Here is a 51,243-nt window from a genome sequence, read left to right as displayed (position 1 = left end):
ATGTAACGGGGCTCAAGCCACGTGCCGAAGCTGTGGGTGCACATCATTTAGGTGTGTGCGGTAGCGGAGCGTTCCGTAGGTCTGTGAAGGAGACGGGGTGACCCTCTCTGGAGATATCGGAAGTGAGAATGCTGACATGAGTAGCGACAAACAGTGTGAGAAACACTGTCGCCGGAAGTCCAAGGGTTCCTGCGCAAGGTTAATCCGCGCAGGGTTAGTCGGCCCCTAAGGCGAGGGCGAAAGCCGTAGTTGATGGGAATCAGGTGAATAGTCCTGAACCTGCCAGAAGTGACGAATGTGAGATGTTGTTAGGCCTTATTGGATTGGTCTAGCTTTTTGAGCATTCCGGGAAATAGCTCTGGCGTATAGACCGTACCCGAAACCGACACAGGTGGACTGGTAGAGTATACCAAGGCGCTTGAGAGAACGATGCTGAAGGAACTAGGCAAATTGCTCGTGTAACTTCGGGATAAGCGAGACCTGTGAGTGGGCAACCATTTGCGGGTGGCACAGACCAGGGGGTAGCGACTGTTTATTAAAAACACAGGGCTCTGCGAAGTCGAAAGACGACGTATAGGGCCTGACGCCTGCCCGGTGCCGGAAGGTTAAGAGGAGGTGTGAGAGCACTGAATTGAAGCCCCGGTAAACGGCGGCCGTAACTATAACGGTCCTAAGGTAGCGAAATTCCTTGTCGGGTAAGTTCCGACCTGCACGAATGGCGTAACGACTTCCCCGCTGTCTCCAGCATCGGCTCAGCGAAATTGAATTCCCCGTGAAGATGCGGGGTACCCGCGGTCAGACGGAAAGACCCTATGAACCTTTACTGTAGCTTTGCAGTGGCATCAGGAGAAAGCTGTGTAGGATAGGTGGGAGGCTTTGAAGCGGAGGCGCCAGTTTCTGTGGAGCCAGCCTTGAAATACCACCCTGAATTTTTCTGATGTCTAACCGCATCCAGTTATCCTGGATCGGGACCCTGCATGGTGGGCAGTTTGACTGGGGCGGTCGCCTCCCAAAAAGTAACGGAGGCGCGCGATGGTGGGCTCAAGCCGGTCGGACATCGGCTGTTGAGTGCAATGGCATAAGCCCGCCTGACTGCGAGAGTGACAGCTCGAGCAGAGACGAAAGTCGGCCATAGTGATCCGGTGGTTCCACGTGGAAGGGCCATCGCTCAACGGATAAAAGGTACTCTAGGGATAACAGGCTGATCTCCCCCAAGAGTCCACATCGACGGGGAGGTTTGGCACCTCGATGTCGGCTCATCACATCCTGGGGCTGGAGCAGGTCCCAAGGGTTCGGCTGTTCGCCGATTAAAGTGGTACGTGAGCTGGGTTTAGAACGTCGTGAGACAGTTCGGTCCCTATCTGCCGTGGGTGTTGGAGATTTGAGAGGATTTGTCCTTAGTACGAGAGGACCGGGATGAACGCACCTCTGGTGCACCGGTTGTCGCGCCAGCGGCATGGCCGGGTAGCTAAGTGCGGACGGGATAATCGCTGAAAGCATCTAAGCGAGAAACCCACCTCAAAACAAGATCTCCCCATTAGGGCCGTGGTAGACCACCACGTTGATAGGCCGGGTGTGAAAGCGCAGTAATGTGTGAAGCTAACCGGTACTAATTGCCCAATTGGCTTACCCTTTATGGCCTGCTTGCAGGCCCATAATGTGCACAGAGACCATCTACACACAACCTTCTCATAATTTTATGGCCTTTCTGGCTCTCGCTTTGCTCTATCCTTAAACACCTCCATCCACCCGCACACAGTTTATCGGGTGGGCTTGATGACTTGGTGGCTATGGCGGGGAATGATCCACCCGATCCCATCCCGAACTCGGCCGTGAAATGCCCCAGCGCCTATGATACTGCGTCTTAAGACGTGGGAAAGTCGGTCGCCGCCAGGTCTTTAAGCCCACTCGACCCCCTAAGAGCTCATCAATACACCTAACGCGGGGTGGAGCAGCCCGGTAGCTCGTCAGGCTCATAACCTGAAGGTCACAGGTTCAAATCCTGTCCCCGCAACCAAATTCCATACACCACCCCCGACATCTCCCCATATCCATCATACATGACACCCCCAAGGCACCCTTACAGGGGAGTGTCTGCAGAACTGTGTTCTCACTAACCCTGAAGGTTGGCGCAGATAATAGAACACGTTGCTCATAGGATCAAGGGAAGCATGGATAAGAAAAAAAGCCTTCATACTCCTGAAAAGCCCCATAAAATTCTCTGAAAAGAAAAAGCCAGTCAAAAGATAATACCAACACGTCAGTCCACACGGTAAAGAAAAGAACCAACCAGAACAAAAATAACCACATAAAACTTGAAAATGAGCCAGGAAAGAAATACTGACCAACAACCGGTGGAAAAAAAGCAAAAAAGCTACTCCAATAAAATGGTCATAATCCCCAAAACATATACATAAAACCCATAAAATTGTACTAATTGGATTTGTATTATTCTGTATTTATTTTGATTTTATCAGCTACCTTAGTTATAGGATCCTTGTTTTGTAGATTTGATTCTTTTACAAAGCAGAAGAACCCTTCAATTCTTAACATTTTTAATCTCTCCATAATGTTAAAGAGACTAATGCGAGAAAATAGTGGGAGATTTAAAGATTTTTTTGATGGATCTTTAGAGGTAATTATTTGATATATTACTTTCAGGTTTTGATCGGTAAAGTTATCGTCTAATTTTATTTTATTTTTAGGCTTATTCAATAGCTCTCGAAATTGCTTCCTTGCTTGTTTATTGCGAATTAATAATTCTATAGAGTTAATCCCTTGGTTAAATAAATGACTTAAAGGGGCAGACTTTGTGTGTCTTTTGACATGATGGAAGATTAGAGTGCCACCTTCTTTTTTAAAAAGATCGCAGAACTCTATAGCTGACTCTCCTTTAAGAGAAATAAGTTTTTTATCTAAACATATTATGGTGTTGTCTGCTTTTGCGCAGTCTTCATTATAATCGTTTTCGTTATTATGAGCATAGTTTATTAATGTTGTCTCTTGGCAAAGAGGGTCAAGCACTTTTGATAATTTAGCAATATAGTCTCGATCAATTTTGTACCAGTTGCCATCGTAAAGGTGGTAAGTGTGTGGGTCATCATTCTGAATTTGAGTATCGTAAATGAGTGCTTTGAAAACACTGTACTGTTCACCACGTTGATTCCCATCTTTATTTACAGTGATTACTTTGTGTTTTTTTGTAATTTTTTCATCATTTAATTTGCACTTATTAGCCTCTAAGTAGGTTTTATAAGATTCAATGTCTAAATTATCGTACAGATTCTCCTTTCCTCCAGCCCCTGAAAATTTGAAATGACTGTCGTCAAGCGGGTCAGTAATATTGGGAAAGGATAGAAAGAGGTTTTCTTCGTCTTGTTGAATAGCATCGATAAGTTTTTTGTTTAATTTTTTTAAGAGAGTAGGATCCTTAATGGGGGTTATACTACGAAGATTAGGAAAGTTTTTTTTATAAAGATCACACTTATAAAGTTTTAAAAGTTCATTACAAAGCTTTGGTAGCTCTTTAGAGGAATGTTTTGAACTTACACGCACACTCGTAGTGCCAGTGATATTAGAAAATATGGGTTCTAAGTGCTTCCAGACCTTTCCTTTTATATTTCTCAGAAGGTTGCTATTATGATCGAAATCGAAAAAAGTTAGTTCTCTATGAAGAGAGCTTTGGGTTCTTTGTTTGCGGGCATTTTCAGGCATTGCGGTATCAATGCTTGATAGTTTTTTTGGGTCAAGGCTATTTAGAGTGGTTATTAAGCCAAAGTCATATTCATAACTTTCATTGTTTAAAAAATGAGCAGTATGGCCAAAAGTAAATGCAAAGAGGCGTTCTCCTGTATCTAAAAAAAGCAGCGCCTCTTCTCGGAGTTGATACTGCTCTTGCTTGATGGAAAAATAGTCTTTCCACCAAAGACCTTTGGGTTGGGCTTTTACTATAAAGAAACGTGAACTTTGTGGAAGTTTAATGCCTGAGTAGCTCGGTGAATTGCCTTTTTGACTTGGAATAATTTCCTTTAATTGTTCTCTTAATCTGAGGACTGTATTTAGAATATAATCTTTTTTATCTTTAGTCTTATCTACTTTAATTAGATAAATGGAGAAGGAGTGAGTTTTTGGCTTTTCTTCTTCGATCATAGCAAAACCTATTTTAGATACTCTATGAAAAATGTATTTTTAATAGGGTATTTTACAATTAATGGTAATTGCTATTTTTTCTGTATAAAACACATACAATTTTTTGTTACTCTTTAGCAGAGTGCATAATAATTTTTTAATGAAAGAAAACAGTTATGTACAAGACACAGCAATATTTATAGAGATCATATTAAGGTAAGATTTTATTTTTTTCTCAGTTTAGTAATCTTAAAAAACGTTACGAAATTTGAGGCAAAAAGGTCTGCTACCGAAAAATTAAAACTCACATAAGATGGAAGAGAAGAACCCCAGCTTACTCAGTAGCCATTCGAGTCGCGTCAACAAATTTTTCTGTTTTATCGTCGAGTGTTCGAGATTTACGACCACTTGGAGCATGAATATAAAGCTTGTTTTTATTGAAGGTTTTATCGCTTAATTCATCAGGTGGAGATATGAGATAACGAGATGGGCGCATATGGTCGGCAATTTGTTGCTGGGGATTAAAGACGCTATTGAATTTCCATATGGATTTCGCAAAATTCCATTGATTATGGCGTACAACCTTATCCCATAAAATACCAAACATGTCGGCCACGGCCTGCCAACCCATATGTTTCATATTCATAACCTGTTGGGTTTTGACGAGTTCCTTATAAAATTCATCTAACGGTAGGGTTGTCGGGAGAACGGCGTGTTGGATATCAAACAAGCGGTAATCTCTTGTTGTGAGATGGCGTTTATCTTTGTGCCAAATTTCTGTTCCTGGATAGGGAGTAGTCACTGAAATATTAACGATTTCTGGAATTTCCAGACACCATTGGCGGATTGTTTCAAAACGTTCTTTCGTCCATGAGGGATCAGCAATAATGTTAATAGCGACCATGATCCCCAAAGAGCGAGCATATTCGAGAGCTTCAAAATTTTGATCAAGAGAGATGCGCTTACGAAACTGTTTCAATCCTTCTGCATCGACAGCTTCCATTCCGATAAACATGTAACGAAGGCCAATTTCTGACCAGACTTTAAAAACTTCCTTATTGCGCAGAAGAACATCACCTCGGGTTTCAAGATAATATTCTTTTTTTATGCCTCGTTTTTTTATTTCATTAGCGATTGCCATGCCGTGTTCAGCATGAACAAAGGCAACATCATCGACAATAAAAATGCCAGGCTCTTCAATATGCTCTAGCTCCTCAGCAATAGCCTTTGGGCTGGCTGTGCGATAAGAACGCCCATAAAAGGTCCAGGCACTGCAGAACATGCAATCCCAGGGGCATCCTCGAGCAAATTCTATAGAAGCGGCTGGATCAAGGGTGCCGATAAAGTATTTATGTCTATTTTGTAAAAGATCCCGAGCAGGTCTTATATCATCTAGAGATTTGACGAAGTGGGGGGCAGGGCCTTCACCATCCTTAGTGACAATACCCGGGAGGGTATGAAGAGGAATTTTCTTTTCGAAAGCTTCTAAAAGTTCACAAACAATAGCTTCTCCTTCACCTTTAACAATACAGTCAATGGCATTGTTGCTCTGGCGAAGAACTTCATCGGCAACAAAAGAAACGGAATGCCCACCAACAAATATAAGGCTGTGGGGAAGGATTCGACGTGTTGTGCGTGCCAAATCAATGATCTCGGGGATATTGGCTAGGTAATTTCCTCCGAAGCAGATGGCATCGGGCTGAAAGCTACGGATAAGGGTAAAATAGTCTTTATGCTTTTCAATTTGAAGGTCAAAAATCTTAACGTCGTGAGCATCATTGCGCGCTGCCCCAGCTACTATTTCCAGCCCAAGGGGCTCCAACCGTAAGAAAACACGGGTATACATAAGGGCGCTTGGGTGAACGGCCAAAAGCTTCATAGACTTTTACCTTATTTTATGATCGTAAAATGAAATTAACTGCATAATCGAGATAAGGTTTGAAAATACAGGCATAGATTTAAAGATTTATGGATTTGATATAAGGAAAATGAAAGGTTGATTCCAGTATCACAACATTTTTTTATTATAAAAAGCTTATGAGGGGAGATTCGGTTGAGAAAATAGGGGAAAATGGTCGGCTGTTAATCCTTGGAAATAAGCGAAAAAATAAATTTCATTTCTGATTGAAGGGGTAAGTTGCAGAATTTTGTAAAATAGTGCTTGATTAACAGAAATAATGTTTTTATAAAAAAAACATCTTTCACAGAGACAATTCAGAAAAATAAACTAAAACTAATAAAAATGTAAGAAACTATAGATAAATACTATAATAACTATGAGTATTTAAGGGAACATAAAGAATGGCGGATTCAAAAATAGTCTTTTCTGCAGATGAGCCTTATAAGCTGTTTGATAATACATCCGGTGATACAAATGGTATTACTGCGTTAGGGACAGTTGGCTATTACCAAGCTGGTAATGTTGGTGGCTCTGGGGCATTTGTCCCACTGAGTGCTAACGGAAATGGTGTTACCTCTAGCCAGGGTAGCTTTAATGGCATTCGTAGGCCCATTAGCTACATTACTATCCATCCTGGTGAAATTACTGAGGTTGGTGGTAAAATCGCCGCTACTATTACTTTTAGCCGCCCTGCTAATGGTATATCTTCAGTAGAAGTTTACTTGAAATATACAGGGTATACGACGGTAGCGGGAACAACCGCTTTGGGCTTTACTTATGATTCACCCGTTACATCAGATGCTAATGCAGCAAAAATTGCTAATGATTTAGCAACAAAGTTTAACGGTACATCATGGTATTTCTCTCCAACTGTTACAAACAGCCAGGTGCTGAATGTACAATCGCCTGTAGCGGAAGTTGTTAGTGCAGATGTTTGTTTTCTCGCAGGAACAGAAATAAAGGTGCCTGGTGGTATCAAGCTTGTTGAAGACGTTGCTGTTGGTGATATGGTTGTTACCGTGAAAAATGGTATTGAGGTTGCTCAGCAGGTTGTTGCTGTTTCTCATTCAACCGTTGCGGCAGTAAATACCGAAAGCCAGCCTGTTTGCATTAAAAAAGATGCTTTTGCGGATGGTGTTCCTTATCAGGACCTTTTTGTTACAGGTGAACATTGCGTGTTCGTTGGTGGAAAGCTTGTTCTAGCCAGAATGTTAGTGAACGGTGTTTCTATTGTTCGTGGTGATTCTTTCTCTCGTTATGAAATCTATCACGTAGAATTGAGTGAGCATGCTGTTCTGGTTTCAAATGGTCTGACAACAGAAAGCTATCTTGATACCAACCACAATATTACCCAAAATGGAAATATTGTGCATCTGGGCCGTAAGACATGGGAAAAAGACGCAGTAGCTCCCCTTGGAACAGAGAAAGCTTTTGCAGAATCGATCTATAATGTTTTGTTAGAGCGTGCAAACCAGTTAGGCCTTAAATCTGAGCAGGTAGCGGTAAGCTATGTGACAGATCCTGATCTTCACCTTTTAACTGATAGTGGAAACAAAGTTTCTCCTTGTAAGGTTAAGGATAACGAGTACTTCTTTATCGTTCCTAAGGTTGTTAAATCTGCACGTCTTGTTTCAAGAACTTTTGTGCCAGCTGAGGTTGAAGGGTCATTTATTGATGATCGTCGTACTTTAGGTGTTCTGGTTTCTGATGTTTCCGTATGTTGGAGTGCAACAAGAAAGGATAAAGTCTCTTCTTGCTTCTCAGAAGATATGGCTGATGGCTGGTATCCAATGGATCATGAGCATTCACGTTGGACGAATGGTGATGCACACTTGTCATTGGTGGAAATATCTGATGAAAACACAAAAGAAAATGCTGTTTTAATCAGTATTAAAATTTCTTCTTCGGGAAAATATAAAACGATTACTGAAGTTGTTGATAATAAGAATGAATTGTTAGTTTCATAGTAAAATATTTGCTGAAAAGCAAAGAAAAATATTTTAGAAGAAACATGATAAGTTACAAATTGTCATGTCTAAATTATAAACAAAAAAAACTGTAATAACTAAGGTTTAAGGAAATAAAATGAGAGAACTTTCTGTAGTAGAATTAGATATTGTTTCTGGTGCCGCCGCGCAAAACTTTTTTGATTCTGTTATTGGCGGATTTGTTGGTGGCGTTGTTGGCAGTTTAGTAGGTTCACTTAAAGGTGCAAACGACACCAGTAAAAATGCTGGTCCTTTTGGCTTAGGTGCCATAACGACTGGTCTTGGCTTCGTGTTCGGTGGTGTCGGTGGCTTTCTGAATGGTGCTGTTCAGGGTTTTACCGACGGTTATAGCGGTATCAATCAAAACGGTGGTTATATTGATAATGCTATTGGTGATTTAACCCAGGGTTCATTGTTAAGCTAAGAATTAACTTTTAAATGAAAATAGTTCTTACCAAGATTTTTTTAAAAAATAATTTTGGTAGAATTAAAACAAAAACAGTACAAATATAAATAATACAATAACAAGGTTTAAAAAATGAGAGAACTTTCTGTAGTAGAGTTAAATGTTGTTTCTGGTGGTGCAGGCCTCCTTGATTCTATTGAAGGGTCTGTAGTGGGCGTCATTCTTGGCTTCACTTCTGGGGCAATTTCTGGTGCTGCTCTTGGTGCTCGTAGTGGTGGTATTGGTATAATCAGTGGTTGGATTGCCGGAATTGCTGGTTTCGTTGCTGGTGGTATTAGTGGAGCCGTTACCGGTAGCCTTATCGGTGGTCTCAGAGGCCTGAACAATCTGGATAGCTACGTTAACGGAACAATTAATGGTATTCTTAACGGAAGCCTTCTTCCTCCTACAAAATAACTTTAGATATTTTGTAAGAAAACTTAATAAATTATAAATACAATATAATAACAAGGTTTAAAAAAATGAGAGAACTTTCTGTAGTAGAGCTAGATATTGTGTCTGGTGGTCTATCTTCAGCAACCAGTTTGCAAGATAGCCTTGAAGGTGCTAGTAACTTTTCATCTCTTGGTGTTTTCGCCGGCGTTGCCGAAGGTTGGGCCACAGGCGGTTATGTTAAAAGTATTTTTGGTCTTGGTACATTGATTGCTAGAATTGGTGGTGCTGTTATTGGTGGTACAACTGGCTTTATTGTTGGGAGTGCATTAGGGTTTATTTTCGGTCAAAGTAACTCAGCCGGTTTCCAGCAACAGGTTCGTAACGCACTCGGTACTGGCGTTTTCGGCTAAATTGCTTACTAGCAATATCGTTTACTAACAATTATTATAAGAGGCGCGAATATTTTTATTCGCGCTTTTTTATTTTTAATTTAAAGTATTTTTAACGGCCTCGTTGTAGTGAACTTATTTTAGATTATAACATTGGTATGAAATTTTTATATATGGTTTTCTTACTTCTGACCTCTTGTGCAGCGAATACCCCTGAACAAGGGCGGATGCCTTGGGACGATGATGTATCATGTTTACGAAAGGAGCTTAGTGGGCAAGCCTCCTTTGCGATTGCTGTTGCTTTTTGCCGTCGAGAAGAAGATGGCCGATTATTGCCTTTGGATCTTAGAAACGCTCCAGATCTTCAGCAAAAAGCGAAAGAAGAGGGGTTTAACAATATTATTTATAAATAGGTTCCAAACAGTATGTTTTTCAAAGTGAAATAATAAAATTTGCTGTTATAGGAAAGATGCTTATTTGTTTTTCATTGTGGAAATAGTATGGGATGATAGAACAAAAGAGTCGTGAAAGTTATTTCCTCAATTCAAAACCAGTTTAGTGTGCCGTGCCATGAGCTTTATTTCCGAAAAATTAAATCGTATTAGTCCCAGCCAGACCATAGAAATCACTGATAGAGCTCGCGTGATGCAAGCACAAGGAAAGGATGTTATTAGCCTCTCAGCTGGTGAGCCCGATTTTGATACGCCAGAACATATCTGCCGTGCCGCCGTGAAAGCTATTGAGGAAGGAAAAACGCGCTATACAAATGTTGCTGGCACCCTTGAGCTAAGAAAAGCGATCGCTGAGCGTTTTCTTAAGGATTCTGCTTTGGATTACAGTCCTGAGGAAATTATTGTTTCTACGGGTGGTAAGCAGGTTATATATAATGCCATCATGGCAACCATTAACCCAGGGGATGAGGTTATTATTCCAGCGCCGGCTTGGGTTAGCTATCCGGATATTGTAAACCTTGCTGGTGGTAAGCCTGTTATTGTTCCCTGCTCAGAAGAGCAGAATTTTTGCCTAACAGGAGAAGGTCTACGCTATGCGATTACCCCAAAAACAAAGTGGTTGATTTTAAATTCTCCAAACAATCCAACAGGGGCCGCTTATACGCAAGAAAGACTAAAAGATCTTGCCGCTGTTTTGTTGGAGCATCCGCATATATGGGTGCTGATGGATGATATTTATGACAAATTAGTTTATGATGGGTTCATCTCTTACACCATGGCGCAAATTGAACCACGCTTAAAAAGCCGTACAGTCACTATGAATGGTGTCTCCAAAGCCTATGCCATGACCGGCTGGAGAATAGGCTATGCGGGTGCACCGGTAGAGCTTGTCAAGGCCATGGTGAAACTCCAAGGTCAGTCTACTTCAAATGCCTCCTCCATCAGTCAAGCTGCTGCTTATGCAGCTGTTACTGGCCCGCAATCTTGTATAGAAACAATGGTAGACGCTTATCAACAACGTCGGGATTTCGTTGTTCAGTCCATCAATACTATCAGGGGTTTGTCGTGTTATAAGCCTATGGGGGCTTTTTATGTTTTTGCCTCACTGGCTGGTTGTTTAGGAAAAACCACCAAGACGGGAATTTTACTGAAAACTGATGCGGATTTTGTTAAAGCTCTTCTCGAAGAAGAAGGCGTGGCCACTGTGCATGGAAGCGCTTTTTTATATCCTGGTTATTTTCGAATCTCCTATGCGACTTCTATGGAGAACTTACAGGAAGCCTGTCATCGTATTCAACGCTTTTGTGGTGAATTAAAATAAGTCCCTATAATATTGATCAGCAGCAGAATGTGCTTGTGAAATACCATTAAAGCACTAGCTGTCTTGCCATGAGAGGTTTTTATGCCCGCTTTTTCAAACCGTGTTATGGCTTTGCAACCTTCTGCAACAATTGCTACGGCCATGCGCGCCAGAGCATTAAAAGCCGAAGGCAAGCCTGTGATTTCGCTAGCCTTGGGGCAGCCTGATTTTTCAACACCTGAAGTAGCCATTGCGGCCGCTCATCAGTTCGCCTCAAAAGGGGATATGGGGTATCCGCCTGTTGATGGCCACCCTCTTTTAAAAAGGGCTGTGCAGAAGAAATTTCTAAAAGAAAATCACCTTGCTTATGAGCTGGATGAAATTACCATAGGGAATGGGGCAAAGCAGCTGATTTTTAATGCTTTTATGGCGACCGTAGAAAAAGGGGATGAGGTTGTTATTCCAGCACCCTATTGGGTAGGCTACCCCTTGGCAGCGGGTTTGTTTGGTGGAGTACCGCGTTATGCACTTTGTCAGGAGCAGGATGGGTTTCGATTAACGGCGGAAGCTTTACAAAAGGAATTATCGCCGGCGACAAAATGGGTTGTGCTGAATTTTCCCAATAACCCAACAGGTGCTGTAACAAGCCTTGAGGATATGCATAATATTGCAGATGTTTTACGCCGTTTTCCCCAGAGCTGGATTATGTGTGACGAGATTTATGAGCATCTCATTTATGAGGGGGTCGAACATTTTTCTCTCGCTGCTATTGCGCCGGATTTAAAGGAGAGGATTCTAACTTTGAATGGCGTGTCCAAAGCCTACGCCATGACGGGCTGGAGGGTAGGTTTTGCAGGGGCACCGGCTAAGCTTATTAAGGCCATGGTTAAAATTCAGGGAAATTCCACATCTGGTGTTTGTGGAGTAAGTCAGGTGGCTGCTGCAGCGGCTTTGGAGGAAGCCTCTGAACAGGTTGGTGTCATGCGGGAAAGCTATGCCCGCAGGCGTGCTCTTGTTCTTCGTGCCTTGAAGGAGATTAAAGGGGTAAGCTGCACAGAACCGAAGGGCGCTTTTTATATATATTTGGGTATAAAGGACTGTCTCGGCAAAAAAACCAGGGTAGGTCAGCAGGTCATAAAGACCGATAAAGACTTTGCCACAGCCTTGTTGGAAGAGGAGTTTGTGGCGATGGTGCATGGTGCTGCATTTGGATATAGCCCCTATTTAAGACTTTCTTATGCTACAGATGATGCCTCTCTTACTGAAGCCTGTCTTCGTATAAAACGATTTGTAGAAAACTTGCAGTGAAACAGGGCAGTAGAAAGAAAAACACAAAAGAAAGCAAAAAACAAAAAACTCTATTCATCCAAGGGAGAAGGTTTGAGAATGGCAGCATCCTGAGTGCATTGGTTAAGGGCTTGCGGGGTAAGGGGGGTATAGTTTTGCGTGATTTCCTTACGGGCAGCTGCAAGTTTTTCTTGAAATTGCGGATTATTTTGCAGCATGCTGACAATGCCGGCACCTTCAAGAAAGCCTGCCTCAACATCGCTTCTCCAATGGGCTCCACAAATTATACGGCTTTCACCATATTGCCTTCCACGGGCCAATATTTCAGCACTATGCTGGGGAATAAGCTCTGAGAGGGCTAAAGCAAAAGACCATCCAAGGGACGTATGTCCTGAGGGATAGGAATAGGTTTTTCCAAGAGAATCGCGCTTTTCTTCCGTGCAAAAAGGCTGATCCTGGTAGAGGACAAAAGGGCGTTTCCTCTGCCATAGATTTTTATCCTGATCAACATATGTTTTGACTGTGTGACTAATAAAGTCAAAAAGTGAAAAGACAGCTGGAAAGGAATTTTTTTTGAATTGGAGATGACTGGCGCAAGAAAAAGTCTCTAACAGTTCTTCTGTCTGAAGTTTAGAATCTTTATAAGCCAGGTTCCATCGTGGGGTATCTTTCAGCTTACGCGTTGCAAAATAGGTCTCGGTATCAAGCCGTTGAGCATAGGAATTTTCACCCGGAGGTGGGGCGATATAGGAGAGGACAGGGGGCTCAGTTTTATTTTCAGCTTTATTTTCAGAAGTCGTTGAAGTGGGTAAGGTCGCAGCAAGTAAGAAAGGGGCTAACCCACCAGATTGGAAACCAAAAGCGAGAATGGTCAATAGACAATATCGGGAAAGAGTTGCCATATTATTTGCTTTCCAGCTATGTGATGAACGGGTTTAAGAAAAACCGAACAAGGTTAGAGTGTATAAGATATTATTGCCCTTTGTTAATCCCTAAAGATAAAGGGGCCGGTGGGGTTTAATGAGGATAGCAGAGAAAACTTTAAATTAGTGAGTAAATTTTTCTTCAAAAAGGGCGGTAAGTTCCCCAAGGAGGGTGCTCCCCAGCTCTTCAGCATCTGTTATTCTGACGGCACGACTATAGTAACGGGTGACATCATGGCCAATGCCAATGGCGAGCAGCTCTATGAAACTACTATTTTCGATTAGGTCAATCACATAACGTAAATGCTGTTCAAGGTAGTCTGGTGGATTTACGGCAAGAGTACTGTCATCGACCGGCGCGCCATCTGAGATAACCATAAGGATCTTACGTTTTTCCGGGCGTTTCTTGAGTCTATTCATGGCCCAGAGCAGGGATTCACCATCAATATTTTCCTTCAAGAGCCCTTCCTTAAGCATAAGGCCCAGGTTACGTCGTGCACGTCGCCAAGGTTGGTCGGCGTCTTTATAGATAATATGGCGTAGGTCATTTAGGCGCCCTGGGTGGGATGGTTTGCCGTTCTCTGTCCATAGCTGACGGCTCTGGCCGCCTTTCCATGCTCGTGTGGTGAACCCTAATACCTCCACTTTTACCGCACAACGCTCCAGCGTTCGAGAAAGGAGGTCGCCACACATGGCGGCCACAGCAATCGGGCGACCACGCATGGAGCCAGAGTTATCGATTAGTAAGCTTACCACTGTATCCCGAAAAGCTGTTTCAGCTTCTTGTTTATAAGAAAGGCCGAGCATAGGGTTTGCAATAATGCGGGAAAGGCGGCTTGTATCCAAAAGTCCTTCTTCCTGGTTAAACTTCCACGATCGTGTTTGCTTGGCAAGCAACTTGCGTTGAAGCCGATTGGCAAGCCGCCCTACGATACCTTGCATGCTCAGAAGTTGTTGGTCAAGCTGCTGACGGAGGAGGATGAGTTCGTTAAGGTCACATAATTCTTCGGCAGGGGCAATTTCATCGAATTGTTGGGTATAAATACGATAAGGTGCTTGCTCGGTGGTAGGTGTATTGCCTCTTGTCTCGTCTGGGTCTGTTGAGCTGCCAGCGGGCTGATCGTTCCCTTCGGCCTCTCCCACTTGTAGTTCAGATGTTTCAGACTGATCTTGGCTGCTAATCTGCTGAAGTTGTGCTTGCAAGTCTGTGGTTTCTTCGGAGGAAGACTGTTCTTGATCTTCTGGTTGGTTTTCAGGAGAAGGAAGAGAGGAGCTTTCTGAGCTCGCGGTTTGCTCACTCTTATTATCACTTTCATCATTATTATGATCAGGTGATATTTCGTCCTCAATCAAATGATAGGCTTTAAGGATCTTTTGGGTCAGCTGGTTGTAATGGCTCTGATCGGTGAGGGTGTTTGCCAGCTCGTTGATCATTTTTTCAACGTCTGGCGTAAGCTGGGTCTTTTCCCATGCGGTAAGCAGTTCTTGAATTTGGGGCGGGGCAGGGCGCTTTGTAAATTTTTGTCGTGCCAGAAGTGCCAAGGCTACCGCAGAGGGCAGCAAGTCGGTTGGGTTAAGGCGAGTATAACCTTTTTGGTTCATTTCGGTATTAAGTTTTGCATCCAGATTGGCAGCAACCCCTTCCATATACTGGCTACCAAGGGCTTCTATGCGCATTTGTTCCAATGCATCATAAACCTCTCGGGCTTCCTTATGGGCTGGTTGATGGTGAGAATGAAGGGTTGAATCATGATAGCGCAATTGCAACGCTACGGTATCTGCAGCCGCCCGAGTGGCTGTAATTTCCTCTTGCTGCGGGGGCCGAATGGGGAAAGGTAGACGAATGTGGGTGCGGTCTTTTTTTTGCTGGGCAGAGATACGGTTTTGAAAATGCACCTGCAGATTTTCAGCAGGAACACCCGGTTTTTTCCCCATTGCCCGTAAGGTATTGACAGTAGCACGCTTAAAGTCTTCTGTCTTTTTTTCATTGAGCTTTAAAGAGGAGAGCTCAGGCGGGGTTTGATCGGGTGCATCGGGCACGGGGTGATACTCCACAGACGAGAGAAAGGGCCTGCTAAAAGGAACGTTTTGGAACCATAGACTGGGTCCATAGGTTCGGTTGGGAGAGGCCAGAAATTTTAAAAAACATGTTTGGCAAGATACAGAGTTTTGAGAAAACAGATTGTTTTTGTTGAGGAATTGTTATGACCAAGTGCGCGTTTTAGCTAAGTCTAGTAGACCCCTTATTGGGAGTGGATATTGGGATCGAGAATATTCTTGTTAAAGCAGCGCTGATAATATTCGGCGATGGTTGCATGTTCGGCTTCGTCACATCTATTGAGGAAGCTGACCTTAAAGGCATATTCCAAATTATGGAAAATTTGGGCATTTTCTGCCCAGCTGATGACGGTGCGCGGGGACATAACCGTTGAAACATCACCTGCCATAAAGCCTGCACGGGTAAGGTCTGCCATGGCCACCATACTTTCAATTTGTTTTTTCATGGCGTTATCGTCAGGATCAATGTCAAGTTTGGAAAGTACAATGGCGGTTTCCTGGGCATGGGGGAGATAGTTCAGGCTTGCAACGATATTCCACCGATCCATTTGCCCTTGATTAATTTGTTGGGTTCCATGGTAGAGGCCTGTTGTATCTCCAAGGCCTACAGTGTTGGCAGTGGCAAACAGCCTGAAGTAAGGATGCGGATGAATTACACGGTTTTGGTCCAGAAGGGTCAGCTTACCGGCTCCTTCTAGGATACGTTGGATAACAAACATAACATCTGGCCGGCCGGCATCATATTCATCAAAAATCAGGGCGCAAGGGCGTTGTAAGGCCCAAGGTAGCAATCCTTCCTGAAATTCAGTAATTTGCTGGCCATCTTTTATAACGATTGCATCTTTTCCTATAAGATCAATCCGGGAGATGTGGCTATCGAGGTTGATCCGTACTGTTGGCCAGTTCAACCGTGCAGCAATTTGTTCTATATGTGAAGATTTTCCTGTCCCATGGTACCCTTGGAGCATGACACGGCGATTGTAGGTAAAGCCTGCCAGGACGGCAAGTGTGGTGTCATGGTCGAACTGATAGGTTGGGTCTTTGTCTGGGACATGATTGGTTCGTTCTTGGAAGGCAGGTACTTCAAGATCAGACTCTATACCAAAAACCTCGCGGACAGAAAGGGTCGTATCAGGTTTATCAATACTGGTTATGGGGGGGAGTGGGGCAATGCCCTCCTGTTCAGCCATAGTGTTAAGGCTCGAAGAGAGGGGGGATGTCATCTTCATAACAATTTATATTTCCTGCAAAAAATGAGTATAAAATAAAAAACGGAGAAACCTTGCCTATTACCCCGTTCTGGCATGGTTAGAGGGGTGTTGGGTAAGGTGGGTTTTTAAAGTTGTATAGGCAGAATTAATATTTTTAAGTTTCTCTTCTGCTTCGCGGCTGCCACCATTAATATCGGGGTGGTGGAGGCGGGCCAGTGTCTTGTAACGGGTTTTAAGCTCTTCCATAGAAATGGGCCAGTCAAGCCCAAGCATGTTTAATGGCTCCTTAAGAGCTTTGGGAATGGAAAGGTGAGGATAACGTTTGGTATTAAAGGGGCTGTTTTCAGTTTTCTTCAGCAACTCCATAGGGTCGTGGAGAGTGTCGAACAGATGCTTCCTGCCTAGATGCCCAAGCTTCCAGGAAGGGCGCCCCCAGGATGTAGCGGAGCGAAGGTCAGATTCGATCTGTGTAGGGGTCATCCCCTTATAGAAGTCCCATTTGGCGTTGTATTCCCGGACATGTTCCAAACAGAACCAAAAATAATCACGCAGGTTTTTAGGAGAGCGTGGGGCTCTGTAGCCAGCTTCTTTATCGCATCCCGGCATATCGCAGATATGGTTATGAGGAGCATCAGGATCAGGAGCGAAAGTTTTACTGCGGGATGTTTTGGGTTTGCGCATCATATTATATTAAATAGTGGTCAAAACGGTCTTTTGTTCAAATAAAGGAATCACTGAATAAATCAAAGCGTTAGGTCTTTCTTGCAGGAGACTCTTCCTATATTAAAGTTCAGGTAACCTTAGCATCTTTTTCTTAATATATGAATTCTGGAGGCTTTTGAGAATGGGTAAATCCCAGATGAGGCTAAATCGAATGAAAAAAATTGTAGAAACCGCGCTTGCTCCCCAAGAAATGGCCATTGAAGATGAAAGCCATCGTCATGCGCACCATTCTGCAGTCAAGCATGCTGAAATAGGGGGGGGTGAGACCCATTATCGTATGGTGATCGTCAGCCAAAAATTTATGGGTATGAACCGCGTGCAACGTTCGCGTTTGGTGCATGAATTATTAAGGGAAGAATTTACAACCGGGTTGCATGCTTTAGCCCTTACTTTAAAAACGCCCGAAGAGTATGAAAGCCTGCCAAAGATTAGGCCTTAGCTTATTAAGCCCCAGATTAAGAAATGTTATGTTAAGAAAACTTATGGATAGGAAATTTTTTTAAATAATATGATTGGCTTTTCTGCGTTATGAGCTTTTCTATGTTAGTGATGAGAAAAGTTAGTAATGAGAAAGCAAAGGTTTGTGCGTTTTCTTTTATTTTCTTGTTTTTGGTGATCCCTTAACAAGGAGGAAAACAGGACGCTTTTGAAGAAAGCGGAGTAAAACAAAATGATGGCATTGTCCCTGTTAAAAAAAGCGGTGCAGATAGGTGGAGTATCCTTGCTTCTTGTCGCTTGTGCCCATACCGAATCCGACGATCAGTTTTCAGCGGCCCAACAGGCCGATATTACTCGGGTGGAGCAGTATTTTAATGCTCGCCAGGGGTTTAAGGGACAGTTCGTTCATTTTTGGCCCAATAACAGCCAGTCAAGCGGAATGATAAGCTACGTTCCTGGTCATTTGCGGCTGGATTATCTCTCTCCTGATGCAAAAATTGCTGTGGCAGGGCAGGAAAAGCTGGTGGTGGTTGATAAAAAAAATGACGCGCGAACTGAAATGGGACTTTCCCACGATCCAGTAGGGTTACTTTTAGCCGTTCCTGTAAAATTTTCAGGGCCAATTGAGGTCACTTCCCTTCAGCACCAGGGAAACCAGCTGCAACTGTCTTTAACCCGAAGAGATAATCCCTCCCAAGGGCTGCTGACACTTCAGATGACACAGGATAAGGGCCAGCTGGTCATCAATAGAATAGAATCTGTGGATATCAGAGGGGGGCATAATCGGTTTTTAATTTATAATGTAAAAATAGGGGTAACTTTTCCGGAGCAATGGTTTGCATTTCCAGGTGAATAAGCTCTAAGCTCTAAGCTCTAAGCTCTAAGCTCTAAGCTCTAAGCTCTAAGCTCTAAGCTCTAAGCTCTAAGCTCTAAGCTCTAAGCTCTAAGCTCTAAGCTCTAAGGCCACAATAGTATTCATCATTATTGAAGGCGCTAATATTTCCCTAGGTCTTTCCGCGGGTGGGGTTTTTAAGCCATCCTATCTGGTTCGTATGGCTATGCAGCCCATCATTTTGGCTATGGCCAATCCGGGGTTCCAGAAATTCTCCCGGAACTGGTTCATCTGGTTTGTCCTCTTCCCTCTATCATTTTTAAAAATAGGTCAATAAAGCTGGAGGATAAGCTTTTTTCTCTTCATACTTTAAATCTCTTTATATCTTGGCTTTCTTTATAACATAGAGTGTGTTTCCTGATTTATGGGTGCGTTCTGTTGTAGATCTATAGGATTGGGGAAGGGGGGAGTTTCAGCTGGTATAAGGTGGTTTTCTCCAAATATGTCATTCCAACTTTCTATCAGGGCACGGTCAAACTCTTTTAAACTTACATTTACACCCAGTTTTTCAAGGCTGGTGACATCATAATCCGCAAGTCCGCAGGGGACAATTTCTTGAAAATGCTTAAGGTCTGGGTGAATATTAATAGCGACCCCATGCCAGGTGATCCATTTGGTAATTCGCACGCCAATGGCTGCAATTTTGGCTTCTTTTCCTGTTTTAGGGTCTCTCACCCAAACACCAATGCGTTCGGGGTGTTGCTCCCCTTTAATATCAAAGCGGGCTAACGCTTGAATAAGCCAGCGTTCTAGGCCGTGAACATAGGCATGAATATTGCGTGGGGGGATACTTCCGTGTCGAGTCGTAAGATCAAGCATAAGATAGGCAATTCGTTGTCCAGGGCCATGGTAAGTCCATTGTCCCCCCCTGCCAGTGCGAAAAGCCGGAAAATTTTTTTTATTAAAAATATCCTCGTCTTTAGCTGAGGTTCCCCCCGTATATAAAGAGGGGTGCTGCAAAAACCACAATATTTCTGGGGATTTTCCTTTGCTGATCTCTTCTATTTTTTGTTGCATGATTGTTATAGAGTCCGGATAGGCAATGAGCTCAGAACTTTGCCAATGCAAAATTGTTTGCAAAAAATGGTTTTTAGGAATTGCCCTATAAGTCATGATCAGTTATATGCCCTTTCAGAAGTATGAATAACGCTTCTTGTATTCAGTGTTATACATGCGGTCGTGGCGGAATGGTAGACGCGCAAGCTTGAGGTGCTTGTGGGGGTTTCCCCGTGGAAGTTCGAGTCTTCTCGACCGCACCATACCCAGAATGTGGAGAATGGTTGGGATCATAAAACAGGCTTTTCGAAAGCTCCTGGTTTTTTGTTCCCCTTAAAAAACCAGGTGTGTTTTTTCCTTTACTTCACAAGAAAGAGTGGGCTCACAGTTTCTAAGGACAGAGCTGGTCTGTAAATTCTCTTTTTTGAAATTGGAAAAGAAGCCTTTTCTTCCTAAGAAGGCTTTTATAGGCCTATCCTGCATAGTACCCAATCCTATATAGTAAGAGAAAATTGAGGGCGGAAGATGGACAACGACTTTAGAAAAAAAGCTTTGGATTATCATCGTTATCCGGTTCCGGGGAAAATCTCTGTTATTCCCTCCAAGCCCTTGGCAGATAGAACAGACCTTTCCTTGGCGTACACACCAGGTGTGGCTGAAGCCTGTAATGAAATAAAAGTCAGCCCACTTGCTGCCTATGATTACACGGGAAAGGGCAATCTGGTTGCCGTTATTACCAATGGAACCGCCGTGTTAGGGTTAGGAGATATCGGCCCCTTGGCCGGAAAACCGGTGATGGAAGGTAAGGCGGTATTATTTCAGAAGTTTGCTGGCGTTAACGCCTTTGATATAGAGGTCGATGCGAAAGACCCCCAAAAATTTTGTGATGTGGTTGCCGCTTTAGAGCCGACTTTTGGCGGGATTAATCTTGAAGATATCAAGGCTCCAGAGTGTTTTGCTATAGAAGCCCAGCTAAAAGAAAGAATGAACATCCCCGTCTTTCATGATGACCAGCATGGGACTGCCATTGTTGTGGCCGCTGCAGTTTTGAATGCTTTGAAGCTGCAAGGGAAAAAATTACCAGGAATAAGGCTTGTTACATCCGGTGCAGGGGCTGCTGCATTGGCGTGTGTAGATATGCTTGTAAGTTTAGGTTTACCGGTAGAAAATGTTATCCTTACCGATATTCATGGGGTGATTTACCAAGGCCGAGAAGCAGAGATTTTCCCTTCTCTGGCACGGTATGCCCATCAAACGGCATTTCGCACCTTGGAAGATGCTATTGAAGGCGCAGATATTTTTCTAGGTCTTTCCGCGGGTGGGGTTTTCAAGCCATCCTATCTGGCTCGTATGGCTATGCAGCCCATCATTCTGGCTATGGCCAATCCGGTTCCGGAAATTCTCCCGGAACTGGTTCATCAGAATCGTCCCGATGCTATTGTTGGTACTGGTCGGTCTGATTATCCCAATCAGGTAAACAATGTCTTGTGTTTTCCATTTATTTTCCGTGGGGCCTTAGATGTTGGGGCCACCGAAATCAATATTGAGATGAAACATGCTGCTGTATACTCCATAGCTGACCTTACAGAGCAGGCTTATGGGGATGATGAAGAGGAAAACCAGGCATTAGAGAAACTTTACGGTAAACAGGTTTCCGTTTTAGCATCAGATTATATTCTTCCCAGTCCGTTTGATCCACGGCTGTTACCTCGAATTGCTGCAGCAGTGGCCAAAGCAGCGATGGAAACCGGCGTTGCCCAGCGGCCAGTTCACGATCTGTTGCAGTATCAAAAAAACATTAAACTTTCCTTTGGTAAAACGCTATAAATATAGAAAATGTTTTAGAGTTTTAATGGGTCTGTTTGTTTTTGTTTTGATATTATAATAAAATTATGGAAAAACTTATTATTATTGCCGTTTTTTTGCCCAATTCAAATTTATAATGACCTTCATTAAATATTGAGCATCATGTGCAGAAAACCGCAAAATGACAAAAAAAGCGGTAATAATTTTGTTTTACTCAGTAATTTTAAGAATAAAATAGCGAATATGGTGTTACAGTCATACCCCTGTATTTTTGATCTTGTTCGGATGTCATAATTAAATAGCAAAGGTTGATTTAGTGATTAAGCCCCTACGTAAAGCTGTTTTACCCGTTGCTGGGTTGGGAACGCGTTTTTTGCCTGCAACAAAAGCAATGCCAAAAGAAATGCTTACAGTAGTCGATCGACCGTTGATTCAATACGCTATTGATGAGGCACGCTCCGCCGGAATTGAGGAGTTCTGCCTTATTACAGGGCGTGGGAAAGATTCGCTTATTGATTATTTTGATGTTGCCTTTGAACTGGAAACAACATTAAGGGAGCGTAATAAGGTTTCTGCCTTGGAAGCCCTAGCTCCCTCTAGCATTGAGGCTGGCTCGCTCGTTGCTGTTCGTCAGCAGGAGCCTTTGGGTTTAGGCCATGCCATTTGGTGTGCCAGAACATTTATTGGCAATGATCCTTTTGCCATTCTCCTTCCGGATGATATTATTTTGGGCAAAACAGCCTGTATGAAGCAACTCGCCGATGCTTATCATAATACAGGCGGCAATGTTGTTGCTGTTACCGAAGTTCCCAAGGAGCAGACCAAAAATTACGGGATTTTGGATGTTGGTGCCGAAATTGGGAATATGGTTGAAGTTAAAGGCCTGGTGGAAAAACCTGATCCCGAGGATGCTCCATCCAATCTCTCAATTATTGGGCGTTATATCTTAACGGCTGATATTTTAGAGCCACTTTCACGCCTTGATCGTGGAGCAGGGGGCGAAGTGCAGCTAACAGATGCCATGGCTAAGCTTATTGGCAAGGTGCCATTTCATGGCTTGCGTTATGAAGGCACACGCTTTGATTGCGGTAGTAAAGCAGGCTTCCTTGAGGCCCAAATTGCTTTTTCCCTAGCGAGGGAAGACCTGGCAGCAGACGTTAAAAGCTTTATAAAGAAATATAGCAACGAGATATAAGTCTTTAATATTTCATCCATTTAGTCATTATTATTTAAAACCAATGAATACCCAGTAAAAGGATCACTATACCATGACTTTTAGTCATAATTTTGATGAAACCAGTTTGAGAGAATATGATATCCGCGGGATTATTGGGAAGACCTTAACCGAAAAAGATGCCTATGCTGTGGGCCGTGTGTTTGGCTATATTGTCGCAAAAGAGGGCGGTAAAACCCTTGTTATCGGCTATGACGGCCGGACTTCTTCTCCCCAGTTGGAGGAGCATCTTATAAAAGGTGCTATGGATGCTGGCCTGCATGTAATCTCTGTAGGGTGTGGCCCAACGCCAATGTTGTATTTTGCCTCTGTAACCCTTAAGGCCGATGGCGCTGTTATGATTACCGGTAGTCATAACCCAGCGGATTATAATGGTTTTAAAATGATGCTGAAGGGGAAACCTTTTTTTGGTAGTCAGATTCAGGAGCTTGGAAAACTTTCCGCTGCAGGAGGCCTAGGAGAAAATAAAAAGGGGAGCTCGGAAAATGTTGATATCAAGAAAGAGTATATTGCGCGTTTACTGAAAGACTGGACAGGCGGTAGCAAGACATTAAAAGTGGTTTGGGATAATGGAAATGGGGCAGCAGGCGATATCTTATCCCAACTGGTAAAGGGGTTACCAGGAGAGCACATTCTATTAAATGCCAAAATAGATGGGACATTCCCTGCCCACCATCCTGACCCTACGGTTGCTAAAAATCTTGAGCAGCTTATTACCGAAGTTAAAAAACAAAAAGCCGATATTGGTATTGCCTTTGATGGTGATGCGGACCGTATTGGAGTGGTGGATGATCAAGGGTCAATTCTATGGGGGGATCAACTCCTGGTTGTATATGGCCGGGAAGTTTTAAAAACGCATCCAGCAGCGACAATTATTGCCGATGTGAAGGCGAGCCAGGTTTTGTTTGATGAGATCAAAAAAGCTGGTGGTAACCCCCTTATGTGGAAAACCGGACATTCTCTTATTAAGGCAAAAATGGCAGAAACAAAATCTCCTTTGGCAGGGGAAATGTCGGGGCATGTCTTTTTTGCCGATAAATGGTATGGATTTGATGATGGGCTTTATGCCGCTATTCGTATTTTAGATATTGTTGCACGTCTTGATAAACCTCTCTCAGCAGTTTTGGCAGAAATGCCTAAAACAATCTCAACGCCAGAGCTTAGATTTGAGTGTGAAGATACGCGAAAGTTTGAGGTTATTAAAGAAGTGGCTGAGCGTTTAAGGCAAGAAAAGGCCGATGTTTCGGAAATTGATGGTGTTCGGGTTAATACACCAGATGGTTGGTGGCTTCTGCGTGCCTCTAATACTCAAGCGGTACTCGTAGCTCGTGCAGAAGGGAAATCTCAGGAAGGGTTAGAGAAGCTTAAACAGGCATTGGTAAGCCAGTTAGAAAAATCTGGATTAAAAGCACCTGATTTTTCTGGCGAGCATGCGCCTCATTAACTGTTCTTATAACCTTACAGAATGATAAGCGGCCTGAGCCATTTTTTGGCGGAGGTCAGGATTATCAACCAATTCAAGCAGGTAGTGTTCCCATTCTTCTGGGGTTGTCGCAAGGAAGCCGGTTTTCCCATGGATAACCAGCCTTTTGAACGGCCCTGTGGGTGAGACAACGAAACAGACATTGGCAAGGGCTGCTTCGGTAAACTTGATTTCACTCTTGGCATTACAGAAAACATTATCGATTTCTAGCGGTGCGATGGAGATATCAAGCCGGCTAAACTCATAGGAGAGTTCTTCAAGGGGTACTACGGTGTCTTGCCATTACTTTGTCAGAAAGAAATACCGTAAGCGGTGTGCTATGGGGAGACTGGTTAGGATATGGCTGTTAGTCTGTTTTGTGGGGTGCAGAAGGGTAGCATCTGCATGAGGCTCGTATAGTGTTTCTCAGTGAGGTGATCAGACCCCGTAAACATTCCTTCTTGGGTAAGCGTTTTGCCATTTTTAGGCATTTATATCGGTCAGCAAAAAAGGAAAGCCTTTAAAGGCTTTCCTTTTTGTATTGGGTATCATTTTAGGAGGTAAAAACCAGAAAAAATTATTTAGGCACAACCAGGAATTCGAAAGTTGTGGGGCTCCCAATGGGGGTAAAATTCCAGGTGAAATCGAGTTTTCCTGTTTTTGGGTTGGCCCGAAAAGCAGTAACAGAATCACTTTTCTGATTGGCGCAAAATAAGAATGTTCCGCTGGGGTCGAACATAAGGGCTCGGCCATAGTCGGCATGCATCCATGTTTCATCAATAAGGGTTAAGAGTCCATCGGGGCTTACCTTGAAGACGGCAATAGAATTTCCCAACCGGTTGCTGGCGTAGATAAATTTTTCATTATGAGAAAAAACAATTTCTGCAGCGAGTGTGCTTCCCTTGAAATGGGGGGTTACGGTGCTAACAGTTTGTTGAGGCGTGATTTTCCCTGTTGTGGGATCAAAATGAGAATAGACAACTTTTGAATTTTGTTCGCAAAGATTGTAAAGCCGTTTTCCGTCTTTTGAAAAAACAAAATGGCGGGGGGCAGAGCCTGGCGTCATATCCAGATAAGGGTATTGAGCAGGGGTTAATTTGCCTGTTTTAGAATCGATAGACCAGACATAGATACGGTCGAGCCCTGCATCGTCTGCAACAACAAAACGCCCAGTGGGATCGGATTGAACCATATGGACATGCGAGGAGGTATGGTCACTTATGGCAAAATTTCCTGGTGGGTTATCCTCTGCCCGTTCTGGCATACGAGGGCCAGTGTTTTTGATAACTTCTACGGGCTGATCCAGAGAGCCATCAGGCTTTATGGGCAGCACTGCCACGCTCCCGCCTACATAATTGGCGACCAGAACATATTTCCCCGAATGGTCTACACTTAAATGTGCAGGAACAGCCCCCCCTGAGCTGACAACATTTAACCTTTGCAAATTGCCTGATGCAGGATCCACTGAAAAAGAGGTGACAGAACCATCCCCCTCTTTATTAAAGTCATCAATTTCATTGACAGCGTAAAGGAATTTTTTGTCATGGGATAAGGTAATAAAAGAGGGGCTGGCAATATCGGTAAAGACGCTAATGGGAGAGAGGTTGCCAGTTTTACGGTCCATTTCAAAAACGGTAATCCCTGGCCCATTGCCGTCTGTTCCTTTGGGACGATGGGCTGTATAGCCTCCTACAAAGCATAAGATACGGTCATGAGGGTTAACAGCTGCCGCGGGAAGGGGGGCTGCATAGAGCTTTTTTGTTAATGCGGGGAGTAAGGAAGAGGCCGTAATACTTGTACCTAACATTCTCAAACCAAAAGACCTTCGTGATATCAGATTTTTGTTCATGGTATTCTCATGCTTCATGGAGTGGAAATTTGTTGTGAATGATATTGTGGGGGGTCAGGTGAGGAAATAGTCTCCAAGAGTATAAAAAATAGCCGGTTCAGTGGTTTAGAAGGGGATCGAGCCCACCTTTACGGTCAAGGGCGATCAGATCGTCACAACCGCCAATATGGTTTCCATCAATAAAAATTTGTGGAACGGTTTTCCGTCCTCCAGAACGTTCTATAGCGGTTTCTCGCTCTGGTGTACCGCGAGGGGCTGAAATTTCCTGGACAGTCACGCCCTTTTGCTTAAAAAGTTCCAAGGCTTGTTTGCAATAGGGGCAAAAAGGTTGTGTGTATATTTCTATTTTAGGCATACTAATCCTTATTGGCTGAATATAATCTTATTTTGACTCACTATAAGATGGTTAAGAATAATAAAAAATAGCTTTATGCCATCATATTATCGTGCAATGGCTATGTTAGGCTTTCTTTATAGGGTCTGGCAATATCTGGTGGGGGAGTTCTGGCCATTACAAGAATTGCAGGTTTATATTCCGTAAGGGGAGCAAGCGCTTGACAACAGGCTGTTAGGGTCGCTCCTGTCGTCATAATATCATCAATCAGGATAATTTTTTTATTGAGGAGGGCTGCCTGGCGTTGCGGGTTTATGTGAATCGCATCGGTCATTATGATTGTGCGCTCTTGTCGATTTAAGCCCTCCAGCGAGGGGGTTTTTTTGTTTCTTATCAAACCATCCACGATAAGAGGAAGCCCTGTGACTTTGGAGAGGGAATGGCCAATAAGAGCGGCTTGATTATAGTAGCGTTGTCTTAGCCGTGTCTTGTGAAGGGGAACAGGAACAAGGGCATGATATTGGCTCAACATGTCTTTGCCTACCATAGCAAGAATATTTGCAAGGAATGGGGCGAGTTCTGTTCTATCGGCGTATTTCAGGGGGAGAATAATCTTTTTTGCGGCCTCATCGTATAAAAGGGCTGCTCGTGCCTGTGCCCAAGGCGGAGGAGCCTGTTCACAAGAGGGGCAGGGAGAGGCGGGGTTGGATGGAGTTTCTGTCTTCAGAAGAGTTGTTGGGGGAGGGTCAAGGGAGAAGGGCAGGGGAAGAGCACATAATGGGCAGAAAGGCTCGCTGATAAAGCTGAGTTGGGCAAAACATTGGGTGCATAAAAGCTTAGCCTGCCCAGTGGGGGCAAAACAGCTTAAACACACTGGAGGAAGCAAAAAATCCAGGGCTATTTTTTTTCCAATGGAGAAAAAAGAAAGGATATTTTCACGCATTAACGGTATTGGGTTTATATGACCAAAAGTAACAACTCTGAATGGGGGCCTTTCAAAAAGGTCACTCATTCATTTCCTTTATATTATCACGATTATAAAACGAAAATCTAGTTTTTATTGGGATTATTCACCCATGAGATGGAGAACAATCTCCCTTTCATGGCTATGGCGCCTATGTTCAAAAAGGTAAATTCCTTGCCATGTTCCTAAAACCATTTTTCCATTTTCAATAGGAATGGAAAGGTGGGTATTGGTTAGCATGGTGCATAAATGTGCCGGCATATCATCAAGCCCTTCAAGACTGTGGGCATAGTGGTTCCCTTCTGGGACAATTCTGTCAAAAAAGGCTAGAATGTCTTTCCGAACGGTAGGATCAACATTTTCCTGCACGGTCAATGAGGCAGAGGTATGACGACACCACAAGGTAAGCAGTCCGTTTTGAATGGAGGTAGAGGTTATCCATTCACTAATTTTCTGGGTAAAGGGGAGAAGGGATTTTCCCTGTGAAAAAAGAATGAGGTGGTGGAAGCTTTGTTTCATCATGGGTCAGTAAGGTTATTTAGGGTTGGTTGAAATGGGGTGTTTTATCAAGGGTTGATCGGATAAAACAGGAACGCAAAAAATACAGTGCGGTTCATAAAAGGCGATAAAGCCAGTTCCGCAAAAGAAGGCACGGTAAAAAGAATCTCTAATAGGTATTAGAGAGTGGGGGCAACAGAAAGTGGAATGCTAGCGAATAAAGCCAACAATTTTTTCGACTTCTTCAACAATGGGATCTGCAATGGCCTTTGCTTTCTCAGCACCCGTATGAAGAATAGTTTTAATGTGATCGGGGTCTTTAAGGTAGCTGCGGGCCTTCTGGGCTATGGGATCTATGGTTGCCACAACCAGTTCTGTAAGTTTTTCCTTAAAGGGGCCGAATCCGTTACCCTCGAACTGTAATAAAACATTATCTACGGAGACTCCAGAAAGGGCTGCATAAATTTCTACTAGGTTTCGGGCTTCTGGGCGTTCATTGAGGGCAGCCACTGTACCAGGTAAAGGGTTGGAATCGGTTTTTGCGCGGCGGATTTTTTGGGCAATATCATCCGCAGTATCAAGAAGTTCTATACGGCTTTGCGCAGAGGGATCGGATTTGGACATTTTTTTTGTCCCATCTCGTAGGCTCATAACCCGTGCTGCTGCTGGAGGAATAAGGGCTTTTATTTGGGGAAAGAACTCGGTTTGGTAGTCATAATTGAATTTTTGGGCAATATCATTAGCGAGTTCAATATGTTGTTTTTGGTCATCGCCTACGGGAACATGGGTTGCTTTATAAGCCAAGATATCCGCAGCCATGAGCGTAGGGTAAACATAGAGACCGGCTGAATGTTTTTCACGGTCTTTTCCGACTTTATCCTTAAATTGGGTCATTCTGTTCAACCAGCCGATACGCGCGATACAGCTGAATATCCAACCAAGGCGAGCATGAGCTGAGACGGCAGATTGATTGAAGAGAATATGTTGGTCTGGATTAATGCCGGCAGCTAACAAAATAGCCGCCTGTTGAAGGGTCTGCTCCTTAAGCTTAGCAGGGTCTTGCCATACAGTGATGGCGTGCATATCCACCAGGCAGAAGAGACATTCGAATTCTTCTTGTAGGTGAACCCAGTTGCGAATGGCACCAAGATAGTTCCCAAGCTGGGGAATTCCGGTTGGCTGAATTCCAGAAAAAATACGTGGCATAAAAGGTGCCCTACCGAAAAAAGATTAGTCAAGAAAAAGAGGATTTGGGTTTAATAGCACCGTGATGAGCGGTACTCTTTTAAGGAGAATACAGCCGTAAAGCTGCATCCACCAAAACACAGGTTAGTGTTTGCGCTTGTCAACCCCTACTAACTGTATGCTAAAAATTAAGGGACTATTAGGGGGAATAACACCAACCGAGCGGCTTTTATAACCCAGTTCAGGCGGTACATAGAGCATCCAGGTATCTCCAGTGTGCATCATGGGGAGGGCTTGCATCCAGCCATCAATCATCCCGTCAAGTTCCATCTGTATCACGGAATCTTCACCATGTTTATTGGAGCTATCAAAAATAATGCCATCTGGTAGACGCCCCTCATAGGAAACCATGATCAGATCACCTTTCTGAGGGGAGATCCCTGTTTTGTCTCCAGATTTGATAACCTTATAGGCTAAGCCGCTGGGGAGGGTTACAACGCCCTTTTCGCTGCGGATATGCTGCATGAAGGTGGTTGGGTTAATATCAGGTTCATCGTCGTCGTTAGGGCCGTCACTACAACCAACAACCAGAAGAGTTGAAGCCAAAGCCAGCGATATGCCGATTTTTTTTACATGAGAGAGGAAGGGGCGTTTCGTAGTTTGCCGGGGAGAGGAGTAAATGGACATGTGCTTCTACCTATTCTTATGGGCTATCTGGATCGGCAAGGGTTAAAAGGCGTTATAAAATACCTTGTGTCGATAACAATGATAACAACGATAACAGAAATTGCTTCAAAAACATATTTCTCTTATCGTGCTGGTTACTTTAATATGCAGAGATTAAGTATTTTTACGCCCAGCCATAGCGCTTAGGCGTAATCTGAGGGCATTAAGCCGAATGAAGCCTTGCGCATCCGCCTGGTTATAGGCGCCTTCATCATCTTCAAAGGTTACAACGCGGGTATCATAGAGGCTGTTGGGGCTTTCGCGGCCCGTAACAATAATATTGCCCTTGTACAGCTTTAACCTCACCTGACCGTTGACGAAATGTTGGCTTTCGTCAATCAAAGCTTGCAGCATGCGCCGTTCAGGTGAGAACCAAAAACCGTTATAAATAAGTTCGGCATATTTGGGCATCAGGCTATCTTTAAGGTGGGCTGCCTCACGGTCAAGGGTAATGGATTCCATATGTCGATGAGCAGCGAGCAAAATGGTGCCCCCCGGGGTTTCATAAATCCCACGGGATTTCATCCCTACAAACCGATTCTCTACTAAATCCAGCCGGCCAATCCCATTGGCTTTGCCCAGTTCATTTAAACGAGTGAGAAGAGAAGCGGGAGACAGACTAACACCGTTAATGGCAACGGGGTCCCCGTGGACAAAATCAATACTGATTTCTGTAGGGGTATCTGGAGCCGCCTCTGGGGAAATGGTCCGCTGAAAGACAATTTCATCGGGGGGAAGGGCCGGATCTTCAAGGATTTTTCCTTCCGAAGAGGAATGAAGTAGGTTCGCATCTACGGAAAATGGGGCTTCCCCGCGTTTGTCCTTGGCAATGGGAATTTGGTTTTCCTCAGCAAAGGCCAGCAGCTTTGTGCGCGAGGTCAAATCCCATTCCCGCCAGGGGGCAATAACGGTAACATCGGGCTTTAAGGCATAGTAAGCCAGTTCAAAGCGAACCTGATCATTCCCTTTTCCTGTTGCGCCATGGGCTACGGCGTCTGCGCCTACGGCTTCGGCAATTTCGATTTGGCGCTGGGCAATCAAGGGGCGTGCTATGGAGGTACCAAGAAGATACTGCCCCTCATACAAGGTATTGGCCCTAAACATGGGGAAGACGAAGTCTTTAACGAATTGTTCGCGCAGGTCTTCAACAAAAATTTCCTTAACACCGAACATTTCTGCTTTTTTACGGGCAGGTTCCAGCTCTTCGCCCTGGCCGAGGTCTGCTGTAAATGTTACGACTTCACAATGACGGTTTTTTTGGAGCCACCGTAAGATGACAGAAGTATCAAGGCCACCGGAATAAGCCAGAACAACCTTCTTGATGTTATGTTTTGTTTCTTTACCAGCCATACAAGCAGTGCCCTTACATTGATCAATCTATTTTTGCTTGTGCTTTTGAGGTTTTCTGTTGTCCACCCAAAAAGCATAAAGTATTTTTGTTTTTTAGCCCTGACAGCTTAGTAAATAAAGAGCTTTTTTATATTATTCGAAAATCTTCTCTTTGAAAGTACCTGCCTAAAAGAAAGCCAACCAGAGGACAGCCGATCAAGTGAGCATCACTTCTCAAAGATTGGCTGAAGACCACCTCAAAACCACGCACCCCAGAGTGCTCCAGAAGTGGGCTGCCAGAGTGGGCCAGAGTGGTCTAGAGTGATCCAGAGCGAATGCGAGTATTGAGGGCAGGTTTTGGATGTGGATTTCTTGCAGCTCTTGGTTATGCAGTCCTAGGTTATGCAGCTCTGGGTTATGAGGAGGAAGATTCACTTGGCGGGTCAGGTAGGGAAGCGATCAGATCCTCAAAAGAGGTTGTAAATTCGCCGCGGGTCAAGGGTTGGGGTTGGGTAGGAGCAGGGCTCCATGCGCTGAGGCAAGCGATATGGAGCTGTAAGGGGACTGGATCATTCTTGCCATATCGGTCAGCGAAAAGGCTAAGGGCTAGGGGAAAAAGGCCCTTGGGAGGGATTAATTTACTCCGTTGGGTCAGGGCATTGCTTTCCCCTGCTTGTTGAAGGTCGCGCAGGATGGAGAGGGGGTTGCGATAAGAGAGGTTAATGATTTCAGAATCGACAACTGGCAAAGTAAAGCCAGCCCGCTGCAGAAGGCCCGCACAGGCCTGAAGGTTGGGAAAAGGGATGATACGTGGAGAGATACGCCCACAAAGGGTCTCTTCTGCTTGCATAAGACATTCCCTTAATTCTGAAAAGCTGGGAAGTACGGGCAAACTGGCCAGAAACAGGCCATCTGGTTTAAGGATATGACGTATTTGTTTGAACAGGCCTGGAATATCGTTCACTTGATGGAGGGAGAGAGAAGCAATGACAAGGTCAAAGCTTGCTGGGGCAAAGGGAAGAAGTTCATTTTCAGAACAAAGTTTTAACCCGGCCTGCTTATTGAGCATGTCAATAGAGCAATCAATGGTAATGGGTGTAATCTTCCGTTCAACCAATAACGGGGCAACCACGCCTCTTCCGCCAATATCCAACGCCAGGTTAAAGGGCCTTGTAATGTCGTCCAGTCGTTCAATCAGGAGAGAGGCTGCATGCTGAAGAATGGGGTAAACGTGGGCGATTTTACGGCTAGCCCGGTTGTGAAACTTTTGTTGGGCTTTATAGTCAAAAACTTGGGGAATAGGATAAGGGGTATCCATTTACGGTATTACCCGCCTGTAACGTTCATATGGCGTTTTATTTGCCCTTGGGTGGTTTTATTAAGGCGATCAAAAGCAAAATCATGCCCACGTGGTTTATGTTGAATAGCGGTAAATAAAGCTTGTTTTAACTCATCGGAGCTTGCGTGACTGCGAAGGAGGGTCCGAAAATCATAATTATTTTCCTGGCCGAGGCACGTGTAAAGGACCCCTGTACAAGAGAGACGAACTCGATTGCACGCCTCACAAAAACCATGGCTGAGGGGGGTAATAAAACCTATTTTCTGGCCGGTTTCCAGAAGGGTCATATAGCGAGCAGGCCCCGAGGTTGAATGGGTCGTGGGTAGGAGGGTCCAGCTTTTCTGGAGGGTATTTTTAACTTCTGCCAAGGGTAAGTAGTGATCCATTCGGTTTCCCTCTACTTGTCCCATCGGCATGGTTTCTATCAAGCAAAGATCCATCTGGTTTTGTCCGCACCATTCGATGAGGTGATCAAACTCATCGTCATTTAATCCTTTTAGAACCACCGTATTGATCCGGATTTTTAAACCAGCCTCTAAGGCTGCTTCAATACCCTTAAGGGTATTGTCAAGTTTACCTACACGGGTAATGGCGGTAAAACGGTCTGGGCGGAGAGTATCAAGACTGATATTGATCCTTCGTATTCCGGCCTGATAAAGCGGTTTGGCATAGCGCTCTAGCAGGGTGGCGTTGGTTGTTAAGGTAATTTCATCAAGTCCAGGTTTGCTCTTATCTGTATTGAGCCAAGGGGTAAGAGACTGTACAAAAGCGCATAAGTCTGCCCGTACTAGGGGTTCTCCTCCTGTGAGGCGAATTTTGCGTACCCCACATTCGATAAACACTTTGCTGAGCGTGGAGAGCTCCTCAAAGTTTAAGAGCTCATCGCGGGGCAGAAAAGACATTTTTTTGCCCATACAATAAGTACAGCGTAGGTCACACCTATCTGTCACAGAAATGCGCAGATAGGTGATGTGACGTCCGAACGGGTCTGTAAATGGATAGTTCATGAAATAAGGGTTTTCAAAAATAGACAAAAACGTCACAAAATTCGGTTTTATGATTACGGAAAGACCAAGGCTATTCCTATAAATAGGAAATAGTGAAGAGTGTGGGTAATAACAAGGGTTAATATCATTCTTCAACTAGAACCAAAATCGGCTTTTAACTTTACTGGCCAGCAGGGAGAAGGGAGTTTCCCCCAAGGGGCGTGAGAGTTTTAAAATAAACAGACTGGGAGAATCCTGGGAGGATAAGGATAACTGGGTGGGTGAGGATAATCGTGAAAAAAGCTCGTATTCTATCAGCCCTTTATTCCTTCCAATATTGGGGTCTATGGTCACTATGGCTGGTCTGGTGTTGTGTTATTAGTGGGGCAGGGACGGTCTTTTTTACCTATATTGGTTTGATGCTGTCTCAACCGCTTCTTGGGAAGGTGTTGTTATAGCTAGCGGGCTGTTCAGTGCCTATGTGGAAAAGATAGGCCAGATTCTCAAAGTGAGACTCAAAGAGAAGCTGCTATAGAGCACTGTAATCCCCTCAAAAAATTTCTTGGCCTATATTGGGGTTTATGCTGGGGCTTATACTGGCTTGGCTTACATTGGGCAGTCTGATCATGAGTGGGGCTTGCAAAAAAAACAACCCAGCCCTCTTCAAAAGAGGAAGGGGTTAGAGACGATATGCAATCTCTTGGCTGGCATGACCAAAAAATTGACTTCAACCATAGTGATCACTCTCCTGAAGAGGATGATGAATATCCCGATGTTTTTGATGGCTAGAATTTTTGATGATTAGAAAAGGGCCTCACGATTTCATTAGCCATTAGTGGCTATGGCAATATAGTTGACCTTGGTGGAGGTAGAAACAGCCCAGTGCCCTGTAGGGGAAGGAGCCATGCCCGCAATATCGGTTACGCGAAGGCCTGCTTGTAAGATATATCGCCCTAACTCGGTCGGGGTTATAAATTTTTTCCATTCATGGGTGCCGATTGGCAGCAAGCGTAGTAGATACTCAGCCCCAATCTTAGCAATTAGCAAGGAGAGCATAGTGCGGTTAAGCGTTGAAAAAACGATAAGCCCATTGGGGTTAAGAAGGCCTGAAAGTGTTTGAACAAAAGTGGTGGGATCTGCAACATGTTCAATAATTTCCAAGGCCAGGATAGCATCAAATGTCTTTCCTTGATCTCTAAGGTCTTCAGCACTTCCCGCCTGATAGGAAAGTGTGCCGCTTTTTTTATCAAGAGGAAAGTGATGCAGGTGGCTTTTAGCGGCCTCAATAGCTTTTTTTGAGGCATCCACCCCCAAAACATTATAGCCTCTGCGGGCCATTCCTTCGCTGGCTAGTCCTGCACCGCACCCCAAATCTAGCACAGAGCGAATAGGAAAGCCCTGGCGGACATGTTGGGAGAAGTGGGCGTGAATCCATTTTAATCTTGTTTCATTCATAGCATGGAGGGGCTTCATGGGCCCCTGAGGGTTCCACCATTCCTCAGCCATGGCACTAAAGCGTTCAATCTCTGATGATAATACGCTGGAAGATGAGGCTGGTTCAAAAAAACTTTCGTCTGTTGGCATGCTGTGAACCTTCTTTTTTAATACTTGTGCTGGACTGAACTCTTCTATCAGGTTATGTGACGTATTCTGCCTATTATGCAAGTCTGGCAGTATAAAATTTTTGTCTAATGGGTCGATGAGATTCAAGACTTAGTGAGAAGTAAGCTTAAAGAGTTGTAGTATGATTTGTCATTTAGGCTTGGAACTTTGGCTTGTAACTTGGGCCTGTCATTTGGGCCTGTCATTTGGGTCAGTAACTTGAGCCAGTAACTTGAGGAAGTGTGGTTTGGCGATCGGGGAGGGAAGAGTGAATACAAAGCCACGAATAGTGATGAAGTTTGGTGGAACATCTGTTGCCGACCTGGATCGTATCAGAACGGTAGCACAGAAGGTTAAAAAGCAAGTCATGGCAGGCTGTGAGGTCGCTGTGGTTGTTTCGGCCATGTCGGGTGAAACCAACCGCCTTGTGGGGTATTGCAACAGTCTGGCAAAATTGTATGACCCTCAGGAATACGATTCGATTGTTGCAACAGGTGAGCAGGTTACGAGCGGTTTGCTCGCTATAGCCCTTCAAGAATTAGGTCTAAAGTCTCGTTCATGGCAAGGTTGGCAAATTCCCCTTAAAACAGATCATGCCTATGGTAAGGCCCGTATTGAGACAATAGAAAGCTCTGTGCTGGTTGATTCCATGCAAAATGGATATGTGCCCGTTATTGCAGGTTTTCAGGGGATTAGCGAAGAGGGGCGAATAACAACGCTAGGCCGTGGTGGGTCCGATACTTCAGCGGTGGCGTTGGCGGCCAGTCTTTCTGCTAGTCGGTGTGATATTTATACCGATGTTGATGGAATTTATACAACCGATCCCCGTATTGTGCCCGAAGCCCGAAGGCTTGAAAAAATCACGTATGAGGAAATGCTGGAGCTGGCTTCGGTTGGAGCAAAAGTGCTGCAAACCCGTAGCGTAGAATTGGCTATGAAAGAAAAGGTCCGTGTTCAGGTTCTCTCCAGTTTTGTAGAAGGCCCAGCCCCGATGGAAGGGGAACTTCCAGGGTCATTGGTTGTTGATGAGGAAGAGGTTATGGAAAAAGAAAAAGTAACGGGTATTGCTTATTCCAGGGATGAGGCAAAAATATCGGTTCGCAATGTACCCGATAGGCCTGGGGTAGCCGCTGCCATTTTTGTGCCATTGGCTCAGGCTAATGTCAATGTGGATATGATTGTGCAAAGTTCTGGCGGTGATGGGTTAACAAATATGGTGTTTACCACTTCCAAAACAGACCTTGCTCGAGCTATTCAGATTTTGGAATTGGAGCGGGGCAATATTCAGTATGGGGAAATTGTTACAGATGATTCCGTGGTTAAAATTAGTGTTGTCGGTATAGGGATGCGCTCTCATGCCGGTATTGCAGGCACCATGTTTCAAACACTCTCTGAGCGCTCTATTAATGTGCAGGTGATCTCTACCAGTGAAATCAAGGTTTCGGTGTTGATTGCAGCCGAATATACAGAGTTGGCTGTTAGGGCTTTGCATAAGGCCTATGGCTTGGATATGGCCCAGGCAGGCTAATTTATAGAGGGGGGATTAGGGGGAAAGGCAATTCTGCGTTTTAATCTGGGTTTTAATCTAGAAGTAACATTTACAGTTTGCTAACTAGCCATAGGCTAAAATAATAAGCCTGCATTGTAGAGGATTAAAGGTAACAAACCGGATGGATGAGAAGGAACAGCGCGTGAGGGCCAGGCGCCAGCTTACAGCGTTATGGCGGCGTGGGGTAGAGTTTTTAGGGAGTGAGTATGCCCTGCTCGGTGGTGCAATGTCCTGGGTGAGTGAGCATAATCTGGTCTCAGTGATTTCTAATGCAGGGGGTTTTGGGGTTATTGCCGGGGGCTCCATGCAGCCTGCCATGCTGGAGCAGGAAATAGCAAAAACACAGGCCCTTACAACAAAACCTTTTGGTGTTAACCTGATTACTATGCATCCCCGCTTGGATAGCCTTATTCAAGTTTGCCTGGAATCCGGTGTTAGTCATATTGTTTTGGCAGGGGGAATCCCCTCTGCTGCCGCTGTTAAAGCTGTAAAGGATGGAGGTGCTAAGCTTTTGGCCTTTGCCCCAGCCTTGGTTTTGGCCAAGCGCCTTATTCGTCTGGGGGTTGATGCCCTGATCACAGAAGGTTCAGAGGCTGGTGGTCATGTCGGGCCTGTATCCTTAACTGTACTAGCACAGGAAATTTTGCCAGAAATAAAGGATGTTCCCGTTTTTGTTGCAGGTGGCTTGGGTCGAGGGGAAGCCATTGTCAGTTATTTGGAGCAAGGGGCAGCGGGGGCCCAGTTGGGCACCCTTTTTGCTGCCAGCAAGGAAAGTATTGCCCACGAACATTTCAAACAGCTTTTCTTGCGTTCGTCTGCGCGGGATGCCGTAACAACAGTACAGGTTGACGAGCGTTTTCCTGTAATTCCGGTAAGATGTATTGCTAACGAGAATTTACGCCAATTTGTTACGTTCCAGAAAAAGGTACTTGATCAGTTTCAGAAAGGTGAATTACAAAAAGAAGAAGCCCAACTGGAAATTGAACATTACTGGGCTGGTGCCTTACGGCGTGCAGTTATTGAGGGAGATGTAGAAAATGGTTCTGTCATGGCAGGGCAATCGGTGGGGATGGTTAAAGAAATGCTGCCTGTTGCAGATATTATCAATGCACTGGTTGATCAGGCTGTGAGGGCCTTAGAACGCCAATTTTTACATGTTCTTGAAATTGATAAGGGGTAAGAATTTGATTTTTTCACGCAAGCCATCTTCTCTCCAAGAACCTAGTACCTTGCGTGTAGGCCTTCTTTTAAAGGACAGGAGGGAAGAGCTTGGCTGGAATCTTGAAGATGTGGCTAAGTGGCTGAAAATCAAAGAAAGTTATCTTCATGCCCTAGAGTATGAAGAGATAGATAATCTCCCAGGTTCTGCTTATGTCTTGGGGTTTTTACGTACTTATGCCGAGGCCTTGCAGCTTGATAGTGCGGAGATTGTAGAGCTTTTTCGTAAACAGCATCGTATAGAGATGGAACATCCCGTGCTCCATTTTCCTGTTCCAGAATCAGAGCGCTCTATCCCATCCACAGTGTGGGTGGCCATGGGAGTTTTTGTGGTTTTGGGCGCTTATATAGGCTGGTATGAATTTGGGGGAAGCGGGGGTAATTCCTCTTCGCAGAAAGAAGCGGTTGTTGAGGCAGAAGGGAGAGTGGCAGGGGCGGAAGAACAGCATCTTTCCCCTCAAATTGCTTCCATGATGCCCAATACTCCTGAAGGGGATGACCAGCCCAATAAAATGCCAGATCTTTCTACTCATAAGGTGAGTGAGAGCAAAAATGTTTTATCGTTACTGACAACGCTGGGCGGTGGTAAGACAACAGATAATGATAAAATGAGCCCAATTCCTCCTGCTCAAGGCAATGAGGTCCTTCAGGAAGAGATGGATCATGGAACCAATGAAGAAAAAGCGGAAGAAAATGTGGCTCCAGCAGAAAATCTTCATCCGGTAGTGATTATTACGGCTAAGAAAAAGCTTTGGCTGAACGTTTCTGATGGTGAGAAAAGTCTATTTTCTAAAATGATGGCTGCGGGCGAGAAATGGCAAGTTCCAGAAGAGGCTCAACAGCCCATTATGAATATGGGCCCACATGGTGGAAGGTTAGAAATTTCGGTTTCAGGAATTGGCAGTGGTGTTGTCGAGGGGAGTGGTTCTTCCACCCGCAATATTGCGCTTATACCAGATCAGCTTTTACAAAAGGGGATTGTCAAAAAGACTGAAATACCGCCCATATCTTCCTCTCAGGTCTCTTCTTCTCAGGCACAACCTTCCTCTTCTTCGAACGTTTCTACCCTGGCTACTGAGCATGAGGATTTGCCGCAAGGAGGGGATGCGGCTTCTTCCTCTCAAGGTGCTCCTTCTCCCCAAGACCAAGTGCCCCAGGGACAAGGTGGGGTGGCTGCTAAACCCCAAGGTGTAAAAAATTCTTCGAGGAATACGGGCGGAAAGCAATGGGCTGGTTGGTCAGGGAAAAAGGAGAAATCCTCTCGTGCGGTTCATCGTCGTGTTACAGCAGATGATTTGAATGCCCAACAATTGCAAAATAGTCATGCTGTAGCCACCTCTATTAAAAAAGAGACAGAGTCAGAGGATTCGGACGAATAAGGAAAAATTTAACTGGTTTTCTTCTTTCTCCTTCTGTAATTTTTTTGATAAATCCTGCAAATAGTCTATATTATGAAGCATCCGCCTATCCAAGCCCTATCTGGAGAGAAATTGTATGAGCTATCGTCCTTATCAGCAAATTGAACGGCGTAAAACCCGCCAGATTCATGTTGGCAACGTTGCTGTAGGGGGTGGGGCACCTATTAGTGTACAAACCATGACAAACACCCTTACAACAGATGTTAAGGCCACAGTAGAGCAAATTCGTAAAGCTGAAGTGGCGGGGGTGGATATTGTTAGGGTATCCTGTCCAGACAAGGAGAGTACAGTCGCCTTAAAGGAAATTGTTCATGAAGTGAATGTTCCAATCGTTGCAGATATTCATTTCCATTATAAACGAGCGATTGAAGCCGCCGAGGCGGGGGCTGCGTGTTTGCGTATAAATCCGGGCAATATTGGTAGTGCAGAGCGGATTAAGGAAGTGGTCAAAGCAGCTCGGGATCATGGGTGCTCTATTCGAATTGGGGTGAATGCTGGTTCTTTGGAAAAGCATCTTTTGGAGAAATATGGTGAACCTAATCCAGAATCCCTGGTAGAAAGCGCCTTAGAGCATATCAAGATCCTGCAAGACCATGATTTTCATGAATTTAAGATTAGTGTCAAAGCCTCGGATGTCTTTTTGGCGGTTGCCGCTTATCAGCAGCTTTCAGAGGCCTGCGATTATCCTTTACATATTGGTATTACAGAGGCGGGTAGCAAAAGGGCAGGCACTGTAAAATCTTCCATAGGCTTGGGAAGCCTTTTGTGGGCTGGCATTGGTGATACCATGCGCGTTTCTCTTTCCGCAGAGCCAGAGGAAGAAGTGCGTGTGGGGTGGGATATTTTAAAAACACTTGGTCTTCGTCATCGGGGGATAAAAATTATTTCTTGTCCTTCTTGTGCACGCCAGGGCTTTAATGTGATCCAAACAGTATCAACCCTAGAGGAACGCCTCTCCCATATTGAAACACCGTTGACGCTTTCTATTATTGGGTGTGTGGTAAACGGCCCAGGTGAGGCTTTAATGACGGATATTGGTCTAACGGGGGGTGGTTCTGGCCGGCATATGGTTTATATGGCTGGTAAACAAGACCATGCGATTCCTGCTGAAGATATGATAGAGCATATTGTCTCCCTTGTTGAAGAACGTGTAAAAGCAATAAAAGAGCTCGAACAAAACAAGGCTGAAACCCATAAGGTACCAGTTTAGGATAGTGTATTTACCCATTGTTTTTAAAGAATAAAACACGATCTCTATAGCCGGTTCGTTGCATCATGAGTGTGGATAAGACCTGCTCGGAATAGTATTTTTCAGGTATTTGGTAGGTAGAGCTGAGGGTTAAGGGCGTTGCTGGGGTGTTCTTTATACAGGCCAGGCTGTTCATGAGATTTGTTAAGAGTAAGAGAAGCTGTCAGTAAGGGGCGGTATAAAGGCAGTTATATTAAAGAGAGTCTGCCTTTTCTGAGAGTAAGGATTAAGTAAAAGTAAGGATAAGTAAGGGTGAGTAATATAAAAGCCGTGCGGGGTACGCACGACCTTATAGGCGAAGAACAGCGACGCCACGCCTATATTGTTTACAGAGCAAAACAGGTGGCCACCTCCTATGGGTTTGAGGAATGGAGCACACCTATTTTTGAAGAGACCAAGGTATTTTCCCGTTCTTTGGGTGAAACCTCCGATATTGTTTCCAAGGAAATGTATAGCTTTTTGGACAGGGGAGGAGAGTCCCTGACATTACGTCCAGAGGGAACGGCTGCTATTTGCCGGGCTTTGGTAACAAATGGCTTAACACAAACTTTGCCTCAAAAGGTTTTTTATGCTGGCCCCATGTTTCGTTATGAGCGCCCTCAAAAAGGGCGTTACAGGCAGTTTCATCAAATTGGAGCAGAATTGTTGGGGGCAGCAGAACCTTTAGCCGATGCCGAGATGTTGGCAATGGCTGCCAATATTTTAGAGCAGTTGGGGATAGGTGCTTCTGTGACTTTAAAGCTGAATACTTTGGGAGACCAGCCAAGTCGTATGGCCTGGCGTGAAGCTCTTGTAACTTATTTTCGGGAAGTAAAAGACCAACTTTCCTCAGAAAGCCAGGAAAGGCTTGAGCGGAACCCATTGCGTATTCTTGATAGCAAGGATGAGAAAGATAAAAACTTTGTTCGCCTTGCTCCTTGTATAGAGGCATTTTTAACCAGGGAAGCCCAGATTTTTTGGGATGACCTTCGTAAAATGCTGGATATTTTTGGCATTTCTTATGAGGAAGATCCCAGTATCGTACGGGGTTTGGATTATTATAGCCACACGACCTTTGAATTTGTAACAACAGAGCTGGGGGCCCAGGGTACAGTCTTGGCGGGGGGGCGTTATAATGGCCTGGTTCAGGAAATGGGGGGGCCTGCTGTACCCGCCATCGGTTGGGCCGCCGGCGTTGAACGGCTAGCCATGCTTGTAACCACCATGCCAGAAAAAAACAGATCCGTTTCTGTCATTCCTGTGGGGGAAGAGGCCCTGGCTGCTGGCGTTGCGATTATGCAGCAATTGCGGTTGTTAGGCGTTGAAGTAGAAATGGCCTATAAAGGGAATATGAAAAAACGTATGGAGCGAGCCAATAAAATTCATGCCAGTTATGTGCTTATTATTGGTGAAGAAGAAATGAAAACAGGGGTCATTCAAATTAAAAATATGGAAACGGGCCTACAGGAAACCATTCATCAACACGATATTGGCCGCTATTTTACGTCTTCACAGGTCAGGGCCTGATATGTCCTTTGATGATCGTTTAAACCTTATTCTTGCCCGGTCTGAAGAGCTTGAAGCCCTTTTGGCGAGTGGTGTTTCGGGTGAAGAATTTAGTGCTTATTCTCGCGAATATGCTCAGTTGGAACCTATTGTTCGGGTTGTGCAAGAATTACGTCAGGCACAAGAGGAAGAAAAGCAAGCCCAAGCGCTGCTTACAGATCCAGAAATGAAAGCTCTGGCTGAAGCCGAACTCCAGCGTTTGGCTGAGGCTATTCCTGCTTTACAACAAGACGTTCGCCTTGCGATGCTTCCCAAGGATGAGGCTGATGAGCGCAGTGCTATTTTAGAGGTGCGCCCTGCTGCAGGGGGGGATGAGGCTGGCCTGTTTGCAAGAGAGCTGTTTGATGCCTATCGCCGTTATGCAGAGCAAAATGGCTGGCGTTTTGAAATTTTAGAACTTGGTGAAAATGAACTGGGCGGCCTTAAAGAAGGAATAGCCAGCATCACCGGTCGAAATGTGTTTGCCAGGCTTAAATATGAATCAGGCGTGCATCGGGTACAGCGCGTACCTGCTACTGAAAGTCAGGGGCGTATCCATACGTCTACCGTAACGGTTGCGGTTTTGCCAGAGGCTGAAGAAGTTGATGTGCATGTGGATGAAACTGACTTACGCATCGATGTTTATCGGGCCTCGGGTGCTGGGGGGCAGCATGTGAATAAAACAGAAAGTGCTGTACGGATTACCCATATCCCGTCTGGCATTGTTGTGGCTATGCAGGAAGAGAAAAGCCAACATAAGAATAAAGCCAAAGCCATGAAAATTTTACGGGCCCGTTTGTATGAGCAGCAGAGGGCACAGGCGCATGCCACACGGGCAGCCGATCGTAAATCCCAGGTTGGAACAGGGGATCGTTCAGAGCGGATTCGTACCTATAACTTCCCACAAGGACGGGTTACAGACCATAGAATTGGGTTAACCTTGCACAAGATTGAAAAAATCATGCAAGGAGATATGGATGATTTTGTAGATGCCCTAACCCAAGAAGAGCAAGCTGCTCTTCTGGCGGCTCAAGCTAATTAAAAGAGGTCAATGAAAAGAGACCAATGAAAGAGGAACGAGGCTTACTGATCACCTTCTACGGGTATTAGCTCAAGGGAGTAAGCGGGCAGGGGTAAAAGCTGAGAGGGATCGTCATTATTTGTACCTTATGCTAGCCCTGATTATTCTCCAGATGGAAAACCATGCCAGGCGGTTTCAGGCTACAGGCATGACTAAACTGAAGGAGAGAGACAGATATTGGAATGACCTTCAAGAACTTTATGTCCGTTGGGATCCTCTGGGTTGGCAAGGTAGTAATATTTGAAGTCAGCAGTAACAATGGCGAGGAAGGTTTTACTTTGAGGCGAGTAGAGAATACCTTTGGAATTAATCTCGTGGGTTTCAGGCTGACCTGCAGCGTTTCTTATCGTTATTCTTCCGCATAAATCGTAGGAGACACTTTGGGTAATATCTGGAATGGTAATGGTTTTGCTGATTTCTTTGGTGGTATCGTTTAGCGTAAAATGGGCGACAGGTTTTCCATCAATATAAACGGTGGAACTCTCCGATATTTCCTGGGGGGCTTTTTGGTTTTTAATAATAAACTCAGCGCTATAAGCTGTTGTGCTGATCTCAAAAGTTCCCATGAGGCAAAGGGTAAAACCTACCCACCACTTTAAAAGCAGCTTTGATTTAAGAGGGAAGATTGAGCTATTTAACAATGTCTGCATTTTTTACTTTTATCATGATTTGCCCCTAATATGAATTCATATTTTGATTTCTCTCTTAAAGCCATGCCTTTAGAACAAGCCCTTCACTGGGGAAGGGATTACCTTGCAGGCTTAGGGGTTGAGGAGCCTGAGCGGGAGGCGTTGTTATTGTTGTCTGCAGCCCTCAATGTTGAGCCTATGATGCTAAGGCTTGCCGATAAGAGGCAAGATGTTGCAACAGAAGTTTATTTTCAATATCTGAAGCGTAGAGGGCAAAAAGAGCCCTTCGCCTATATTACAGGCTATAAAGGGTTTTGGAGTCTAAATTTCAAAGTTAATCCTTCAACCCTTATTCCACGCCCCGAAACAGAATTGCTGATAGAGACGGTATTAAAAAAAATTCCTCATCGAGAAGAGCCTTTACGTGTATTGGATATAGGGACTGGCACAGGGTGCATACTGCTTTCAGTTTTGAGCGAATATTGTAGGGCCACTGGGCTAGGAACGGATATTTCAGAAGCGGTTATAGCCCTGGCTACGGAGAATGCCCACATCAATCATCTTCACGCTCGTAGCCGTTTTATGGTAACAGAGGGCGTAAGGGAAATAACAGAGAATTTTGACGTGGTATTTTCAAATCCCCCCTATATCCCCACAAAAGATATTGTTCATCTCATGCCCGATGTGCGCCTTTATGAGCCGATGACGGCCCTAGATGGTGGAGATGAGGGAATGGATATGTATAAAAACCTATTTTTAGGGCTTAAGAATATAGTGAAGCCAGAAGGGATAGGTTTTTTTGAGATAGGGGTTGGGCAAGAGTGTCAAGTGATAACCCTTGCAGAAAAAAGTGGGTGGCAGATTATGGATGTTGTGGATGATTTGTCTGGTATTCCTCGTGTTATCAGTTTTCAGCATCAAAGGAAGGGGGACTAAAGGGGCATAAAAGGCCAGGTGTGAAGAGGCCTTCTTGCCAAGAAATGTTTTCTCTAAAAGAGATTCCAATATCCAATATTTGTTGTGTTTGGATGTTTAAAGATGTGTGTAAAACATGGGCGGTATTTTCATCAAGGGTGTTTTCTCCTTAGATTGGAATTGAGAGTAGAATTCGGTTTCATCTAAAATTCCTTCTTTCCTATTTTGCTGAAGAGAAAAGATAAATCTTCGTAAGGAATCATCATCAATGCGGTGAGAAGACCCATGACCCATTTCATGAGCTTTGGCACTCCATGTTAAAGAGCGCGTGAGTGCGAGGCGTTGAAGGGCATATTCAACATCAGCCAATTTCATATGAAAAAGCCATAGGGTACTATCGAAAAAGCTGTTTTCTTTACATTCATGAAAGCCGGCACTCCATTGCACAGGCCTAGACGCAATGAGAGGCTTACAAGAGTAATGACTAAGATGCCCGTAAGGGCGTTGGGTCAGGAGAGAACTTGAAAAATCAAGGGGAGCCTGTTCAAAGGATTCCTGCACAACATCAATTCCCGCACAGCGGATAATGGGAGCCTCTAAATGGCGGGTTATATAGTCTGCTAAAGAGGAATAAAGGTCTGGTCGGGGAATAATAAATTCGTCACAGTCTGTATAAAGAACCACATCGTAATAATTTAATAAACCTGCATGGAATTTCTCTATAAACGCTCTTCTCTCGATTTCATCAATCTCTGTTCGGGGAAGGCAGATGAGATTGGTTTTTATGAAGTTTGTAGAGCCATCGCTGCTAGAGTGATTAATAACAAATAAGTTGCTTTCTCCTAGTTGCCTGCCATAGTACTTGTACCATAGTGGTAAAAAAACATTTTCATTATACACCATTACGATGGCTGCTATTTTTAATGGGCGAACAGGATAGGGGGGAACGGCACAAAGCTTGGCGATAGGGTAGGTATTGAAGGGTGAGTATTGCATTTTTTGTAGAACTAAGTATATAAAAGAGCCGGTGGTCTCTCAAACGTTTGGATGAAATGTCTGGCTATATGAAGTAAAAAATATAGACAGAACAAGAAAATAATTATATTGAAAAAATAGGGTTTTTATTACAATAATACCCACTTCTTAAAGTGTGGCTTTTTGTTTATGCCTTATCACTTTATATCCCTTAAAAGGCTGGTTATTACAGTGTGTTAAGGGGGTTTTCCAGAAAGTCCAACCTTTCCTTTGATCTAGAGAAGAGAAAGGCGTGGCTTTTTAGTAAGAATGAAAACCTGAAAAATATTTTTCGGTCATGTTTCTATTCGGTCTTATAGAGGTATTTCTGTAAATATCGTTTTTTGTAATAAATATTGGTTAAATGAGTTACAGGCAGAAGGGAATAAGCTTTCATTTATGAATACAAAACGTATGCGAAGCCGTTATCATCGTTCTGGCAATAATAGCAGCAACCAGCGGCATCATAACAACCATGTTCCCTTTAATCGTAACCATGTGTTTGATAGTAATGGGCCCGATGTGCGCTTGCGGGGAACAGCCCAGCAATTGTTTGAGAAGTATCTTCAACATGGTAGGGATGCCACCAGCTCAGGGGATCGGGTCTTAGCAGAGAGTTATTTTCAGCATGCTGAACATTATTTTCGCGTGTTGAATGCCATTGTACAAGCAGGCCAGCAGAATAACACTACCCGGCAAGCTAATAACCGACAGGCTACTTCCTTTGTGCCTTCAGGAGAGGGGGAAGACGAACAGCCATCCATTGCTATGGAAGCTCCGACCCCAACTCCCCCTGAGGAGAGTGGTAGGATGCAGCCACCCCAGAGTGAGGAAGTTGTTGCTGAAAAAGTGGAAAAACCTGCTCGGACAGAGAAGAGACGGGGGCGCCCGCCTGCGGCTTCCAAAGTTGTAGAACCCCCCTTATTTACGGAAGGCGAAGAGTAGCCTTCTTTCGTGGGTGGAATCGTGAGAGATTTCGATGGTTGAAGGAATAAGGCATTCTTTAAAATTTTGCAGTTTTTAGAGAGAGGTGAAAGGCTGTAGAGGCGGGTTTTATACGGGATTGGGCAGGGGGGATGATAACCTTACCATGAAAATAAGCTGAAGATGTTTTCTTCCCTTCATTTTACAGGATTGACTTTTTTTGTAAAAAATTCTATCTCCGTTTCATAACAAAATGGCGGCGTAGCTCAGTGGTAGAGCAGGGGAATCATAATCCCTTGGTCGGCGGTTCAAATCCGTCCGCCGCTACCAACTTAACCAGTTGGTTTGTATAGGGAATTTTAAGATTTATTGTTATTGTGGAATTATAATTTAGCACTGTTATTCCCCTGTTTTAGCACTCAAGAAATTCTCAATTTTATTTATAGTGCGTTCTGCTCTTCTTTTTGGGCAATTTTAAGATCTTGGTTTTTCCTATTGCTATTTCAGCGTGTGTTTTGGCCACATTCCTTTAACATATCTCAAGGTGGTATGAGTGGTGATATGGCAGGTGCTAGGGCCATAGTTTTTTGTTCTGTTCAGCTGCCTATTTTATCAATATTTCCCACATTTTATGAACTATAAGGCCAATAAAGCTGTATTTTTTATTCTCATGTCAGGATATATCTCAGATAATGAATTGCCTGGGGTCTTCATTGGGATATGTAAGAAAAGTTTATATTTGTTTCAGTAAAAAGAAGATTTGCAAGTTAAAATAAGATGAAATTCCTATTCAAGGTTCTGTTTTTCTTAATATTTAAAGAATATATTAAGAAAAAACGTTTAAATATTTTATCGGTATTATCGTAATAAGTAATCAATAATTTTTATTTTGTTTTTTGTCCATTAATACTATATAGTAAAAGGTGTCATCAAAATAAATTATATGAAAATCATAACTCAAAAATAAAATTTCAAACAAGCAAGATGACTTTCCTATAAAAAGAAAATGTAATCCTTTCTAACAATATTACTCTTTTACGGCTTATGTGTCTTCAAAAGAAGAGAGATTCTCTTTATTATTTCCATTTTGCCTTCTGATCTCGCATGAATGGGGTCATTTCTTTTGATAGAAATAAATAACCTTGAGAACGAAATAGATAATATGAATGCTAAGCTATGTTTATTTATCTATTTTTAGACGGCTCGTCTTAAAATTATTTTCCCGAATAAAAAGGTTTTTTGGTGATTGTCCTAGGCAATTTGCATGAGGGATCCCCTTACATGCAACGAAATACGGCAAGGGAAAACAATCATGACACGAAGATTATTGATGATGCTCTTAACTTATGGTGGAGCAATCAGCCTCGGGTTGGTACAGAGCCCTGTGTCAATTCCTGTAACGAGCTTAGCCAAAGCTGCAGAATTACAGAGCTCTTCTACGAGTGTGGCAACAAATATTCTAAGCTCTGAAAAAGATACGACTTTTAACAAAGTTACGGTTTTAAATAAAAGCGGAGAAAAACTTATTGATCTGGTCAACGGGGAAACTGATGAGATAGCTGGTGAAGAATCAAGTTTCTTCGGTGGGTATAAGGATAATAATGGGAATAAACTTTCCCACGGTTTGTATATTTCTGCGCAACCCTATGGCCCAGTGGGGGCGGGATGTGCATTATGTCTTATTGCTTCTCAGGATTCTATTCAGGAAGGGGGCGGTAGGCCTGCCATTTCTGGGGTTGATTATAGGGAAGGAGCAAGAGGAGTTCACCGTTCTGGAAATTATGATCAGGTTGGATTGTATGAATATATCGATAATACCAAAGCCCGTATGGTACTGGATGTAGAAAGTTATAGTTCTGATGGGCTGACGTTAAAGACATCGATGACAGAGGACCAAATGAATCGTCTTCATCGAAACATGTATATTCAAACAAACTCCATGGACACAACCCTAGCAGAAACGGGACTCGCCAAAGGTGAAATTCCCACAATGCGAAATTACTTTAGCTATGTCCGCGGATGGGATTCAAAACATATTTATGTCACAGGCTGGGCGGTCCCAGGGATTGGTTCAGATCAGGTCGGGCAGGTTCCATCAGCTATTTATGATATTTACCGCTCTGATTATAAAAAACCTGTGGTTTTTGTGGGGGCACCAGATAAGAGCTTTGGACGAAATCTTTTTATGATGTATGATGGAAACAGAGCAACTGCCCAGGCGACCTCTCCCATTCATAATTTTGAAGCCGAAGAGATTGATATGTTCATTACCAATGAAACAAGACCGCATAGCGTATCGTTTCATGGAGTAACCATTTCTCCTGTTTTTGGGGGACCGCGGCCTGATCCTAGCGTTTTAACAACTGATAGTTATGATATGTTACTGGCAGGTGATCTTCCTAACCATCTTCTTGTTAATGAAGCCTCAGGAAATAATGTTATAAAATCTAATTCGTTTTATGTGCATGGAAACGAAGGCGTAGGGCGCTCTGGGACAGGATATAAACAAAAGCGGATTGGCTTTGAGTATGATGCTTATGCAGATAATGGCTCAAATAACTTGCGCTTTGTTCATTATCTTTCCAAGGAAAATACGGAGATTGGGTGGTATTCAACGGCAATGCATTTAGCGCTGGTTGTTGATGGCACTCAAGGTGATATCGATAGCGGAACTAATGAAGGAGAAATTGTATGGAATCGCCAAAGTAATAATGGGGGGCTTGAGCTCTGTGGGGGATCAGGTGCTTGTGGTATCCGACAGAATTTTGACGGAAGTGTTCTTTTGGGGAATACATTTCTGCTTGCTAATTCTGCTCTTAGCGTTCCTATGGGGGCCAGCATTACTTTTTCTTATTCTAACCCATCTGATCAGATTGCGATGCAGAGTAATGGGGAGAATAGCTTACAGATTCGTTCACAGAAAGGTAGTACAGTAAAGTTAGAGGGGTTAAAGCAAATTTCTATAGAATCTGTAACCTATGATGGATTAGGAACGAAGCCTAGTGCTGGGACCCAGCGCTATTGTAGCAATTGCTTTAGCCGTCTGGCAGGTATTAGCTTTAGAGGGATTCCTGTATGGTGGAATGGTAGCTCGTGGACAGATAGTTTTGGCTATGCTGTCATGCATTAACATGGATCTATATCCATCATTATGAAAATAAAAAACACTTCATTCTCAGCTTCGTTTAATAAGGGTAGAATTTTTATAAATAGGAATAGGAGCAGAGCATGAATAACCAGGAGCCCGCTGATCGCCAGACCTCTTTAAGTGTTTTTCAACGAATCCTGCTGTTGGTCGGTTTTGTAATAACATCTCTTGTTGTTTTGGGTATGGGGCTTATAAAGGCCATTGTAAATTTTGTGAAAGGGAAACCTTAGTCATTTCTTCTTTTTAAGGCAATTTTGCCAGAAAACGCCTTTATACTAGAAAACACCTTTGTAAAAAATTGCGGCAAGTTAGCAGGAAGAAAAGAATTTCCTCTTTCTTCCTGCGATCATAAATATAGTTTGGAAAGAATATGAATCGGTGCCAGTGGGTGGGAGATGATGCTCTAATGCAGCATTATCATGACACAGAATGGGGAATTCCCATTTTTGATGATAGGGCATTATGGGAAAACTTGATTTTGGAAGGATTTCAGGCGGGTCTATCTTGGAAGATCGTGTTACATAAAAGAGAAAATTTTAGAAACGCTTTTTATGATTTTTTTCCTGAAAAGATCTTGGCTATGAAGCAAGCCGAAAAAGCAGCCTTATTGACCAATCCTGGTATTATTCGTTCAAAATTAAAGATTGAATCCGTATTTCAAAATGCCCAAGCTTTTATCGATTTACAAGAAAAGGGGAGTGGGCTTTCAGATTTAGCCTGGCATTATACAAACCATAAACCGCATTTTTGCTTTGGAAAACCCGATCCCTCCATGCAAAAAGTGGCTGAAAAACTCTCAAAAGATTTAAAAAAACTGAATTTCAAATTTGTGGGCCCAACCATTGTTTATGCGTGGATGCAGGCTATTGGGCTTATTAACGATCATGAGGCAAACTGTTCTGCTTTATCGTTAAAGGAGATGAGTAAAATAGAAACGTCCTAAGATAAGGTTAAAAGCAGACCACATCAAGGTTAATCGTGGTCTGCTTTGAGCCACACCTATTTTTTCATTAGGCTTAGTAAGGCCTTGTATCTGGGTAGATAGGGTAAGGATACTTGCCCAGATTATTTCCATTATTGGTGTGATGGATATTGCCAGATAGGAAAGTCAACCCACCAATGGCAGAACTGATCAGCCCCCCTACAAACAAGGTTTTGGCAGCAAGCAAACTCCCGAGCAGGAAGAATCCACCACCAACTTCTTCAGTTTCTGTTACTGTTAATTCTCTCATTTTTACCTCGTTGTAACCAAAATTAATATTTATGTTTTGTAATCATAAAGCGTTACGTCGATGACGTGAGTCTATAATATATTTTTGTATATTGTTTTTCAATCGTAATTGTTATGAAAATATAACATTAAGAATTTTTGCTAAAATTATAAATAATTCATTAAAAGTTTGAATGGTCTAATAAAAACATAAAAAATTACAGCTTATGGAAAATTCAAAGTCCCTCCTATGGAGGAAGAAAAACCTTCTCCATAGGAGGGACTTTGATAAGAATTTACTCTTAGCTGGCCAGACGTTTTTTAGCTGCCAGATGTTTTTCCGATAGATCTTTGTTCGCATGACTTACTTTTTCTGGATAAGAGAGCACAGACTGGATTTTTACAGCAAGTATCCGCATGTTGGTTCCCTTAGCAGCCGGCAGGGTGGGAAGAAGCGCCATCCCTTTTGTCCAACGGTAACTATTCCCCTCAACATTGCTCCAGCCTGGTAAGGATTCTGTTAA

The 51,243-nt window shown here is 43.8% G+C and carries 45 protein-coding genes, 3 tRNA genes, 2 rRNA genes and 1 pseudogene (2 of these 51 cut by a window edge); 29 read left to right on the top strand and 22 right to left on the bottom strand.

What is annotated here, in order from left to right:
• From JGUZn3_RS09885 to JGUZn3_RS09875, 3 genes are all read left to right on the top strand, one after another.
• Window positions 1–1,634 (top strand): 23S ribosomal RNA (locus JGUZn3_RS09885); it begins 1,111 nt to the left of the window's first position.
• A gap of 146 nt (window positions 1,635–1,780) precedes the next feature.
• A 5S ribosomal RNA gene (gene rrf, locus JGUZn3_RS09880) occupies window positions 1,781–1,896 on the top strand.
• A gap of 44 nt (window positions 1,897–1,940) precedes the next feature.
• A tRNA-Met gene (locus JGUZn3_RS09875) sits at window positions 1,941–2,017 on the top strand.
• A gap of 431 nt (window positions 2,018–2,448) precedes the next feature.
• On the opposite strand, the gene JGUZn3_RS09870 is transcribed toward JGUZn3_RS09875, so the two are convergent.
• Complete coding sequence (locus JGUZn3_RS09870; RefSeq protein WP_203413350.1) at window positions 2,449–4,149, bottom strand: DUF6119 family protein; 1,701 nt, start codon at window positions 4,147–4,149, stop codon at window positions 2,449–2,451.
• 313 nt (window positions 4,150–4,462) lie between these two features.
• Complete coding sequence (hpnR, locus tag JGUZn3_RS09865) at window positions 4,463–6,007, bottom strand: hopanoid C-3 methylase HpnR (protein WP_203413349.1); 1,545 nt, start codon at window positions 6,005–6,007, stop codon at window positions 4,463–4,465.
• 422 nt (window positions 6,008–6,429) lie between these two features.
• Between hpnR and JGUZn3_RS09860 the strand changes: the two genes are divergently transcribed.
• The 7 genes from JGUZn3_RS09860 (at window position 6,430) to JGUZn3_RS09830 (ending at window position 12,306) form a co-directional block, all read left to right on the top strand.
• Window positions 6,430–7,995, top strand: a complete 1,566-nt coding sequence (locus JGUZn3_RS09860) for a Hint domain-containing protein (RefSeq protein ID WP_203413348.1) — start codon at window positions 6,430–6,432, stop codon at window positions 7,993–7,995.
• Window positions 7,996–8,113: 118 nt separating this feature from the next.
• Window positions 8,114–8,440: a hypothetical protein gene (locus JGUZn3_RS09855; RefSeq protein WP_203413347.1), complete on the top strand. Its 327-nt coding sequence runs from the start codon at window positions 8,114–8,116 to the stop codon at window positions 8,438–8,440.
• Window positions 8,441–8,554: 114 nt separating this feature from the next.
• Window positions 8,555–8,878, top strand: coding sequence for a hypothetical protein (locus JGUZn3_RS09850; RefSeq protein WP_203413346.1), 324 nt, complete (start codon window positions 8,555–8,557; stop codon window positions 8,876–8,878).
• Between the two features lie 65 nt (window positions 8,879–8,943).
• Window positions 8,944–9,267, top strand: coding sequence for a hypothetical protein (locus JGUZn3_RS09845; RefSeq protein WP_203413345.1), 324 nt, complete (start codon window positions 8,944–8,946; stop codon window positions 9,265–9,267).
• A 152-nt stretch (window positions 9,268–9,419) separates the two neighbouring features.
• Window positions 9,420–9,659, top strand: a complete 240-nt coding sequence (locus JGUZn3_RS09840) for a hypothetical protein (protein ID WP_203413344.1) — start codon at window positions 9,420–9,422, stop codon at window positions 9,657–9,659.
• A gap of 157 nt (window positions 9,660–9,816) precedes the next feature.
• Window positions 9,817–11,019 carry a pyridoxal phosphate-dependent aminotransferase gene (locus JGUZn3_RS09835; RefSeq protein WP_203413343.1) on the top strand — a complete coding sequence of 401 codons (1,203 nt, stop codon included), beginning with the start codon at window positions 9,817–9,819 and terminating at the stop codon, window positions 11,017–11,019.
• Between the two features lie 81 nt (window positions 11,020–11,100).
• Entirely contained in the window at window positions 11,101–12,306 is a 1,206-nt protein-coding gene (locus JGUZn3_RS09830; RefSeq protein ID WP_203413342.1) for a pyridoxal phosphate-dependent aminotransferase, read from the top strand.
• 50 nt (window positions 12,307–12,356) lie between these two features.
• Here the strand turns inward: JGUZn3_RS09830 and JGUZn3_RS09825 are convergent, their stop codons facing one another.
• From JGUZn3_RS09825 to JGUZn3_RS09810, 4 genes are all read right to left on the bottom strand, one after another.
• Window positions 12,357–13,187, bottom strand: coding sequence for an acid phosphatase (locus JGUZn3_RS09825; RefSeq protein ID WP_203413341.1), 831 nt, complete (start codon window positions 13,185–13,187; stop codon window positions 12,357–12,359).
• A gap of 144 nt (window positions 13,188–13,331) precedes the next feature.
• Entirely contained in the window at window positions 13,332–15,248 is a 1,917-nt protein-coding gene (locus JGUZn3_RS09820) for a cobaltochelatase CobT-related protein (protein WP_238996804.1), read from the bottom strand.
• Between the two features lie 203 nt (window positions 15,249–15,451).
• Window positions 15,452–16,489, bottom strand: a complete 1,038-nt coding sequence (locus JGUZn3_RS09815; RefSeq protein WP_408871779.1) for an AAA family ATPase — start codon at window positions 16,487–16,489, stop codon at window positions 15,452–15,454.
• A 66-nt stretch (window positions 16,490–16,555) separates the two neighbouring features.
• Window positions 16,556–17,158 carry a J domain-containing protein gene (locus JGUZn3_RS09810; protein ID WP_203414906.1) on the bottom strand — a complete coding sequence of 201 codons (603 nt, stop codon included), beginning with the start codon at window positions 17,156–17,158 and terminating at the stop codon, window positions 16,556–16,558.
• 193 nt (window positions 17,159–17,351) lie between these two features.
• On the opposite strand from JGUZn3_RS09810, the gene JGUZn3_RS09805 reads away from it, so the two are divergent.
• Together JGUZn3_RS09805 and JGUZn3_RS09800 are read left to right on the top strand one after the other, a co-directional pair.
• On the top strand, window positions 17,352–17,639 hold the full coding sequence (locus tag JGUZn3_RS09805) for a BolA family protein (protein ID WP_203413339.1): 288 nt from the start codon (window positions 17,352–17,354) through the stop codon (window positions 17,637–17,639).
• A 231-nt stretch (window positions 17,640–17,870) separates the two neighbouring features.
• Complete coding sequence (locus JGUZn3_RS09800; RefSeq protein WP_203413338.1) at window positions 17,871–18,494, top strand: LolA family protein; 624 nt, start codon at window positions 17,871–17,873, stop codon at window positions 18,492–18,494.
• A 372-nt stretch (window positions 18,495–18,866) separates the two neighbouring features.
• Here the strand turns inward: JGUZn3_RS09800 and lipB are convergent, their stop codons facing one another.
• Window positions 18,867–19,643 carry a lipoyl(octanoyl) transferase LipB gene (gene lipB, locus JGUZn3_RS09795; RefSeq protein WP_203413337.1) on the bottom strand — a complete coding sequence of 259 codons (777 nt, stop codon included), beginning with the start codon at window positions 19,641–19,643 and terminating at the stop codon, window positions 18,867–18,869.
• A 60-nt stretch (window positions 19,644–19,703) separates the two neighbouring features.
• Between lipB and JGUZn3_RS09790 the strand changes: the two genes are divergently transcribed.
• The 4 genes from JGUZn3_RS09790 (at window position 19,704) to pgmG (ending at window position 24,010) form a co-directional block, all read left to right on the top strand.
• Window positions 19,704–19,789 (top strand) — tRNA-Leu (locus tag JGUZn3_RS09790).
• Window positions 19,790–20,051: 262 nt separating this feature from the next.
• Entirely contained in the window at window positions 20,052–21,353 is a 1,302-nt protein-coding gene (locus JGUZn3_RS09785) for a malic enzyme-like NAD(P)-binding protein (RefSeq protein WP_203413336.1), read from the top strand.
• A 295-nt stretch (window positions 21,354–21,648) separates the two neighbouring features.
• Entirely contained in the window at window positions 21,649–22,527 is an 879-nt protein-coding gene (galU, locus tag JGUZn3_RS09780) for a UTP--glucose-1-phosphate uridylyltransferase GalU (protein WP_203413335.1), read from the top strand.
• Window positions 22,528–22,600: 73 nt separating this feature from the next.
• Entirely contained in the window at window positions 22,601–24,010 is a 1,410-nt protein-coding gene (gene pgmG, locus JGUZn3_RS09775) for a phosphoglucomutase/phosphomannomutase PgmG (protein WP_203413334.1), read from the top strand.
• An 18-nt stretch (window positions 24,011–24,028) separates the two neighbouring features.
• Here pgmG and JGUZn3_RS09770 read toward each other — a convergent pair.
• The 10 genes and pseudogenes from JGUZn3_RS09770 to moaA form a co-directional block, all read right to left on the bottom strand.
• Window positions 24,029–24,331 (bottom strand): annotated as a pseudogene (locus JGUZn3_RS09770) (glycosyltransferase); the annotation flags it as partial.
• 274 nt (window positions 24,332–24,605) lie between these two features.
• The gene (locus tag JGUZn3_RS09765; protein ID WP_408871748.1) at window positions 24,606–25,835 is read right to left on the bottom strand and encodes a lactonase family protein; all 1,230 of its coding nucleotides are present in this window, start codon (window positions 25,833–25,835) and stop codon (window positions 24,606–24,608) included.
• Between the two features lie 139 nt (window positions 25,836–25,974).
• On the bottom strand, window positions 25,975–26,232 hold the full coding sequence (gene grxC, locus JGUZn3_RS09760; RefSeq protein WP_203413332.1) for a glutaredoxin 3: 258 nt from the start codon (window positions 26,230–26,232) through the stop codon (window positions 25,975–25,977).
• A gap of 100 nt (window positions 26,233–26,332) precedes the next feature.
• A complete protein-coding gene (locus tag JGUZn3_RS09755) occupies window positions 26,333–27,223 on the bottom strand; it encodes a ComF family protein (protein ID WP_203413331.1) in 891 nt (296 codons plus the stop codon).
• 54 nt (window positions 27,224–27,277) lie between these two features.
• On the bottom strand, window positions 27,278–27,694 hold the full coding sequence (locus tag JGUZn3_RS09750; protein WP_203414904.1) for a secondary thiamine-phosphate synthase enzyme YjbQ: 417 nt from the start codon (window positions 27,692–27,694) through the stop codon (window positions 27,278–27,280).
• 189 nt (window positions 27,695–27,883) lie between these two features.
• The gene (gene trpS, locus JGUZn3_RS09745) at window positions 27,884–28,879 is read right to left on the bottom strand and encodes a tryptophan--tRNA ligase (RefSeq protein ID WP_203413330.1); all 996 of its coding nucleotides are present in this window, start codon (window positions 28,877–28,879) and stop codon (window positions 27,884–27,886) included.
• 123 nt (window positions 28,880–29,002) lie between these two features.
• Entirely contained in the window at window positions 29,003–29,545 is a 543-nt protein-coding gene (locus JGUZn3_RS09740; protein ID WP_203413329.1) for an FKBP-type peptidyl-prolyl cis-trans isomerase, read from the bottom strand.
• Between the two features lie 153 nt (window positions 29,546–29,698).
• Window positions 29,699–30,934, bottom strand: coding sequence for an argininosuccinate synthase (locus tag JGUZn3_RS09735; RefSeq protein ID WP_203413328.1), 1,236 nt, complete (start codon window positions 30,932–30,934; stop codon window positions 29,699–29,701).
• A 394-nt stretch (window positions 30,935–31,328) separates the two neighbouring features.
• On the bottom strand, window positions 31,329–32,231 hold the full coding sequence (locus JGUZn3_RS09730; protein ID WP_203413327.1) for a methyltransferase domain-containing protein: 903 nt from the start codon (window positions 32,229–32,231) through the stop codon (window positions 31,329–31,331).
• Between the two features lie 8 nt (window positions 32,232–32,239).
• The gene (gene moaA, locus JGUZn3_RS09725) at window positions 32,240–33,259 is read right to left on the bottom strand and encodes a GTP 3',8-cyclase MoaA (RefSeq protein ID WP_203413326.1); all 1,020 of its coding nucleotides are present in this window, start codon (window positions 33,257–33,259) and stop codon (window positions 32,240–32,242) included.
• 272 nt (window positions 33,260–33,531) lie between these two features.
• On the opposite strand from moaA, the gene JGUZn3_RS09720 reads away from it, so the two are divergent.
• Window positions 33,532–33,696: a hypothetical protein gene (locus JGUZn3_RS09720; RefSeq protein WP_203413325.1), complete on the top strand. Its 165-nt coding sequence runs from the start codon at window positions 33,532–33,534 to the stop codon at window positions 33,694–33,696.
• Window positions 33,697–34,063: 367 nt separating this feature from the next.
• Here the strand turns inward: JGUZn3_RS09720 and ubiG are convergent, their stop codons facing one another.
• Window positions 34,064–34,822, bottom strand: a complete 759-nt coding sequence (ubiG, locus tag JGUZn3_RS09715; RefSeq protein WP_203413324.1) for a bifunctional 2-polyprenyl-6-hydroxyphenol methylase/3-demethylubiquinol 3-O-methyltransferase UbiG — start codon at window positions 34,820–34,822, stop codon at window positions 34,064–34,066.
• A 310-nt stretch (window positions 34,823–35,132) separates the two neighbouring features.
• On the opposite strand from ubiG, the gene JGUZn3_RS09710 reads away from it, so the two are divergent.
• The 6 genes from JGUZn3_RS09710 to prfA all read left to right on the top strand — a co-directional run bounded on the left by JGUZn3_RS09710 (window position 35,133) and on the right by prfA (window position 42,840).
• Window positions 35,133–36,368, top strand: coding sequence for an aspartate kinase (locus tag JGUZn3_RS09710; RefSeq protein ID WP_203414903.1), 1,236 nt, complete (start codon window positions 35,133–35,135; stop codon window positions 36,366–36,368).
• A gap of 142 nt (window positions 36,369–36,510) precedes the next feature.
• A complete protein-coding gene (locus JGUZn3_RS09705) occupies window positions 36,511–37,569 on the top strand; it encodes an NAD(P)H-dependent flavin oxidoreductase (RefSeq protein ID WP_203413323.1) in 1,059 nt (352 codons plus the stop codon).
• 4 nt (window positions 37,570–37,573) lie between these two features.
• A complete protein-coding gene (locus tag JGUZn3_RS09700) occupies window positions 37,574–38,986 on the top strand; it encodes a helix-turn-helix domain-containing protein (protein ID WP_203413322.1) in 1,413 nt (470 codons plus the stop codon).
• A gap of 115 nt (window positions 38,987–39,101) precedes the next feature.
• The gene (gene ispG, locus JGUZn3_RS09695) at window positions 39,102–40,235 is read left to right on the top strand and encodes a flavodoxin-dependent (E)-4-hydroxy-3-methylbut-2-enyl-diphosphate synthase (RefSeq protein ID WP_203413321.1); all 1,134 of its coding nucleotides are present in this window, start codon (window positions 39,102–39,104) and stop codon (window positions 40,233–40,235) included.
• A gap of 291 nt (window positions 40,236–40,526) precedes the next feature.
• Window positions 40,527–41,780, top strand: a complete 1,254-nt coding sequence (hisS, locus tag JGUZn3_RS09690) for a histidine--tRNA ligase (protein ID WP_203413320.1) — start codon at window positions 40,527–40,529, stop codon at window positions 41,778–41,780.
• Between the two features lies 1 nt (window position 41,781).
• Window positions 41,782–42,840: a peptide chain release factor 1 gene (prfA, locus tag JGUZn3_RS09685; RefSeq protein WP_203413319.1), complete on the top strand. Its 1,059-nt coding sequence runs from the start codon at window positions 41,782–41,784 to the stop codon at window positions 42,838–42,840.
• A 191-nt stretch (window positions 42,841–43,031) separates the two neighbouring features.
• Here prfA and JGUZn3_RS09680 read toward each other — a convergent pair whose 3' ends face one another.
• The gene (locus JGUZn3_RS09680) at window positions 43,032–43,445 is read right to left on the bottom strand and encodes a hypothetical protein (RefSeq protein WP_203413318.1); all 414 of its coding nucleotides are present in this window, start codon (window positions 43,443–43,445) and stop codon (window positions 43,032–43,034) included.
• Between the two features lie 114 nt (window positions 43,446–43,559).
• Between JGUZn3_RS09680 and prmC the strand changes: the two genes are divergently transcribed.
• Window positions 43,560–44,444: a peptide chain release factor N(5)-glutamine methyltransferase gene (prmC, locus tag JGUZn3_RS09675; RefSeq protein ID WP_203413317.1), complete on the top strand. Its 885-nt coding sequence runs from the start codon at window positions 43,560–43,562 to the stop codon at window positions 44,442–44,444.
• Between the two features lie 96 nt (window positions 44,445–44,540).
• On the opposite strand, the gene JGUZn3_RS09670 is transcribed toward prmC, so the two are convergent.
• Complete coding sequence (locus JGUZn3_RS09670; protein ID WP_203413316.1) at window positions 44,541–45,419, bottom strand: glycosyltransferase family 2 protein; 879 nt, start codon at window positions 45,417–45,419, stop codon at window positions 44,541–44,543.
• 417 nt (window positions 45,420–45,836) lie between these two features.
• On the opposite strand from JGUZn3_RS09670, the gene JGUZn3_RS12750 reads away from it, so the two are divergent.
• The 5 genes from JGUZn3_RS12750 to JGUZn3_RS09645 all read left to right on the top strand — a co-directional run bounded on the left by JGUZn3_RS12750 (window position 45,837) and on the right by JGUZn3_RS09645 (window position 50,452).
• Window positions 45,837–46,382: a DUF4167 domain-containing protein gene (locus JGUZn3_RS12750; RefSeq protein WP_203413315.1), complete on the top strand. Its 546-nt coding sequence runs from the start codon at window positions 45,837–45,839 to the stop codon at window positions 46,380–46,382.
• A 234-nt stretch (window positions 46,383–46,616) separates the two neighbouring features.
• A tRNA-Met gene (locus JGUZn3_RS09660) sits at window positions 46,617–46,691 on the top strand.
• Window positions 46,692–47,673: 982 nt separating this feature from the next.
• Window positions 47,674–49,491 carry a hypothetical protein gene (locus tag JGUZn3_RS09655; protein ID WP_203413314.1) on the top strand — a complete coding sequence of 606 codons (1,818 nt, stop codon included), beginning with the start codon at window positions 47,674–47,676 and terminating at the stop codon, window positions 49,489–49,491.
• Between the two features lie 98 nt (window positions 49,492–49,589).
• Window positions 49,590–49,739, top strand: a complete 150-nt coding sequence (locus JGUZn3_RS09650; RefSeq protein ID WP_203413313.1) for a hypothetical protein — start codon at window positions 49,590–49,592, stop codon at window positions 49,737–49,739.
• A gap of 140 nt (window positions 49,740–49,879) precedes the next feature.
• Window positions 49,880–50,452, top strand: a complete 573-nt coding sequence (locus tag JGUZn3_RS09645; protein WP_203413312.1) for a DNA-3-methyladenine glycosylase I — start codon at window positions 49,880–49,882, stop codon at window positions 50,450–50,452.
• A gap of 73 nt (window positions 50,453–50,525) precedes the next feature.
• Here the strand turns inward: JGUZn3_RS09645 and JGUZn3_RS09640 are convergent, their stop codons facing one another.
• Together JGUZn3_RS09640 and JGUZn3_RS09635 are read right to left on the bottom strand one after the other, a co-directional pair.
• The gene (locus JGUZn3_RS09640) at window positions 50,526–50,741 is read right to left on the bottom strand and encodes a hypothetical protein (RefSeq protein ID WP_203413311.1); all 216 of its coding nucleotides are present in this window, start codon (window positions 50,739–50,741) and stop codon (window positions 50,526–50,528) included.
• Window positions 50,742–51,021: 280 nt separating this feature from the next.
• A protein-coding gene (locus tag JGUZn3_RS09635) for a Hint domain-containing protein (protein ID WP_203413310.1) crosses the window boundary here: on the bottom strand, window positions 51,022–51,243 show its 3' end. Its footprint extends 1,386 nt past the window's final position; 222 of the gene's 1,608 nt are visible here — the last part of the coding sequence; its start codon lies off the right edge, out of view; its stop codon occupies window positions 51,022–51,024.

The sequence above is a fragment of the Entomobacter blattae genome, from assembly GCF_014672835.1.
GTDB lineage: Bacteria > Pseudomonadota > Alphaproteobacteria > Acetobacterales > Acetobacteraceae > Entomobacter > Entomobacter blattae.
Note: the sequence above shows the minus strand (reverse complement) of the source record. Positions and strands in the feature narration are given on the sequence as shown.

What these genes read in the sequence shown, in the direction of transcription:
- JGUZn3_RS09870 (WP_203413350.1), bottom strand. Translation starts at nt 4,149, where the DNA reads ATGATCGAAGAAGAAAAGCCAAAAACTCACTCCTTCTCCATTTATCTA.
- hpnR (WP_203413349.1), bottom strand. Translation starts at nt 6,007, where the DNA reads ATGAAGCTTTTGGCCGTTCACCCAAGCGCCCTTATGTATACCCGTGTT.
- JGUZn3_RS09860 (WP_203413348.1), top strand. Translation starts at nt 6,430, where the DNA reads ATGGCGGATTCAAAAATAGTCTTTTCTGCAGATGAGCCTTATAAGCTG.
- JGUZn3_RS09855 (WP_203413347.1), top strand. Translation starts at nt 8,114, where the DNA reads ATGAGAGAACTTTCTGTAGTAGAATTAGATATTGTTTCTGGTGCCGCC.
- JGUZn3_RS09850 (WP_203413346.1), top strand. Translation starts at nt 8,555, where the DNA reads ATGAGAGAACTTTCTGTAGTAGAGTTAAATGTTGTTTCTGGTGGTGCA.
- JGUZn3_RS09845 (WP_203413345.1), top strand. Translation starts at nt 8,944, where the DNA reads ATGAGAGAACTTTCTGTAGTAGAGCTAGATATTGTGTCTGGTGGTCTA.
- JGUZn3_RS09840 (WP_203413344.1), top strand. Translation starts at nt 9,420, where the DNA reads ATGGTTTTCTTACTTCTGACCTCTTGTGCAGCGAATACCCCTGAACAA.
- JGUZn3_RS09835 (WP_203413343.1), top strand. Translation starts at nt 9,817, where the DNA reads ATGAGCTTTATTTCCGAAAAATTAAATCGTATTAGTCCCAGCCAGACC.
- JGUZn3_RS09830 (WP_203413342.1), top strand. Translation starts at nt 11,101, where the DNA reads ATGCCCGCTTTTTCAAACCGTGTTATGGCTTTGCAACCTTCTGCAACA.
- JGUZn3_RS09825 (WP_203413341.1), bottom strand. Translation starts at nt 13,187, where the DNA reads ATGGCAACTCTTTCCCGATATTGTCTATTGACCATTCTCGCTTTTGGT.
- JGUZn3_RS09815 (WP_408871779.1), bottom strand. Translation starts at nt 16,489, where the DNA reads ATGACATCCCCCCTCTCTTCGAGCCTTAACACTATGGCTGAACAGGAG.
- JGUZn3_RS09810 (WP_203414906.1), bottom strand. Translation starts at nt 17,158, where the DNA reads ATGCGCAAACCCAAAACATCCCGCAGTAAAACTTTCGCTCCTGATCCT.
- JGUZn3_RS09805 (WP_203413339.1), top strand. Translation starts at nt 17,352, where the DNA reads ATGAAAAAAATTGTAGAAACCGCGCTTGCTCCCCAAGAAATGGCCATT.
- JGUZn3_RS09800 (WP_203413338.1), top strand. Translation starts at nt 17,871, where the DNA reads ATGATGGCATTGTCCCTGTTAAAAAAAGCGGTGCAGATAGGTGGAGTA.
- lipB (WP_203413337.1), bottom strand. Translation starts at nt 19,643, where the DNA reads ATGACTTATAGGGCAATTCCTAAAAACCATTTTTTGCAAACAATTTTG.
- JGUZn3_RS09785 (WP_203413336.1), top strand. Translation starts at nt 20,052, where the DNA reads ATGGACAACGACTTTAGAAAAAAAGCTTTGGATTATCATCGTTATCCG.
- pgmG (WP_203413334.1), top strand. Translation starts at nt 22,601, where the DNA reads ATGACTTTTAGTCATAATTTTGATGAAACCAGTTTGAGAGAATATGAT.
- JGUZn3_RS09765 (WP_408871748.1), bottom strand. Translation starts at nt 25,835, where the DNA reads ATGTTAGGTACAAGTATTACGGCCTCTTCCTTACTCCCCGCATTAACA.
- grxC (WP_203413332.1), bottom strand. Translation starts at nt 26,232, where the DNA reads ATGCCTAAAATAGAAATATACACACAACCTTTTTGCCCCTATTGCAAA.
- JGUZn3_RS09755 (WP_203413331.1), bottom strand. Translation starts at nt 27,223, where the DNA reads ATGAGTGACCTTTTTGAAAGGCCCCCATTCAGAGTTGTTACTTTTGGT.
- JGUZn3_RS09750 (WP_203414904.1), bottom strand. Translation starts at nt 27,694, where the DNA reads ATGAAACAAAGCTTCCACCACCTCATTCTTTTTTCACAGGGAAAATCC.
- trpS (WP_203413330.1), bottom strand. Translation starts at nt 28,879, where the DNA reads ATGCCACGTATTTTTTCTGGAATTCAGCCAACCGGAATTCCCCAGCTT.
- JGUZn3_RS09740 (WP_203413329.1), bottom strand. Translation starts at nt 29,545, where the DNA reads ATGTCCATTTACTCCTCTCCCCGGCAAACTACGAAACGCCCCTTCCTC.
- JGUZn3_RS09735 (WP_203413328.1), bottom strand. Translation starts at nt 30,934, where the DNA reads ATGGCTGGTAAAGAAACAAAACATAACATCAAGAAGGTTGTTCTGGCT.
- JGUZn3_RS09730 (WP_203413327.1), bottom strand. Translation starts at nt 32,231, where the DNA reads ATGGATACCCCTTATCCTATTCCCCAAGTTTTTGACTATAAAGCCCAA.
- moaA (WP_203413326.1), bottom strand. Translation starts at nt 33,259, where the DNA reads ATGAACTATCCATTTACAGACCCGTTCGGACGTCACATCACCTATCTG.
- ubiG (WP_203413324.1), bottom strand. Translation starts at nt 34,822, where the DNA reads ATGCCAACAGACGAAAGTTTTTTTGAACCAGCCTCATCTTCCAGCGTA.
- JGUZn3_RS09710 (WP_203414903.1), top strand. Translation starts at nt 35,133, where the DNA reads ATGAAGTTTGGTGGAACATCTGTTGCCGACCTGGATCGTATCAGAACG.
- JGUZn3_RS09705 (WP_203413323.1), top strand. Translation starts at nt 36,511, where the DNA reads ATGGATGAGAAGGAACAGCGCGTGAGGGCCAGGCGCCAGCTTACAGCG.
- ispG (WP_203413321.1), top strand. Translation starts at nt 39,102, where the DNA reads ATGAGCTATCGTCCTTATCAGCAAATTGAACGGCGTAAAACCCGCCAG.
- prfA (WP_203413319.1), top strand. Translation starts at nt 41,782, where the DNA reads ATGTCCTTTGATGATCGTTTAAACCTTATTCTTGCCCGGTCTGAAGAG.
- JGUZn3_RS09680 (WP_203413318.1), bottom strand. Translation starts at nt 43,445, where the DNA reads ATGGGAACTTTTGAGATCAGCACAACAGCTTATAGCGCTGAGTTTATT.
- prmC (WP_203413317.1), top strand. Translation starts at nt 43,560, where the DNA reads ATGAATTCATATTTTGATTTCTCTCTTAAAGCCATGCCTTTAGAACAA.
- JGUZn3_RS09670 (WP_203413316.1), bottom strand. Translation starts at nt 45,419, where the DNA reads ATGCAATACTCACCCTTCAATACCTACCCTATCGCCAAGCTTTGTGCC.
- JGUZn3_RS12750 (WP_203413315.1), top strand. Translation starts at nt 45,837, where the DNA reads ATGAATACAAAACGTATGCGAAGCCGTTATCATCGTTCTGGCAATAAT.
- JGUZn3_RS09655 (WP_203413314.1), top strand. Translation starts at nt 47,674, where the DNA reads ATGACACGAAGATTATTGATGATGCTCTTAACTTATGGTGGAGCAATC.
- JGUZn3_RS09650 (WP_203413313.1), top strand. Translation starts at nt 49,590, where the DNA reads ATGAATAACCAGGAGCCCGCTGATCGCCAGACCTCTTTAAGTGTTTTT.
- JGUZn3_RS09645 (WP_203413312.1), top strand. Translation starts at nt 49,880, where the DNA reads ATGAATCGGTGCCAGTGGGTGGGAGATGATGCTCTAATGCAGCATTAT.
- JGUZn3_RS09640 (WP_203413311.1), bottom strand. Translation starts at nt 50,741, where the DNA reads ATGAGAGAATTAACAGTAACAGAAACTGAAGAAGTTGGTGGTGGATTC.